The following is a 45329-nucleotide window of genomic DNA, read 5'->3' as shown; positions in this document are numbered from 1 at the left end:
TTCTATTAGGGGGTGACTTAAGTCACCCCCTAATAGAAAGAAAGGATTTTGATTTAAAGAGCATTTTCAAGAATGAACTCAATGTTTTTCTATAACAAAGCTCTATCTAAATGCGTATAGCCACCGTCAACATAAATTAATTGACCAGTTGTGTGGCTTGAGCGTTTTGACATTAAAAATGCTACCATGTTCGCAATTTCCTCTGCGGTAGTCATACGCTTTCCTAAAGGTATTTTATCTGTAATTTTTGCTAACGTCTCTTCTGGATTAGGTAATGTCTTAATCCAACGGTCATACAAGGGTGTATAACATTCTGCTACAATGACAGCATTAACACGAATACCATAAGGCAATAATTCAACCGCCCATTCGCGCGTAAGGGCATTTCTACCTCCATTTGATGCTGCATAGGCAGAAGTCCCACCTTGTCCGGTCTCAGCCGTTTTTGAACCTATATTTACGATTGCTCCTTTAGATTCTTTCAAGTATGGCAAAGCATGTTGTGCTAATAAATAATAGTGAATTAAATTGCTATGTAATGAAGCCACAAAGCGTTCGTAGTTTCCGCTTTCAAGTCCAACGCCATCGTTTACACCTGCATTGTTTACAAGTCCATCAATTCGTCCAAATTTAGCTACAACTTCATCTACAGCTTTTTTACATTCCTCAGGCTTAGATAATTCAGCTACAAACGACCATGCTTGTCCGCCTGCTGCCTGAATTTTCTCAATTGCTTTCTGATTATCAGCATCATTTCTACCTACGATAGCAACATACGCTCCTTCGGTAGCCAATACGCCAGAAATACCTTCACCAATTCCTTTTGCACCGCCCGAAACGATGATTACTTTTTCTTTGAGTCCTAAGTTCATATTAAATTTTTACCCAAAGCAATAATTACATAGAGCTGAGGTAAGGTTTAAATATTATAAAATTTGAGAGCGTTCCCTCCCATTATCTTTTTCTTTTCTAAGGTCGAAAATGCAGAAAAATACTCATTAACAATCCCCAATTGTTCTTCATATTCAGCAGCAACTAAGCAAACTGGCCAATCTGAACCATACATTAGGCGTTCGGTACCAAATGCTTTTACTACCGTATCTAAGTATATTTTAAAATCAGCTACTTTCCAATCCTTCCACTCGCCTTCGGTAACCATTCCTGATAATTTACAATATACATTTTGATGTAAGGCTAGTTTCTTGATATTGGTTTGCCATTGCGTATACTCCCCAGATTTTATATCGGGCTTAGCGATATGATCTAAGACAAACTTTTGGTCTGGGAACAACTTTGCCAGCTGGATAGCCTGCTCTAACTGATAATGATAAATCAAAATATCATAAGTAAAATCAAATGCTCCTAAGGCTGTAATTCCAGCCTTGAATTTTGGTCTGAGCATAAATTCAGTATCGGCTTCTCCTTGCACTACGTGTCTAAAACCTTTTACAATAGGCAATTCGGCATAATGTTCTAAAATATCATCAACATCGTCTGCTCGTAAATCTACCCAACCAACTACGGCTTTTATAAAAGCATTTTTGTTGGCTAATTCAATCAAAAAATCGGTTTCTGCTAAAGTTTGGTCAGCTTGCACGGCTACACAACCCGAAATGTTATTTTTTGCTAAAATTGGAGCAAGATCCTCAGGCAAGAAATCCCGCTGAATCACCTTCATTTCATCTGAAATCCAATCATGTCGTTGTGCATCGTACTGCCAAAAATGTTGATGTGCATCTATGGTCATAAGGTTTGTTTTTCTTTAAAAATTGAAAATAGTTTGAAAATTTGAAAAGAGGTAAGTATTAAATTACCTAAAGATAAGACACAGCTTGCAAAAAACTGGCAGTATCTCTTTCATTTTCAAATTTCCAAACTACATAACTCATTTTTAAATAAAAAATTATGCTTTCCAGTTTTTAGCCGTTTGCTTTTGTGTACCCAAACCTTCGATACCCAATTCAACTACGTCTCCTTCTTTCAAGAAAACTGGAGGGTTAAAGCCTAAACCAACACCTGGAGGCGTACCCGTAGAAATAACGTCACCCGGTAATAATGTCATGAATTGACTTAAATAAGAAACCAAGGTAGGTATTTTAAAAATCAATTGGTCGGTATTACTATTTTGTACAATTTTTCCATTGACAGAAAGCCACATTTTTAAATCATTCTCATCTTCAATCTCTTCCGTAGTTGCTAAGAATGGTCCAAGTGGTGCAAACGAATCACAGCCTTTTCCCTTACTCCAGTTTCCTCCTCTTTCAATTTGGAATTCTCTTTCTGAAACATCATTGTGTAAGCAGTAGCCTGCTACATAGTTCAGCGCATCAGCTTCGTCTACATACTGTGCTTTTTTACCAATGACAAATGCTAATTCTACTTCCCAGTCAGTTTTTACTGAATTTCTAGGAATAATAATATCATCATTTGGCCCAGAAAGTGCCGTAGTTGACTTAAAGAAAATAATAGGTTCTGGTGGAATAGCTGCGCCTGTTTCACGAGCGTGATCGGCAAAGTTCAACCCAATACAAACAATTTTAGAAGGACGAGCAACACACGAAGCGATACGAACACCTGTGGGAATCTCTTGCAATTCATTTTGTTTTTCAACCAATAATAAACTTAGTTTATCTAAGCCATCATTCTCAAAAAAAGATTCGTTATAATCTTGAATATAAGCCGAAACATCTAGCCATTTTTCTTCTAAGATTACTCCAGGTTTTTCATTACCTACTTCGCCAAATCTAAATAATTTCATAACAATTTATTTTGTAATTAAAGGGAATAATTTATCGGCAACAAACTGATTTCCAAGCTCATTTAAATGAACTCTGTCAGTAGTCAGTATACCTTTATCTTTATTTTCAGGATTATTATTCAAATTATGCGCTAAGAATTCTTTTCTTAAATCACACAAAGGAATATTATTCTTTGTTGCCAAATTTCTGATAAAAGTACTGTATTGATTCATATCACCATCCTGTTGATTACTGAAATCTGTTTTTTCACCAATAGTAGCAGGTGTACACAATATCAATTTGGCGCCACTTGCTTGAATCTTGTTGATTAAAGCTTGATAGAATCTAATGAATTTATCAGGGTCAGTACCAGTACCTGATGTCGCTTTGTGCCAAACGTCGTTTACACCAACATAAATCACTACCAAATCAGGCTTTTTGCTCAGTACGTCATCTTCTAAGCGTAAGTATAAATCATAAACTTTATTCCCTCCAATGCCTGCACCAATCAATTCATATTTAGCTTTATCGCCTTTCTTGTCAATCATCTCTTGCAACTGCGAGATATATCCTTTGGGTTGTACACCAGCTTGAGTGATAGAGTCTCCGAAGAAAATAATTTTTTTAGGTTTTCCCTCTTGAATAAATGAGGTCATCGTCCAGAATAATACAGAAAACAGGACTATTTTTTTCATAAGTATTGTTTAAAATTTAGTTGTTTAATCTAATAAATCCGCCATCAATTGGGTAATCAGAGCCAGTAACGAAGCCAGCTTCATCCGAACATAAATATAGTGCAAGAAAAGCAATTTCTGATGGTTTGGCCATTCTTCCTATGGGCTGAGTAGCTGAAAGTTTTTCGAACATCTCTTCAATATTATTCGGATAATTCTTTGCTAAAAAGCCATCTACAAAAGGAGTATGAACGCGGGCTGGAGAAATGCAGTTACAACGTATATTATCTTTGATGTAATCTTTGGCGATAGATAATGTCATGGTGAGAATGGCACCTTTAGACATTGAATAAGCAAAACGATCGGCAATGCCTACAGATGACGCTACAGAAGCCATGTTTAATATTACCCCTCCTTTGTTTTCCTTCATCATCGGAACGGCAACGTATAAACAATTGTAAGCTCCTTTTACATTTACATTATAAATTCTATCGAAATCTTCTTCTGAAGTTTTTTCAAGGTTACCCACATGTGCAATACCAGCATTGTTTATCAAAATATCAACGCGACCGATGTTGGCAAAAACTGTTTTAACAGCCTCTTGACTCGTTACATTACAAGCATAAGCATTAGCTTTGCCTCCTTCTGCACGAATTTCGTCAACAGTCTCTTGTGCGGCTGTTTCATTGAGTTCTAAAATATTTACTTCTGCTCCTAGTTTAGCAAATAATAATGAGATTGCGCGACCAATTCCTGACCCTCCACCTGTTATTACGACTGACTTGTTAATTAATGAAAACATTGTTCTGATTTTTTTCTTGATTGTTTAGTCCTTTGTATGAAAAAGTAATCAGGATATATAAGTAGTTTATTAAGGAAACATACCCTAAATTTTTAAAAATATTCTTCATAAAATAAAAATAGACGGCAGAAATAGCCGTCTATCTATGTTAAAACCCTAATTGACAAATCAAATTGCATCAAGTAGGTTAAAATTATTTAATATTTTCTTTATTTTAATTTCCTCCACTCTTTACGCTACTCTTGTTCTCTTCAGTTGGCGTTTTTCTGATAGTTGGATAGGTAATTCCTAACTGCTCCATGTAAGTTTTATATTTCGATGGGTCGTAATATAATTTCTTCATTTCTGGTCTAAACTTAGCCATAATCTGCTGGTTGAGATTAATAGCAGGCTTATCGTTTGGTGAAATCAATGGTTCATATTTTACATCCTTCGTTTGCTCATTTTTATAATAATCCCATGCTTTCGTCAGCAAATCTGGTTTTACTAACATATCTAATAAAGTAAGGGCTTCTACTTTCGCTCCTGCCGTTACACCCTTGTGTGCAATCGGTGTAGCCATGCTAATAGCATTTGCCCAATGATGTCCCGGTAATCCAGGAATATTAGAAGGATAACGCAATACTACAGTCGGCAAATTCCATGAAATATCAGCAATATCATCCGAACCACCACCCATACTTACCAAGACAGGCTCGATGGTAGTATCTATTTTCATCGCTAACCCTTTTTTCTCGGGCGACTTTAATTCTGCTTGTAATGAAGTCGCTAACAATTGGTCTTCCTCACTCCATTTTGGTAAACCTACTTTTTTGATGTGTTCAAAAACATTTTCTGCAATAGGTTTATTAAAGTGTCCGGGCCAAGCACTACCCAATACCTCGTAAGTCATCGTAGTACCCGTCATCATCGTTGCTCCTTTTGCGATTGCTACGCCTGCTTCATACAACTCCTTAATTTTCGGATATGTTCTTTCACGGAAGTAATACCATACAGCCGCTTTAGAAGGCACAACATTTGGTTGGTCGCCTCCATCCACAATGACATAATGCGAGCGTTGAGAAGGATATAAATGTTCTCTTTTGAAATTCCAGCCAATATTCATTAATTCAACAGCATCCAAAGCACTTTTACCTCTCCAGGGTGCCCCTGCCGCATGAGCTGCCTCGCCTTCAAAGCTAAATTTTACGGAAACTAAACCATTATTACCAGCATCACCCCATTGTACGCCTAAATTATTAGCCACGTGGGTGAATATACAAGCATCAATATCTTTGAAATGTCCATCACGCACAAAAATAGCTTTTGTACCCACTAATTCTTCTGCTACGCCAGGCCATAGGACTAATGTACCTGCGATTTTCTCACGCTCCATAATTTTTTTAATCACCAAAGCGGCAGTGATATTAAGTGCCTGACCAGAATTATGACCTTCGCCATGCCCAGGAGCACCTTCAATAATAGGGTCGTGATAGGCTACTCCAGGTTTTTGTGATGCTTTAGGGATACAGTCAATGTCTGAACCCAACGCAATCACAGGCTTACCACTCCCCCACTTAGCAATCCATGCTGTTGGAATACCCGAAACACCTTTTTCAATGGTAAATCCTTCTTTTTCAAGAATGCTTGTTATATAATTTGAAGTTTCGTACTCTTGGAAGCCAAGCTCGCCAAAACTGAAAATCATATCGACCATCTGTTGAGAAAACACTTGTTTCTTGTCGATTTCCTCAATAATCTCTTTTTGTAATTTTTCTATTTTCTTGGCATCAATCAGTGTTGTTTCTACTTTAGCCACTGCTTTTTTGGACTGAGCAAATAAAGGGAATTGACTGATTAAACTCAACAAAAGAAGGTAAGATAAAAAGTAAGTATTTTTTTTCATGTTGTTGATATTAAGATAGTTTAGTTGAATGAATTGTATTATCTAATTTGTTCAATTTTTAACTTCAAACAAAATATGAACTTAGTTATTTATTAATAAAAAAGGTAGCACTTATAAAAATGAGTACTCTTTTGCCAACAAATAAGTAATTATAGCTAGAAAACTGTGATAATTTATCAGAATTATTCCCTGAAAATTGTCTGCCATTGTTTTTAAGGTATTAACTTACTTCTCAAATATACCTCTTTGTTCATTTACCACTCTTAATCCTATATAACCAACCAAATTAATATTCTTATCAGCCTTCTCTTTTAGGCGTCAAAGTTTGTAACTTTGGCAATCTTTTGGACACTAAACAGTTTTTATGGATTTTTTGCATCAAATTTTTGGGAATGATTTAGGGGCAGCAGCCTTAATAGTTGGTAATTTAATATTGATAGAAAGTCTTCTTTCGGTGGATAATGCAGCGGTACTCGCTACGATGGTAATGGATTTATCGCCCGAGAAACGAAAAAAAGCCCTTAAATATGGTATTATTGGTGCATATTTTTTCAGAGGTATTTGTCTTTTGTTCGCCTCTTTTTTGGTAAAAGTTTGGTGGTTGAAACCGATAGGCGGTTTATATCTATTGTATCTTACGTATGATTATTTCAAAAAAGAAGCTACTCCATCAGAAAGCGACGACCTGCTAGACAAAAAAAGTAATTGGTTCTATCGCATGACCTTAGGAGCATTAGGTCCTTTCTGGGCTACTGTTTTTTTGGTAGAAGTAATGGACTTAGCATTCTCTATTGACAATGTTTTTGCGGCCGTAGCCTTTACAGATAATCTATATTTAATCTGTATCGGAGTATTTATAGGTATTTTGGCAATGCGTTTTGTAGCACAAGCTTTTGTGAAGTTGATGGAAAAATATCCTTTCCTAGAAACAGCAGCCTTTTTAGTGATTGGCGTACTTGGTTTAAAATTAACCTTATCGTTGTTAACGCATTTCTTACCAGAAAACCCAATTGCTAAATTCTTGGAAAGTGAAGAAGCAGATGCTTATATCTCTGCCATTACAGTAGCAATTTTTGGAGTGCCTTTACTAACGTCCTATTTCTTCAATTACCCGCATCATACTAGGAAGAAGTAAGGTAGACTCCCTCAAGCAAGTGACTGTTATACAACTTTAAATTGCTTGAGGGAAAAATACCTTCTGAATGAAATTGTCTCTACAATTGGCTATATACAAGACTTCATCTTAATATAACCCTAAACCTCAAAACTTCTTTTCCAAATAAAGCCGTCTAAAACATAATGTGTTATCTGAGGCAGTGCTAATAATGGAATGAGTAAAGACTGTACTAATACTGAATCAGTAGTAGGCAGAAAATAAGCCCAAGAAAAAAGAGATTCATAGCTCCCCCATTGCGTGGCATCCCAAAGAGCTTCTTCAAAGTAGGCTATGCTTACAATGGTTACTATAAAAATAAATAGTCCATACTTACTAAAAACAACGCTACTAAAACCTGTAATTGTTCCCTTTCTTTTCTGGAGGTCTATCCAAATCAAACCCATGTATGGAATACCGTGTGTTACTACATTCAAAATGGTAAAAACTAAATCATTATTGAATACCACTATTCCTAAATACCATGATGCCCCGGTACCCAACATTAGTAAAATACGAGGTATATTTAACTGATTATTAAGTATACAATATGCTTCTTTAAGTAAATAAATCACTACAAAACTTATATAAAGCCAGTTTACTGCCGATAGATACATTGCTGTAGAGGGCATTAAATAAAAATCTTTTTCGATAAACCAGACAAAATTTCTTGGCGAATTAAGATGCCAATGAATGATGGGTAAGATAGTAGCTAGGTAAATAATCAGTTCATCGAATATATCAAAATAGCTAGCTTGTTGATGTTGTCGATTATAAAGTCTGACAAAACCATATTGCTGACGGATGAAATGAAAAACAGCTAAATAGGCTAATATCCTCCAGAACCAAAGGTTTCCACCATACCAATATAAGCTTACAAAAAATAGATATGAAAGTAGGGGTATTAATAAATAGAGCGTTTTATGCTTGGTAAAGCTATGCGAATCAAAGTATGTTTTGAACAAGGTACTATGCACATGCGCAACATCTATTAATAAAATAAAAATAACCCATGCCCAGAGTGGCGTTTCTTCATACATCAATGAAGAACGAGTAAATAAAAATGACAAAGCCAATGCTACAAAAGTTGGCGTATGGATAAGCAGTAAGTCTGTTTTTGAATTGGTTATCCAAGGTTGTTTGGTCATACAAATACCTATTAAAACTATCTATAAATGTTGCATTACTTCTTCTGCTACTCTATTGCCTTGATAAAATGCTTCCTCAAAAATTGAAATACCACTTAAATCTGAATGGGCAAAAAATATTTTATCTTCAATGGGTTGGGCAGATAATTTACGCATTTTAGCACTAATAAAACCCACAACAGGGGAAATCATCCCATGTCCCCAGACTTTTACATCAATTTCTTCTACTGTACTCCTAATAGCTGGATGATAGCTTTCTAAATCACTCAAAATCTCTTCAATCCAATCTTGATGCTTTTTCAGAATAGCTTCTTTTCTAGCTTCCAAAGGAGATTTACTAGATAAGGGTAAATAATAAGTCAATACCCATTTATCTTGATTACGATTAAGTAATTGATGGCAAGCGTTAATATATCCTAGTGAAGGAGAACGATAAGCAACATTATCCCAACACATAAATCCATTACTGTCAATCGGTAATTGATTTACTGTAATATTTGCCACCATCCACGGTGCGTATTGAAATAAATCATGATTATTACGTTGCAAACTTTCTGGCAATAATCGATTAGCAATGAATTGTGGGATAGCTAAAATAACTCTCTGAGCATTTATATGCAGGTATTTCTGGCTTTTCCAATTGTATGCAGTTACTTCTACACTCGCAGAAGTCAAATCAAGCATTTGAACTAGTACATGGGTTTTTATGGCTTCTTTAAAATCATTCCCAAGGGCATTAGCCAAAAAGTTATTACCTTCTGGCCATGTTAATACGGCACTACTTTCTGCATTGGCAGCTTTGGCTTTTCGGGCAGCAAAATAATGAATACCAGCATAAGCGGAGGTGATAGTACTTTGAATACCATAATCATCTCTACAACAATAATTTACATACCATAATAAATATTCTGAATCAAAATGATGTTGCTTCAAAAATTCAGTCATCGATATTTCATCCAAGGCTTTAAACGATTCATCTTCTGAAGCTTCACTGAGTGGAATGGTAAAAGCCCAACGTCCATCAGCGCCTTTGGCTTGCCGATAATGATTCATTAATTCAAAAAAATCATTTATTTGCTTTCTATCACTTTCAGCTATCCCATAATTGGGGATCAACCCTTCTTGCCAATGACCTTTCATAAAAAGTCTTTCTTGCGGAGATTGACACAAATAATATTCATTGTAATTAGGTAAGCCTTGGTCAGAGTAACCAGTTATCACGTTGTGTTCCTCTAAAAAACGTAATAATTCTTTATTATCATTGTTAGCAACTGGTAGATAATGTGCTGCCCATGGATATGAAGTGACAGCATTTTTGCCCGCATCTGCATTCCCTCCAAGATGGTCTTCTAAATCAACTAAAAAGAAATCTTTGTGTCCTGATTGATATAATTTTCTAGCAGCAGCCAAACCAGATACTCCAGCACCGACTATCAAAATGGGCGTTGTTATCTTTTCGATAGCTTGTTGATTAATTGAGTCAATATTGACAGGCTGTTTCCTTAACAAATGACCTATTTTAAAGTTTGCACCTAATATTCGCCCCTTAATCGGACTTTTCAAGGGTTCTAAAAGTACCTTTGTTCCCCACGAAACACCTAATATAGCACTGACCCCTGTAAGCAAACGGAAAATAAATGTTTTTCGTTTTAGCTTATTATTCATTGTACCTTCCCCCATTCTTCCTCAAAATAATGTACTAGTATTTGGTTATTCAGTTTATTAATATCGGTATTAACGGCTTGCATATCCTTGGGAAAATACGCCATTTGGTCAAATGAATCAGTAGTCAGGAATTTAAGGTTAGGAATCAGACTATTCTTTACTTGAAAGGATTTTTTTGAGGCTAAAACATATCCCCATTCACCAAATGAAGGAACATAACAATGATAAGGTTGGGTTTGTAACCCGATAGACTGAAGGGTATTATTAACACACCAGAAAGATTTGGGTGCTACATAAGGTGAGGTTGATTGCACTACTAAAACAGCATTATCATTTAATAACTTTCCTACTTCTCGGTAAAAAGTATTGGTATAGAGTTTGCCTACTGAAAAATTAGAAGGGTCTGGAAAATCAATGACGATAAAATCAAATCGTTCATTGGTATTTCTAACCCATTGAAAAGCATCTGTATTAATTACATTTACTTTAGGATGCATCAAAGAGTTTTGATTTAATGAGGTTAATAGAGTATTCATTTTGAACAAATCTGTCATATAAGCATCCAAATCAACCAGTGTAATTTTCTGAATTTGCTTATATTTTAACAATTCGCGAACTGCAAGCCCATCTCCTCCACCCAATACTAGTACTTTTTTGATATGAGGATTAGTTGACATGCCAGGGTGAACTAGGGCTTCGTGGTAACGGTATTCGTCAGTGGAACAAAACTGTAAGTTACCATTAAGGTATAATTTGAGTTCTTTTCGATTACGTGTCAGAACGATGCGTTGATAATAACTTGATTTAGCAAAAATAATTTTATCCTGATAAGCCATTGATTCTGACCAAGACATGATTTTGTCAGATGTAAGAAAACCTATCAGCAGCAATATTAATACTGTCCAAGCTGATAGTTTTAATGCAAATTTGTTTTTTAAATCGGTGGAAAACTGATGACATACAATTAAGGCTACAATAGTATTGAATATACCGAAAAAGAAGGAGGTGCGTATTAACCCCATATACGGGACAAAAATCAAAGGGAATAATACTGAAGCCAATAAAGCTCCGATATAATCAAAAGTAAAAACCTTTGACACTATCTCTTTGAATTCAAATTTACTTTTTTCGAGTACCCTCATTAACAAGGGTATCTCTAACCCAACTAAAATACCTGTTAAGCCAATGAGAAAATATAAAACAATCTGAAATGAGGCTACTTTGTCAAAAACTAAAAAAAGTATAGATGAGCTTGTTCCACCGACTAATCCTACTAAAATCTCAATTTTTACAAACCAAGCTAATAGCTCTTTTTCAATGTATTTAGAGAAAAATGAACCCACTCCCATCGAAAATAGGTAAACACCAATAATCGTAGAAAATTGGGTGACAGAGTCGCCAAGTAGATAGCTCGCGAGCGTTCCTGCTATCAATTCGTAAATAAGCCCACAGGTAGCTATCACAAAAACTGCGAATAGTAAGAGTATAGGCATAATTATCCGTGAATAGCTGCGCTAATAATGATAGCAATGGCAATAATAAAGGCCGCAAATATCAATGCTATGGCTGTATTATTTTTTTCAACAACCTGTTTATAAATATTTTCAGGTGTGATTTTCTCGATAGTTACGAATGATATTACTAAAATAAAAATCCCAATGAATGAATACACTATTGAGTCGATAATAGAACTTAAATGAAAAAATGCTCCCATGATTAATTTGGTTTTCAGTTTTATTACTGTTTAAACTTTTATTTATGATTAAATCCATCATTATTACCTTTAGGTGCCCATTTTTCTGAATGTGACTCCATCAAGTAAAGCAAGCTATGTCCGTTGTATTTACAGTAAGTAAAATACGACATCAAAACTGTAATAAAGCCTATATATAATAGTTTTTCTGTAGCTTGATTGGCTATTATTGACTTGAAGTTTTTAATAAAATTTTCTATATTATCCATACTAATTATTTTCTAAATAAGGCGAGTATTCACTTGAGTCCCATCTGCTCTTTTCAAAATTTCTCTCTATGTAAAAGCTATAGGCAGGGATAATAGCTATACAAACTAGCACGATAAAAAAATTATATATGTCAGCAACGCCACTATCTACAATGATTGAAAAATCAGAAACTATGGATGGATAAGCAGATGAGGGTGTAATCTCTAAATGATATGTTCCTTCTGGTATTTTTTCAAGTAGTGTACTCATTTCTGTGCTTCCTTCTGACCAAGACTCTCCTCCTTCAACACCCGAATAATATTCAACACCCAAGTTTGTTGTGTATTCCTCCCCTGTTTTTTCATTGACTAATACCAAATCTGTTTCAAACCAATTGTTTGAAACATCTGCTCTTAAGGTAAACTCAATGTTTCTATTGCCTCCTTTTAGTTTAAAACTTGGCGTAATATAGAATTTAGTGCTATCGTACTCACTATTCGGACGCATTTCCTCGATAGAAAATACATTAAAATCTTTTGAATAAACACGCTCTGAAGGTGAGAAAAACACTTGTATTATTACTAATAAAGTAAGGGCAATCACTGCTATTTTCATTAGTTCGACAAAAGACACTGAAAAAGAACTAGGTTGTATTACACCTATTCCATCTTCTTTTGGCAATTCCACTTTTTCACCTAATGCCTCGTATAGTTCTATACTAGGCAAGTGCTCTCCTTTGAACCAAGTTATTTTTTTTCTATGTTTTTCAACCGTTAATAAATAAGGTGGATTGATATATTCTTTTACTGAAGTACTTGATACTTCCAGTAAATCTATCGGGAATTCTCCTAATGCTCCCTTAATGTTAGCATGATATTCGCTGAAAAGGCGATAATTTTGGTGTTCAAACGTAATCTCAATTTTGTAGGTATTAATATTCGCATTAGTAGATTCTTTTAAGAAAATCCAATGTCCGTTATACTCTGTAAGAAAATAATACCCTTCTTTTTCATTATAAAGATAATATTCTTGCCAAGCATAAGAGCCTTCTTTCTTTTTAAGAAACCCAACCACCGTAAAATCAATTTCTTTTAGTTTTAGCTTAGTTCCTATTGAAATAGTTGATTTAGCTCCTTGTGGATATTTATGGTTATGGATTTCATCTACTTTATATTGGCCATCATAAAGATTACTTTTCTTTACTACGTGTAATGTTCCACAACTATTACATACAAGACATTGTGTAGCAGCACAGTTAACACGGAGTAATGTTAAGCAGCTTGCACATTGATAGTCCTGAGAAAAGTGAAAAAGTTGATTAACGCTTAATTTCATGAGAAGCAATTACCTTGGCGTTGAACAGTTCTATTAATTTATCGTAAATAGTATGGGCTATTTTATCATTTACCTTCTGATAATTAGAAAGAAAAACATCAAATGTTATGCGTCCAAACTCTGGCCAAGTATGAATAGAGATATGAGATTCTGTTAAGCATACAACTCCTGTAAAACCACCTGTAGGAAAGTTGTGGTAAACCTCTCCAATTTTAGATAAGCCTTGATGCTGAATCATTTCATTTAATAATTGTTGGCAATCAATATAATCTGAAAGCAACTCAATTTTACTGCTTAGACAGTCACAAATAAGGTGTAACCCTGGTTGATACATTTAGTAGTTTTTTCACAAAAATACTTAAATTTAAATATCATGCAAAAATGAATCATCCTGATTTTTCTTTAAAATAAGGTTATTTGAAGATTTTGGTTTTTGGGGGTTTGTTTTAATTCCTTTTGGTACGATTAAAAGACGTTGGTCTTTATCGTTAACAGTCTCGTTAATTATGTTTCAATTCCAATTGGTGCGATTAAAAGATTCTTTTGCAATTTGGCAACGCCATCGCCACGACATTTCAATTCCAATTGGTGCGATTAATAGCTTATAGCCATAGTTCCTAAACTGTGCAGGGTCACTATTTCAATTCCTCTTGGTGCGATTAAAATAGCTTTAGATGACTCTGCCAGCTGTGCTTTCACGAGATTTCAATTCCACTTGGTACGATTAAAAGCGCGGATTGCACATAAGATGTTCGTACGCTTCTATTATTTCAATTCCACTTGGTACGATTAAAAGTTAGGGCTTTTTTGTTGATGTAAAGTTATACTCTTTATTTCAATTCCATTTGGTGCGATTAAAAGTGCACTTGAAGCAAAATATCAAAACGACTATTTACATTTCAATTCCAATTGGGGCGATTAATAGGTAACCGTACAGCTTAGGGCTTATTATTGTGTTGGATTTCAATTCCAATTGGTGCGATTAAAAGTGCTTTACAGCAAGTAACGGGGCTTAATCTTGTGAAATTTCAATTCCACTTGGTGCGATTAAAAGTGAAGAATTGATAAACATTGTAGAAGACCTATTTGAATTTCAATTCCACTTGGTGCGATTAAAAGTCGAAACGAGCAATTTCAACGCTATCCTCATCGCTATTTCAATTCCACTTGGTACGATTAAAAGTCGAAACACTACTGGCAAACTCAATGGTCAGAAATATTTCAATTCCACTTGGTGCGATTAATAGTCTTAAATGGAGTAACAGGCGTAGATAGGAAGTTTTTAATTTCAATTCCACTTGGTGCGATTAATAGACAACCTCAATAAAAACAACGCTTTAAGCGACCCGAATTTCAATTCCACTTGGTACGATTAAAAGTGAAATTCTCTTAGTCATAATCTCATATTCATATTTATTTCAATTCCACTTGGTACGATTAATAGCCGTTTCAAAAATGGCTATTTTAGCTTAATTTAGCACTTTTTATTAAAAAAATATGTAAAATAAATCTATCGTTTCTATAATCGACGATTATCGTCCTTTATTAAAACGTTCTTTATCTTACATATTTTCTATATAAACCTTTCGATGATTAATTCACCAAATTATTCTCTCTTCTTATAAGCCCTGCCATATTTCTTTTTCATTTCTGCGGCATGGTTTCTTCTTACGTTTACTTTGCTGTTTTTCTCTGATTTTTCATGAAATGCCGCACCACCTTCTTCTTTTTTAGGAGCTTTCACTTGAATGGTTTTCATGGTTACTCTTTCAGTCTCCGCAGGCAAAATTTTCGTTGATAAAACTAATTCCTCTGGCAATCCTTGCTGAGGAATCAAATAATTCATCAGATTTTCTATCTCTGAAAGATATTCTTTCTCCTTTTCAACCACAAACGATATTGCTATACCTTTACGCTCTTTTCGTCCTGTTCTACCTATACGGTGGATGTAGTTTTGTGGAGTTTCTGGTAAATCAAAATTTATTACATGGGTTACTTCTGCTACGTCTAAGCCTCTGGCTATAATATCTGTAGCAATCAATATTCTACATTCCCCCGATTGAAATTTATCTACGCTATCAAAACGATGTTTCTGAGCTTTATTCGAGTGAATTACTCCTACTGCTTCTCCATATACTGGACTAACCTCCTCAAATAGTACATCAGCTAAGTGTTTGGTTGAAACAAAGACTAATACTTTTGTCATTGTCTCGTCTTTGGCTAATAACAAATTCAAGAAATTCACTTTTGAGTAAAAGTTGGGTACTTCGTAATAAGATTGGCTAATATTTTCAAGAGGCGTACCTACGGGAGTAGCTTCTACCCTTACTGGACTATTGAAATAGTCTTCTATTAATTGCTCTACTTCTTCATTAAGTGTTGCTGAAAAAAGTAAGTTTTGTCTTCTTTGAGGCAATTTGCCAAACACAATCTTTAATTGTGCTCTGAAACCTAAATTCAACATTTCATCAAATTCATCAATCACTAATTTTTTGACTGATTTACCCGAAAATGCCCCTACTGATATTAAATCAACTAATCTCCCTGGTGTGGCTACTAATATATCTGCTCCTTCTAACAATTCTGCTACTTGCAATTTTGTATTTACACCGCCATAAACGCCCAATACTTTAAAGCTCATATAAGTCAATAACTTCTGAGCTTCTTCTACAATTTGTACTACTAACTCGCGAGTAGGCACAATGATTACTAATTGTGGGGCTTTTTCTTTTGAAAATTTTAACTGACGAAGACATGGCAATAAATAGGCATACGTTTTCCCTGTTCCTGTTTGTGCTATTCCACAAACATCTTTCCCTGACATTACTACAGAAAAAACTTTTTCTTGGATAGCTGTTGGTGAAGTAAAGCCCAAATCCTCAAGGGCGTTAAGTAATTGTTTATTAAGATTTAATTCTTCGAAAGTCATGACTGTAAATTGATTATTACTACAAAGGTAGCTTTAAACTTTCTGAAAGATAAATTAATAGCCCATAATCGTCTGTTTATTAAGCAGATTAGTTTAGCTATCGGCTGTCAGGTTTCAGCTTTCTGAGGGCATATTAGTCATTAAGGAATAGATTTAAAGTAGTAGATAAATCAAAAATACCCAAAACAAAAAGTCCCCAGTTACTTAAAACTGAGGACTTTTAATCATTTTCTGAAACCTAAAACTTCGATTTACAAAGCCCGTTAGCTCATTATTATTTCAACTCACCTTTTTTCAAAGCATCAACGGCATAAGAGGCTGCTCTTGCTGTTAAAGCCATGTAAGTAAGCGATGGGTTTACGCATGAAGCCGAAGTCATAGCTGCACCGTCAGTTACAAATACGTTTTCTGCACCCCAAACTTGGTTGTTTTTATTTAATACAGAGTTCTTAGCATCCGTTCCCATTCTGGCAGTTCCCATTTCATGGATACCGATTCCCAAGTGTTTAGTTTGGTCATCGTAAGGAGTAACGTTTTTCAATCCTGCTTTTTCTAACATTTCTGCTGCATCGTTTTTCATATCGACACGCATTTTTAGTTCGTTGTCACCATAAGCAGCATCGAATACGAATAATGGCATTCCCCACTTATCTTTTTGGTTAGGGTCTAATGTCATTCTGTTTTCAGGATTTGGTATTACTTCACCAAAACCACCGATATTGAATGTCCATTTTCCTGGGTAACTCAAGGCATCTTTAAAGTCTGCACCTAATCCTTCTTGACCAGCACCACGACCCCAATCTTCACGAGAAGCTCCACCTTGGTAACCAAAACCACGTAAGTAATCACGTTTGTCAGTTCCCCAATTACGGTATCTTGGTATATATATACCATTAGCACGACGACCATAGTAATAGTCATCTTCTAACCCTTCAAATTCGCCTCTTGCACCAACCGCCAAATGGTGGTCCATGATGTTACGACCTAGTTGGTCTGACTCATTTCCTAAGCCATTTGGATGGCGTTTCGATTTTGAATTCAACATAATGCCTGTACTTCCAAAAGCCGAAGCATTCAAGAAGATAATCTTAGCAAAATATTCGATTGACTGTAAAGTATTTTGATCAACTATTCTTACACCTATTGCTTTGCCTATTTTGTCATCATAAATAACTTCTTGAACGATAGCGTCAGGGCGAAGTGTTAAATTTCCCGTTTTTACCGCTGCTGGAAGCGTTGAAGACTGCGTAGAGAAATACCCTCCGTAAGGACAGCCCATCATACAACGGTTACGGAACTGACATTGCGAACGTCCTAAATCATAAGCAATTTTAGATTCTCCCGTTAAGTGTGCAGTACGCCCCATGATAAAGTGACGAGAAGAGAATTCCTTTTCAATTCTTTTCTTTAGTTCTTTCTCTAAAGCATTCATGTTCATCGCTGGTAAGTAATGGTCACCATGCGGTAACACATCAATACCATCCTTATTACCGCTGATACCTGCAAATTTCTCTACGTGGTCATACCAAGGAGCTAAATCTTTGTAACGAATTGGCCAATCGGTACCAAGACCTTCTTTAGCATTTGCTTCAAAATCCTTTTCATTTAAACGATATGACTGACGACCCCACATCAAAGAGCGACCACCAACATGGTATCCACGAATCCAGTCGATTGGTTTTTTCTCAACAATTGGGTTTTCTTTATCATTTTCAAACATATCTCTCCAAGGTTCATTTACAGTATAACCTGTACGAACTCCGATGAAATGCTCTTCCGCAGATTTATTATCTACTCTACCACGGTGTTCAAATTCCCATGGTGCTTTAGTAGCATTCGGATAGTCTTGAATATGTTTGATATCACGCCCTCTTTCAAGCATGATTACTTTTAAGCCTTTTTCACACAATTCTTTGGCAGCCCAACCGCCAGATATTCCTGAGCCAACTACGATAGCATCGTAAGTATTTGCTTTATTTCCTGTTCCTGTAATTTCCACTTTGATATTGATTTGAAATTAATGAATTATTTGTGACTTCTTTTCTAAAAAACAACTAGCTCATTGCCCAAGCTTTTTGTCCTTTTTCTAATTTAATGGGCTCATATTTACCCGGAACTTCCAAATACGCTAGTGCTTTTGTCGCACCTGGCTCAGAAGTAAAGTATCCCAAAATCGTCAAATCCTTCATTGTTTTCCAAAACTCAGAACGTTCTTTTGCTGAATCTTCTGCTTTAATCAACGCTAATTTTTGTGCTGGTGTTGCTTTTGAAAATTCAGTACCATTGGCTTTTTTAGAATCCTCATCCAATTTAGTTAAGCCTGCAAAAAAAGCTTTTTGTTGGTCTTCTTTATAACAGTCCTTCACCATCATTTGAATAAACTCTGGTACTTTAGCATCAATTGCTCCTGGTGTTTGTGTGCGGGGTAAAATAATCTCAGCAATTTCTGCAATCATTGCACTTTCCTCAGGCGAAAAACTTAGGGCTGTTGCTTCTGCCGAGCTGCTTGATTTACAGCCTTCCAAAACTGTTGCCAAAGTACTTGCCGAAAGGATTCCTCCCATCGCCAAAGCCATTTTAGCAATTGCGTCTCTTCTTTTCATGTATTTAATTTAAGTTTTGTTTATAATTCAGTATTGAACGTAAAATTACATTTATATTGCAAAAAATTGCATTATTATTTGCTAAACTACTTATTAGCCACCATGTAAGTCAGTGCAGTAATAAATAGTATGATAAAAAATCCAAATCAAAGTAAATTAAAAATAAATATCTTAAAAATACAATTATTTATTTTTAAGAAAATCGATTCTCAAGGCAATTGCATTCTTTTTAGTTATTCTAAAATATTTTGTCAATCAAATCATTGTTAAATCTTTAATTTTAACTATCTTTGCACTCCAATTTACAAATACCATAACCGAAGGACGGGTTCCTTCACTAAAACGTAAATAAAAAATGGCTGTTAAAATTAGATTAGCACGTCGTGGACGTAAAAAATTAGCGATGTACGACATCGTTATTGCTGACGCAAGAGCTCCACGTGACGGTAAATTCATTGAGAAAATCGGAACGTACAATCCAAACACAAACCCTGCTTCTATCAACTTGAACGAAGATAGCGCTTTGAAATGGGTTTTAAACGGTGCTCAACCAACAGATACTACTCGTGCAATTTTGTCATATAAAGGTATATTGTTGAAAAAACACTTGCAAGTGGGTGTTAACAAAGGTGCTATTTCTCAAGAAATTGCTGACTCTAAATTCAACGACTGGAAAACTAGCAAAGATTTAAAAATCACTGGTAAAACTGACGGTCTTGAAGCTACTAAAGCTGCTGATAAAGCTGCTCGTATGGCAAGAGAAACTGAAATCAATGCTGCTCGTGCTGCTGCAATTGCTAAGAAAAATACTGTTGAAGAAGAAGTTGTTGCAGAAGAAACTGAAGCTCCAGCGGCTGAAGGAGAAGCTACTACAGAAGCTGCTGAGTAATTTTCCCAAAGAAATTTCCATAAAAATGATACAAAACTCTTTTGATAAGCTGTTTTGTATCATTTTTTATTTTAACACATTTGTTCATTTTATCAAAGCAAAATCAAGTGTCAAGCCACAAAGTTGATACTGAATATATACCAATGACTAAAGAGGATTGTTTTGAACTAGGGAAAATCACAAAAACTCACGGACTAAAAGGCGAAGTAATCCTTTGGTTGGATGTAGATTTTCCTGAAGATTATGAAGATTTAGAAAGCCTTTTCTTGGAAGTAAAAGGAGAATTGGTTCCTTATTTTATAGAATCATACCGACTATCGGGTAATCGTGCTATCGTGCATTTTGAAGATGTAGACTCTTTTGAAAAAGCAGAATTAATGATTAACCTACAGGCTTTTTTACCATTAGAAGAACTACCAGAACTGGATAGCGACCAATTCTATTACCATGAAATCATTGGTTTTCAAATAGTTGACAAAAATCTAGGAAATTTAGGTACTGTACAAACCGTACATTCAATGCAAGCGCAAGATTTGTTGGTGATGGATTATAAAGGTAAAGAAGTGTTGATTCCGGTAATTGATGAAATTGTATTGCAAGCGGAAAAAGCGCAAAAAATCCTTCATGTAAATTTACCAGAAGGGTTGTTAGAAGTGTATTTGGAAGATTAATTTCAAAAAAACTACCATGCGAATAGATATTATTTCTGTAGTACCCAAATTGATGGAAAGCTTTTTTGCTCATTCAATTTTAAAACGTGGACAAGAGGCTGGTCATGTAGAAGTTGTTTTACATGATTTAAGAGATTACTCTCTTTCTAAACAACGTCAAGTAGATGATTATGCTTTTGGAGGCGGTGCTGGCATGGTAATGAGCGTCGAGCCGATTGCACGTTGTATCAGACATTTGCAAAGCGAAAGACATTATGATGAAGTGATTTACATGACGCCTGATGGTGAAACGTTCAATCAACAGACGGCTAACCAACTTTCGCTTCAAGGCAATCTGTTATTTCTTTGCGGACACTATAAAGGTGTTGACCAAAGGGTTAGAGATATGTTTATCACCAAAGAAATTTCTATCGGTGATTATGTACTTTCTGGTGGCGAATTAGCAGCAGCGGTTTGTGCTGACGCTATTATCCGATTGATTCCAGGGGTATTGAATGATGAAACTTCTGCCTTGACAGATTCTTTTCAAGATAATCTTTTAGCACCACCAGTGTATACACGTCCTGCCGAATTTGAAGGCGTTGGTGTTCCTCCTGTCCTTCTATCTGGTCATGAAGCGAAAATAAATGAATGGAGATTCGAGCAATCTATTGAAAGAACTAAGACTAGAAGACCAGATTTGTATGCAAAAAGCGGTTTATAGTGCCAAAATTAGAGCATTTTTAGTACTATTTTTTGTCTAAATGATGAAAAGAGAGGCTAAAACCAAAAAAAACAAATATTTCTTACAAATAATTGTATTATATGTTTATTTATTTGGATTTTTTATTATTTTTGTGACGAAGAGAAAAACGAGAGGGTGAAGCAATTAAAATAGAAAAACAAAGACAATAACATTAAATAAAGTAAGGATTATATTTAGAAAGCCTGATGTCTGTGGCATCGGGCTTTTTTGTACCCTTAGTTTCCCACTTATCTATTAATACTTATTTCGTAGCTTTAATCGTACCAAGTGGAATTGAAACATTATATTTGTATTCATTTTTTTGAATATAGCCCATAAGCAAGCACTTTTGATTGATAAGATTAAAATTTATCTAATCTCATTTAATCAAAAATAATTTTATGAAAATTTTCAACAACCCAGTATCGCATGGATGTTTCGGTTATCATTATTAATTACAAGTCAGCAGAATTAACAGTCAATTGCATAAGCTCTATTAAAAAATTTACACAGGATATTAGTTATGAAGTAGTAGTGGTAGATAATGATTCTCAGGACACTTCGGAAAGTATTATTAAATCTGTTCATCCAGAAATCGTTTGGGTTGCTAGTAAATATAATTCGGGCTTTTCAAGAGGGAATAACCAAGGAATGGCCGTTGCTCAAGGTGATTATTTTTTATTATTAAATGCAGATACGCTCTTATTCGATAATGCTATATTTAAAGCTTGGCAATTGCTTAAATCTCAACCAGAAATATCTGTTATTGGCGGAATTCAGGTTACGGCTGATTTAGTAAAAATGCCTTATTTCAGGAATAGGAATGAGTTTTTGAAATTCTTGATTATTACCCCTAATTCATTTAACAAATATTTAGATAAACTATTTCCCGAACCTCAATTTCAAGACCCTAATCAATCAGAATTATGTTGTGGAGCTTTTATGCTAATTGCTCGCAAAACAGTAGAAAAAGTAGGCAAAATGGATGAAGATTTCTTTATGTATGCCGAAGATTTCGAATGGGCTGGTAGGCTAAGAAAAGCAGGGAAAATATGTTGTTCAGAAGACATTAAATTTATTCACCTCGAAAAAGATTCTCCTTTTAGAAGAACTAATATTTCGCCTATCAACCGATTTGGCACACAAATGCAAGTTTCTAATTTATTGTGGATTCGGAAAGAATATGGTATAGGCTTTTATCTCTTCCTTATTTTCCATTATGTAAGTCTGGCTATTTTCTTTTATGTATGGAAAATATCCGTGAATATTTCTAAGCTTAGGAATCCATTTTTTGAATTGAGAAGTCAAAAAATATTTGCTTTAAAAACATTAGTCTTTCTAAAGTTTTTCTGGAAGACTATCTTCAAAATAAAAGGCTTTTATAAAATTAAGCCCAGCGATAATATTGATTTAATATTTCGCTAGGCTAGTTTTAAATGATATTTTCAGCCGTGAACTCAAACAGAATAATGCTAAAGTTTACGGCTGATTACTAAAGCTATTTGCTAAGTAAACCCAACGAATCCATCCAGTTTTTCACATTATCCATCCATTTTTCTTTGGTGGTTTTATTGTTCAAACCAAATCCGTGGCCACCTTTAGGATAAATTACTAATTCAGCCAATACCCCATTTTTTTGTAAGCCTTGATAAAATTCTAAGGAATTTCTTACAGGCACTGCTGTATCATCACCAGCGTGTACTAAAAAAGTAGGAGGCGTTTCGGCAGTAACATGCAATTCATTTGAATATTCATCAATCAAAGCTTGGTCAGGCGTTTTACCAATTAAATTGATTCTTGAACCTGCATGACCAAAGTCTTTAAAAGTAATAACAGGATAACCCAAAATCATAAAATCGGGACGAACAGAAACTTCGCTCGTCACCTCTCCTACTTGTTTATTAAAATGTGTTCCTGCCGTTGAAGCCAAGTGTCCGCCCGCTGAAAAACCCATTATGCCTATTTTACTAGGATTAATACCATACTTGGCTGCATCTTTACGAACGGTTCTTAAGGCTTGTTGGGCATCTTGTAAGGGAGCAATTGATTTATCAACCTGAGCATCACTATTAGGCAATCTATATTTTAATACAAAAGCTGTTACACCCATTTTATTAAAAACACTCGCCACATCTGACCCTTCGTGACTTGCAGCTAAAATAGCATAACCACCACCCGGACAAATAATTACGGCAGTACCATTTGCTTTGTCGGCATCAGCAGGATAGACAGTTAAGGTAGGAACGGTTACTTCTGAAATTCTAAGCACACCGTTTTTATCAGTAACAGATTTTTGGGTATTAGGTACTTGTTTCGCATTCGGAACACCATCTGGATACAATGGCATTTCTTGTTGTGCTTGAGCGTACTTCATGCAGCATAAAAAAGAAAATGTTAAAATGATTTTTTTCATACGATTGGTTTTGAAAGGTAAAAATTTGAGAATGATGTTATGTATTTTTTGTAATAGCTTTGTTTTTGGCTGTAGTAATCAAAATCACAGCTGTAATAATGATACCCCCTGCCAAAAGCATCAATGGATGTAGGCTTTCGCCTGCAAACAATGAACCCAATACCATGGCTACTAACGGATTGACATACGTATAGGTAGCAACCAAGGTTGGAGAAGTAACTTTTGATAACCAGTTAAAAATTAGAAAAGCCAAAGTAGATCCAAAAACTACTAAATAAATAAAAGATAAATATGCTTTGGGTTGGATATTGGTAATATCAAAATGACTAAATTCTCCTAGTCCTAAGCTGATAATCAAGGAAATAATCCCCCCCGTCATCATCTGCATTCCCGAAATCTGGGAAGCGTGATAATTAAATATTTTTGCTTTTTTGACGATTACCACACCGATATTCCAAGCTGAAGTAGCCAAGAACAGGAATAAAACGCCTAATCCATAATATTGTTCAAAACCTTTTAGGGCTAATGTTTTCAAACTCATCAAGATTCCTACACCAATAATACCCAACAATGCCCCAGCAATTACTTTTGGTTTTGGTTTTTCATGATTGAATACCCAAAGTAAAGAAACCAGCATAACAGGTCCCAAGGCTGAAAACAAGGCTGAGTAGCTTGAAGGCATCCATTTGGCAGCTATGGTGAATAATCCATTACCAAAGCATAGCATCAAAAAGCCAGTAAATAAGCAAGTGACCAACATTTTACGCGAAGGCTTCTGATACTTTTTACTAACGATAGAAAAAAGAAAAAGTATAGTGCCCGCTATTAGATTTCTAAAACCAGAGGCCATCATTGATGGAACGGTTTCAACAACAAACCGCAACGCTAGATAAGTAGAACCCCAAACCAAGTAAAGCGTAATTAGCCCTGCCCAAATTTTAAGTGGTTGATTTTGATTATTCATGACACAAAATTGGCGTTTTTTTACGATATTTAAACTGTAAAAACAAACTATTCATCAATCAACCTCCATGAAAAAAAATGTCATTATTTTACTTTTACTTTCTCTGAGTACATTTGCTCAAAAAAATAGTAGTTTAAAATTTGAAGATTACCTGTCTTTACGAAATGTAGCGAATCCTGTTATTTCACCGGATGGAAAAAATGTTGTTTTTTCGGTTACAACAGCAGACTGGAAAGAGAATAATTATGACACAGAGTTGTGGTTATCTAAAAACAAGCAAACGCCTTTTCAATTAACCAGAACAGTAAAAGGAAGTAGTGTTGCAGCTAGTTGGTCGCCTGATAGTAAATGGATTGCTTTTTTAGCAGACAGAGGGGATAAAAATCAAATTTATGTCATCAGAGCTGACGGTGGAGAAGCCCAACAAATAACCAAGGAAGACGAAGGAATCAATAGCTTTAGTTGGTCGCCAGATGGTAAAACCTTGGCGATTTCAATCACTGAAAAAGATTCAAAAAGCTTGAAATCAAAAAAAGAACGCTATGGGGGCTTTGAGGTAGATGATGAAGAATTTAAGCTTACACACTTATGGTTGGTAGATTTTTCAACAGATTTGTTTCCGTCGCCTAACGAAAAGCCTTGCTATGATTCAAAAGATTCGACTAAAACTTGTATTACCCTACCTAAACCTCGCAGATTAACCCAAGGCGATTTTACGGTTACTTATTTCAAGTGGTCGCCAGATGGTACTAAGATTGCTTTCACACATCAACCTAATCCGCTCATTCAATCAAGTACTTATGCCGATGTTTCTTATTTAGACGTTTTATCTAAGAAGAGTACACTATTAGTTAACAATGCAGGAGGTGATTTTTTCGAAGCTTGGTCACAAGATTCAAAAAGTATTTTATATACTACTTCACTGAATGATACAACTTCAAATTATTATAAAAATCCTAAAACTTTCAGCATTGATTTAGTCTCAAAAAAGACGAAACAATGGGTGAGTGATTTTGATGAAGATATTAATATATTAGAGTGGACGAATGAGGGCATGTATTTTACAGCTTCGCAAAGGACAAAAATGAAATTGTTTCTGGCGGATAATATCACAGGAAAAGTAAAAGAAATTCAGGCTAAATTTGATTTGATTGCTAGTCCAAGTTTTTCAAAAGATGCTAAACAAGTTGCCTTTTTAGGGAGAAATTATGATAGCCTTTTTGATATACAAATTGGTGAAATAGCTGATTTGAAGTTTACAGCGATAACCAATATGAATGCTCAGATTGCTAGTTGGCAAACGGCTAGTAGTGAAGTAATAAAATGGAAAAGTAAAGACGGGGCAGAGATTGAGGGTGTTTTGCATAAACCCAAAAATTATGACCCAACCAAGAAATATCCTTTATTAGTATTGATTCATGGCGGACCAACGGGCGTTGATGTACCTACACCAACACCAGGTGGAAGCGTTTACCCTATCTTGCAATTTCTGGAAAAAGGCGCTTTAGTACTTCGCCCGAATTATCGAGGTTCAGCTGGATATGGTGAAGCTTTTCGTTCTTTGAATGTTAGAAATTTGGGGGTTGGCGATATGTGGGATGTGATGTCAGGTGTTGATTATTTGAAAAGCAAAGGGATTGTTGATACCACTCGGATGGGTTCAATGGGCTGGAGTCAGGGTGGATACATTTCAGCATTTTTGACGACGAATACCAATGTATTTAAAGCTATTTCAGTAGGTGCAGGCATTTCAAATTGGGTAACGTACTATGTCAGTACAGACATTCACCCTTTTACAAGACAGTATTTACAGTCAACTCCTTGGAGTGATAAAGATGTCTATTTAAAGACCTCTCCGATGACCAATATCAATCATGCTAGTACACCGACACTTATTCAGCATGGAGAATTAGATAGAAGAGTTCCTATTGCTAATGCCTACGAATTATTGCAAGGTCTTCAAGACAAGGGTGTTCCTGCAAAACTAATCGTTTACAAAGGTTTTGGACATGGGATTACTAAACCCAAAGAACGCCTAGCGGCGATGTGGCATAACTGGATTTGGTTTAACAAATACATTTGGAAAGAGGTAGAAGAAATGCCTTTGGATAAATAAAAGCTTTTATATTATTTACTCACTTAATTTAATTTTCATCAACTTATTACAATTCAATGAAAAAACTATTTTCCCTCATTTTATTATTAATTTTCTTTCAAGGCTTTGCGCAGAAGTTGCCCACAATTGCTGAAAAAACTGCTTCCTTCAAAAAATATGAAGGCTTTATGAACTACTGGTGGGATGAAGACAATGGCAAAATCTGGCTAGAAGTCGCTAATCTCAATCAAGAATTTCTCTACATTACTTCACTTCCTGCGGGTTTGGGTTCAAATGATATTGGACTAGACCGTGGCCTGTTAGGTGATGAAAAAGTGGTATTTTTCAATAAAGTAGGCAGAAAGATTTTATTAATTCAGCCCAATTTAAAGTATCGTGCTATCACAAACGATGCCAATGAGAAACGTGCAGTTATGCAATCTTTCGCACAGTCTACTATTGCAGGTTTTACCGTTGAAGCCGAAGAAAATGGCAAATATTTGGTAGACATCACCGACTTGCTAATGCAGGATGCCATGGGTGTAACCGACCGTATTAAGGGCATGGGCGAAGGTTCTTATTCATTAGATAAATCTCGTTCAGCCATGTATTTTGAACGTACTAAAAATTTCCCACAAAACTCTGAATTTGAAGTAAGCCTAACCTTTACTGGTGGAAGTGACGCAGGAAGATTTGTAAGATCGGTTACCCCTTCGTCGGATGCTATCACTTTAAGAATGCATCATGGGTTTGTACAATTACCAGATAATCAATTTGAGAAAAGAGAATTCGACCCACGTTCAAGCTTTAATGCTATTTCGTATTTTGACTATTCGACTCCAGTAAGCGAACCTGTTGAGAAATACTATACCGTAAGACATCGTCTAAAGAAAAAAGACCCTAATGCTAAGGTATCTGAAGCGGTAAAACCCATTATTTATTATTTAGACAATGGTACTCCAGAACCTATTCGTTCGGCTTTGATGGAAGGTACGTCTTGGTGGAATCAGGCTTTTGAAGCAGCTGGTTATAAAAATGCTTTTCAAGTAAAACTTTTGCCAGATGATGCCGACCCAATGGATGTTCGTTACAATGTAATCAACTGGGTACATCGCTCAACGCGTGGTTGGTCGTATGGTGCTTCAGTGATTGACCCACGTACTGGCGAAATTCTGAAAGGGCATGTTACTTTAGGTTCTTTGCGTGTTCGTCAGGATTACCTCATTGCGCAAGGCTTACTTTCCCCTTTTGAAAATGGCAAAAAATTAGACCCTGAAAAAGATCCGATGCTGAAAATGGCTTTGGCTCGTCTTAGACAATTGGCTGCCCATGAAGTGGGTCATACGTTAGGTATTATGCACAACTATTCAGCAAGTACGAATGAAAGGGCTTCGGTAATGGATTATCCGCATCCACGAGTAACCTTGAATGCCAAAGGAGATGTTGATATGTCTGATGCTTACGCAGTGGGTATTGGTGCGTGGGATAAAGCTTCTATTGCTTTTGGTTACCAAGATTTCCCTAAAGGAACTGATGAAAAAGCGGGGTTAAACAAGATTCTGCAAGAAGCTAGAAATAAAGGTTTATTGTTTTTAACGGACCAAGATGCTCGCCCAGCAGGTGCGGTAAGTCCGAATGCTCATTTATGGGATGAAGGTAAAGACCCTATTGAAGGGTTGACAACACTATTGAAAGTAAGAGAAAAAGCGTTAAGTAATTTTGGCGAAAAGACCATTCGTGAAGGAGTGCCAATGGCCTTTTTAGAAGATGCTTTAGTACCAGTTTACAACTTACATCGTTATCAAATAGAAGCTGTTGCTAAAATTGTAGGTGGGGTTGATTATCGTTATGCATTGCGTGGCGACGGACAAACACCAACGATTTTGGTTTCAAAAGAAACACAACAAAAAGCATTGACAGCGGCAATTAAATGTTTAAGTCCAGAAGTATTAACACTTTCAGAAAACATTATCAAATTGATTCCTCCTCGTCCAGCGGGATATAATGCATCAAGAGAATTGTTTAAAAAGAGAACTGGTTTAGCATTTGACGCTTTAGCAGCAGCGGAATCTGCGGCAGATTTTCCTTTGCAGTTCTTATTACATCCAGAACGCGCTTCAAGAATGGTAGAATATGCATCTCGTGGTGAAGGCTTGACTTTGGATGATTTAACGAGTCAATTAATAGAAGCAACATTTAAAGCCCCACGTCAGAAAGGGTTAGCCCTTGAAGTACAGTATCAAACAGAGCAAATTTTGTTGACACACTTATTGGCTTTGAGCGTAAACGAAAAAGCTAACTATCAAGCCAAAGCCTTGGTTGCTAAAAGTTTAAAAGACTTAAAAGCATATATTGAAGAAAGCAAAAAAACAGTAAAAGACTCAGGTTATTTAGCTCATTTAGATTATGCGTTAGAACGTATGAAAAGCCCATCGGCTGCCAAAATAGCTGTTCATAAAGAGTTACCTCCGGGTGCACCGATTGGTTGTGAAGATGAATTTTAAGAAGGCATATAACCAGCTTAGTCAACTTTTAAAAAGTTGACTAAGCTATTGTCCGATTGATGTCAGCAGTAATACGAGTAATAATTTTCATTATATTTGATTAAAAATAAAGGTTATGGTAGTCGCTAAAAATATCAAAGAAACCATCTTGTCTGAGCTTAACACGCAGCAGTTGGTTCGAATTCCAGCCTCAGAGGAAGAATATTTCTCTGTCGTAGCGGATTTGCCTTTTAAAATAGAATATCATGAAAATGAGATTATCACAATGGGATTAGCATCATACTGGCACGAAAAAATAACGGCTACTTTTATAGGGTTACTTTTTCAATTATTTAATCTTAAAAAAGATGATTATGATATTCTTGGAAGCAATTCAGGTGTTCAAATTCCTAAATTTGAAGGTGGATATTATATGCCTGATGTGATGGTTGTAAAGGGAAGTCCTATTTTTAAAGCAAATTCTCGTACAATCATTACGAATCCTTATATTATTGTAGAAGTACTTTCGCCAGCCACCAAAGCCTTTGATTTATCAGAAAAACTCTCTGAATATAAATTACTCAGTAGTCTTCAACAGGTGATTTACATCAATCCTGAGAAAGTAACTGTATCAACTTTTATTCGTTCTGATAATCCAAACACTTGGATAAATCAAGACTTTTATAGTCTAGAAGATTCAATAACTGTAGAAGGGAATAGTATTTTGGTATCAGATATTTATCATAAAATTAAGTTTGAGGGTTAGTCCTTTAGCTTATCTATTAGTTTTGTCAACTTATAATAAGTTGACAAAACTCTTTAAAATAATTCCTCCCTGCGAGATGCAGGAGCAAAACATCACATGACAATCCCATCCTGCAATGTCCTGTAGTAAATCGATAAAAAATAATACCCGCCACTGGCAGTAGATTTACCTAAGACTAATTTGAGCGATAATTATTGTTTTATAAAGTTAAAGTCGCAATTTATCTCTTCGTAATTTATTCCAGGGGGTAGGAATAGACTTTTTTTCGATATATAGTTTTCTATACTTCCATTTATTTGGGGAAATTTTAAATGAACCCAATATGCAACAGCAATGTCCTCAGCCATTTTTCTCGCTTCATTATATTTGTGGCGTGTAAGGTACTCTTTCAAAGAGGTACAATTCGGGCATTGTGCTTCCAAATCCCATTTTTTTATTATATAGTTTTGTAAACAAATCATTGAAGGTGCTATCATAGCACACATGGGATCATATTCAGATATAGTTTTTTTAGCTTCTTCATTAACCACTGAATCTAAATGTAACATACAATTGTCAACAATGGATAAAGACTGTTTCGTTTGTTTTTTAAGTGAATTGTTTGTTTTCTTTTGTGCTAATGCTTCAAATGTAAAAACACACAGAAAAATGTAAATAAAAGTAATTTTCATATTTATTAGATTTTAAAATTGCTGACAAGAGTATATAAATGCCATAAACGTGATTACTTTAAAGCTTATTTCTTGCATCTATTTATCTAATTTTAAAATAGATGCAAGAACACCCTGCAAATAGTTTAATCTTGTCAACATTTCAAAACTTCAATCAAAAAATCTCAAATAAATTTATTGAGAGGTAATTTATGCCTTGCTGGGCGTACCACTTGTATTAGGTTCTCCTACTACCCCCAAGAAAAAAGAGCGTCTCGCTCGAAGTGGGAAATTCAGTTTTATCAAATTTTGAAATCAGGCTTCATTTCGTTAAGTTTGTTTATCAACCAAACTAACCCAAAGTCCTTCAATGGAAAAAAACACTTCCCCTACTTCATCACAAGAACTTAAAAAAGAACTCAGCCTAATTGATGCCACCATGATTGTGATTGGCTCAATGATTGGTTCTGGTATTTTTATTGTTTCAGCAGACGTTACTCGTAACCTTGGCTCACCTGGTTATTTATTATTGGCTTGGATTATTACTGGTATCATTACCTTAATTTCAGCACTCTCCTATGGCGAATTGGCAGGTATGATGCCCAACGCTGGCGGTCAATACGTTTATTTAAGAGAAGCCTATAATTCATTAACGGGTTTCTTGTTTGGCTGGACAACCTTTTTAGTCATCGAGACTGGAACTATTGCAGCAGTAGCTGTGGCTTTTGCCAAATATACAGGTGTATTATTGCCACAATACATCGGCACTGAACATAAGTTCCTATTCTTTGATACGCAACAACTCCTTGCCATTGCCCTAATTCTTCTACTTACTTTCATTAATATTCAAGGTGTAAAAAATGCCAAATTGGTACAATTAATCTTTACTGTTACCAAAATTGGGGCATTGTTGGGCTTGGCAGTGGTAGGAATCATTGTAGGCTCCGACCCTAAAAAAGGAATGTGGGCAATCAATTCAATTGACTTCTGGAGTCCTGTGAAAATCATTTGGGAAAATGGAAAAATCATGGACTATGAATATTTGTCGGGTATAGGTTTATGGTCGGCAATGGGCTTAGCTTTGATTGGTCCTTTGTTTTCTTCATCAGCTTGGAACAATGTTACTTATACGGCGGGAGAAATGAAAAATCCTAAACGTGATATTCCACTAAGTTTATTGTACGGTACTTTAACAGTTAGTGCTTTATATATTTTAGCCAATGTTGCTTATTTGATGCTTTTGCCTGTACAAGGACATCCAAATGCGACAGATACCCTTTCAAGAGGAATTATGTTTGCGAGCAACGACCGCGTAGGAACGGCAGCGGCCGAAATGATTTTTGGTAATCCTGCGACTATCATTATGGCAGTTTTTATCATGATTTCTACTTTTGGCTGTAATAATGGTATTATTTTATCAGGAGCCAGAGTATATTATGCCATGGCAAAAGATGGACTTTTCTTCAAAAAAGCAGGGGAATTAAATAGCAAAGGAGTTCCTGCCTTTTCGTTATTAATTCAATGTGGATGGGCTTGCTTGCTTTGTTTGACAGGAACTTATGGCGATTTATTAGATTATACCGTTTTTGCTATTCTAGTATTTTATATACTTACCATTGTAGGCGTATTTATCCTGCGTAAAAAACAACCAAATGCACCAAGACCTTACAAAGCTTTTGGTTATCCAGTAATTCCAGCTATTTATCTTTTATTTGCTACTGCACTTTGTGTTAATCTTCTGATTTACAAACCTGTTCCTTCTTGGGCAGGTGTTGGTATTGTAGCCTTGGGCATTCCAGTTTTTTATTTATGGAAAAAGAAAAAAGTTTAGTCGAACTTCAAGTTATCTCTTAATGTTACTCTAATGCGAATTGCCTTGTTCGTTTCATGTTAGGATGAAGAACAAGGCAATTCTTTTTCATAATTACTGAAACAAACTTATTTTTTAAATCAATGACAAACATTATCAAAACAGCTCTTATCACAGGAGGCTCAAAAGGAATAGGCTACGGCGTTGCAGAAGCCCTTATCAAAGCTGGCATTAAAGTAGCAATTACAAGTCGTACACAAAGCAGTGCCGACGAAGCAGCTACAGCATTGAATAAAATTAAAGAAGGCTTTGCAATTGGTATTGAATCGGATGTAAGAAATTTAGCTTCACAACAAAGTGCTGTTGATACCATTATTGCTACTTGGGGTAGACTTGATTATGTAATTGCCAATGCAGGGGTGGGTCACTTCGCTCCTATCCAAGACCTTACGGCTGAACAATGGCAAGAAACCATTGACATCAATTTAACGGGAACTTTCAATAGTATTAAGGCTTCTTACACCGCATTGAAAGAAACTCAAGGATATTTTATTACGATTTCTAGTTTGGCAGGTACCAACTTTTTTGCAAATGGTGGGGCATACAATGCTAGTAAATTTGGCGTAGTAGGTTTTTCTCAAGCCATTATGATGGATTTAAGAAAAGATGGCATTAAAGTTACCACTGTAATGCCGGGGTCAGTCGCTACACATTTTAACGGACATGTTCCTTCAGAAAAAGATGCGTGGAAGATTCAACCAGAAGATATTGGACAAATTGTAGCAGATTTAATCAAAATGCCTGCAAGAACGTTACCTAGTAAAATAGAGGTTCGTCCTACAATGCCAGCTTAATTTAATGGTGAGTTAGTGAATTGTGAATGAGTGATTATTTTTTTAGAACAAGCATCCTCTCAATTACAATTCACTAACACCAAACTAAATAAACGCCTTTGTTGCTTCTAAGCTTTTTTCCCAACACCATTCAATACTTTCTGGGGTAATGCCATTATTGAAGGTCGAAGCTGGTTTTGATTTTGTAAAATAATACCCATTTCTGAATCTTAAATCCTGAATATCTGTAGTAGCTAAATAGATAGAAGTAGCCGCACCTTTTTCGACAGAAATCATGAATGGACGAGCTAGCGCAAAACCTATTTTTAGTAAGCCATTCATATCGCTTCCAAAATTTGACTTTACTACTCCCGGATGCACACTATAAGCAGTAATTGAAGAATCTTTATAATACTTAGCTAGACCTTTAGTAAACAAAATATTGGCTAGTTTACCATCACCATAAGCACCCATATCCGATAATTTAGTATTATTTTTCTCGAAAAGACGCGTTACTTTTCCCAAAGCATGAGCCGCAGAAGAAAGATTAATCACCCTACTTTCTTTTGATTTCTTCAATAAATCAATCAAATTCATCGTCAATACAAAATGCCCTAAATGATTTGCCACAAAAGATTTTTCATATCCATCTTTTGTAAAAGAAATCCCCACGGGTGAATATCCAGCATTATTAATCAAACGGTCGATTATAGTATATTTTGTTTTAATCTCATCCGTAGCTTTTTTAACAGAAGCCAAATCCATTAAATCAGCAATAATGAAATTCATTTTAGTAGTAGGCGCAACTTTTAAAATCTCAGATTCAGTAGCCATTGCTTTCTCATGACTTCTAACTAGCAAAATCAATTCAAATTTTTCAATAGCCAAAGCCTTTGCTGTAGCCAATCCAATACCAGAATTTGCACCTGTAATTAAAGCTATTTGCATAATCTTTTTTGTTATAAAGGTTATAAATTAAACGAGCAATCATTTTTAAAACAGATGGCATGACTTAGGGAGCCATGCCATCTGTTTTAATTTCTTTGAAGATAACATTACTCCTCTTTAATTATAAACGAACTCTACTTGATAAAGTTGTTTTTGTTTTTTCTTTACAGGAGGAATCGTATTAATTTTTAAGGTAATAAAATCAGCATCTGTTGAAGAACTATAGTTAGCATCGGTATTAGTTTGTTCTGTCCAATTTCTAGTAAGCACTTGCAATTGCTTTTTTAATGTTTCAAAATAAGCCTTTGCATCAGCTTCATTCTCGCTTTCTAGCAAGATACTTTTATAATTAGCCGTTTGTCCCCCATTATCTTGAAAAATAAAAGCAGACTTCCCAGCTATCAATTCAAAAGATGTTTTAAAGCTTTCTAGTCCAGCACTTTTATCTTTCTTCTCCTCCTTTTTATCCTTTTTAATTTTTTCGCCAGTAATATTTTTAAAGTTCACCTTCTTTGATTTCTCAAGAGCTTTAAATTGATTAGCAAAATTTTGGTCTAGTCCAGCTTCTATGACCGAAGGTGTTGTTATCGTTTTGGTAATTTTATACTTCCCCGTTTGTCCAGCATCCATTGAAGTAGCCAGCAAAGTATATGTCCCAGTAACAGGCACAACATAATGGAATTTATTAATACTATTTCCATTAAAAGGTTGAGAATCATAGCTAAGCTCCTGTTTATCTTTAGCAGGTGTTTTCAAGCTAAGCATCACTCTAAAATTTGAAGAAGAATGTTCTAAAAAAAGCTCTTCACCCGCATGAAGCAATAATTTATAAGAATCATAAAAACGTTTTTCTCCATTTTGATTAGCTGTTAAATCCTTGCCAGTTAGACTAGCCTCGACAACATCATTTGCTTGTTGAGCACCCACCTTTAGAGGATTTTTATTAAGTAGCTCAGTAGAATCAATTTTTGAAACTTTAACAGGAGGAGCCTTCTTAGCAGTTTTTTTCTTTTGGGCTAAAGTAGTAAAACAAAAAGTTAGAGAGATAAAAAAAAATAACAACTTAGTTTTCATTTTATGGGAATTTTGTGATTTCACGCAAGAAGGCACAGAAAAGTAAAACATGCAAATTTTGAAGAGATTTTGAGTAAAATTATATCGTATAAAAGGCTTCTGTTATATCCTTAATACAATCAGAATTAAATCTCAGCCATAAAATAACGATTAAGTTTAATTACTTATTTTAATTCCACTTGGTACGATTAAAAGAGTACTGGATTGACGAGCTAGCGTACAGCCCGCACAATTTCAATTCCACTTGGTACGATTAAAAGGCTTAAATGTTCGCCTGTCTGTCTTGCTGCCTTCTGATTTCAATTCCACTTGGTACGATTAAAAGGTTTGAAGATTAGCAGAGTTAACGGGCGTTTTTGTCTATTTCAATTCCACTTGGTACGATTAAAAGAAGTATTACGAATGACAGCCCCGCCCGAACTATCAGATTTCAATTCCACTTGGTACGATTAAAAGCCACTTTGGAGCCTTATACTGGTAAGCTTGATAACGAATTTCAATTCCACTTGGTACGATTAAAAGAACGCCTGTGGCTGGTACTACTATCATTAAAGTGAAATTTCAATTCCACTTGGTACGATTAAAAGTTCACAAAACTTTATTTGAAAGAGATAAACGTTTTCTACATTTCAATTCCACTTGGTACGATTAAAAGGGTACTGGCTTTGACCAAAATGCAAAATATTCTTACACATTTCAATTCCACTTGGTACGATTAAAAGAATTACTATATAGAAGTAATTTAGTTTATATATTTCTATTTCAATTCCACTTGGTACGATTAAAAGAAAAATTAGCAAACAATGATACACGAACTTAAAACTATTTCAATTCCACTTGGTACGATTAAAAGAAGTTTTTCATAATAAAGTAATGTCTGTTGTAGAACATTTCAATTCCACTTGGTACGATTAAAAGATAACAACATTGAGTGAAATGTTTGTTAATCAAATAAATTTCAATTCCACTTGGTACGATTAAAAGAGTCGTAACCGTTAATTCCTAAATGTGTCGGGTGTGTGATTTCAATTCCACTTGGTACGATTAAAAGGAGAACCACTAAACAGGCAACACCAAGGGCAATTAAATTTCAATTCCACTTGGTACGATTAAAAGGACAGGCAAAACGCCAAAGGAATTTGGCGAACTTTTATTTCAATTCCACTTGGTACGATTAAAAGTGATATTCCCAATTGGGTGAAAAATTGCGGGAATTTTATTTCAATTCCACTTGGTACGATTAAAAGCTAATAGGTCATACAAAGGCACACCATTCTCAACAAATATTTCAATTCCACTTGGTACGATTAAAAGTATGGGATTCAACTATCAAGATGCCGGGTATAAATATTTCAATTCCACTTGGTACGATTAAAAGAGGGGGGATGACTTTATATATCCATACGATCCTAACACATTTCAATTCCACTTGGTACGATTAAAAGCCACGAATGGGCCCGTCAAGATAGTACCTACAACTTATTTCAATTCCACTTGGTACGATTAAAAGTATCAATTCAATTATGTGCTTCGTCCTTGGTTTTATCGATTTCAATTCCACTTGGTACGATTAAAAGTGAACCTTTTGAACAAGGTTTTCCGCAATTTCTTATTTCAATTCCACTTGGTACGATTAAAAGTTCTTTTGTGTCAAAGTAGTGAACTCCCCAAAAAAATTTCAATTCCACTTGGTACGATTAAAAGTCTTCTTGTGTGTATTCAATTTTTGTATCAACAATATTTCAATTCCACTTGGTACGATTAAAAGAGTTTCGATAGCGTTACCGATTCCACCAGTAACACGATTTCAATTCCACTTGGTACGATTAAAAGACAACTATAAACAAGATTCAACTGCAAAAGCAGAGAATTTCAATTCCACTTGGTACGATTAAAAGTGGCTGTGGTGAATTGGCTGCAATCATATCGATTGCCTATTTCAATTCCACTTGGTACGATTAAAAGTAAAATCTTTTCAGAGTTTTTGAGTGTGTACAAACATTTCAATTCCACTTGGTACGATTAAAAGCCGTTACAAAAACTGCTTATTTGGCTCAATTTAACACTTTTTTTATTCTAAAAAACACTTAAAAATCGTCAACCTAGAATGATATGATTTTAATGGGCTATCGACGACAATTGATAATCAACAACTTAGCTTATTTTTAGATATTTTTTCGAGTAGAATATGCTTGAAAATATCAGAGTTTTCTTCTTCGACGACTACGTTATTTACAAAAAGTTGTCAATGTTGCTTAATTCCTTCCCTACTATCTGTTTATCTAGCCACTTTTGGTCTCTACTTTTAAACAGAATTAAACTATCAAATTCTTCATTCATTATTTTTTTGCTCCTATCACTAGCTCTTTTAGCTTTACTTCGGTAATCTCTCCTTCAAAAACAGAATTTTGAATCCAATTTAAATATTTTCGGCAATGTTTCAACATTTTGCCTACTCGTCTTTCACCAATATCGTATACTAATATTACATACATAATTCGATAATTTATCTGTTAATTAAAAATGTTGGTGATATGTTAAAAGACTAGTATCTAGTAGTTTGTATGTACAAATATTACATAAAACTATTAGACTTTTTACTGCTTTACCAATTCATCTTAAAAGGTTTATATTCTTCCATTCCTAAAATGTGTTTACTCAATTTATAACATTCTAGTTTTACAAGGTGTTTATAACTTACTGACCGCCCAAGGTTTCTGTGTTTAAAAGTCTCTTTTAATTTTTCGTCAAAGGCTGCCATAAATGTCTTTCTAGCAGATTCTTTCATCACACAACGGTTCAATTCCTGTCTGAAATCGCTTGATTGAATTTGTTTCTTATTGAGCAAGCTAAAAATAGTTCTATCCACTAATATGGGTTTGAATATTTCTGCTAAATCTAATGCTAATGAATACCTCCTATAGCCGGGTTCATGTAAAAAACTTATTGTAGGATTTAACTGCGTATGATAAATTTGTCCTAAACAAACGGTATAACACATCATATTTCCAAATGAGATTAGGGTATTTATTTCATTATTAGGAGGCTGTTTAGTACGATTTCCCATCTGAAAATCATTGATTATTACATCAAATGCTTCATAATACGTTTGTCGTACATTTCCTTCTAATCCCATTAATTCATCTATCTGTGTAGTCTGAGGAATCTTTTCAATATATCCTTCTATTGCTTTTACTTGTCTTGCTACGTCCTTTTGTCGATTGTTATAATAGTTTAGATTTTTCAACATATTCATAGCTCCACCTAACACAAACTTTTGGGCAAGTATAATTCGCTTTTTATTAGCTAGGTAATATTTTGTTTGCTCTACCTGCATTTTACCAGCCAGTAAATACTCTTTGGGCATAAATGAACCTGTGTAATGTTCATAATAATCAAAGAAATGAACAGCTACTTGATTCTTTCCCAGAAAATTATACATGGCTGAATTGGCATCTAAAGAGCCAAAACAATAAAGATTATCTACTGTTTCGATAGGGATAAATCGGGGCTGACCTTCATTACCGTGCTCGTCTATAGGTTGAAATTTTAATGTATTGTCTTGTCTAGACAACCTTCCAGGGTTAAATAAATAATAGGGCTTTTTCATGATTGTAGATTTACTAACGGTAAGCTATATATTTTAATAATACATCTTTATTCTTCTCCACTCCAACAAAATTCAAAATAAGAGCAATTTTTACATTTACTTTTTGGCAACGCAGGTGGACACATTTCTTGGTTAATAATCTCATCTACCTTTTCTACCCAACGTTCTACATTTCGCATATCATCTTCCAACAATTCAACTTTTTCAGTTTGCCTTAACTTGGGGTATTCAATCAATCCATAATTAGCTGCTATTCCATTCTTTCGCAATAGATATAAATAAAACTGTACCTGTGCAACATGAGCCATCTCTTTAGCACTAGATTTCTTTATTTCATGAACAACACCAGTTTTAGCTTCATAAAAATCTATTTTTGCATTACAGGTTATCCCATTAATCTCTGTAGAAATAGCTACCTCTTGATTTCGTTCAGCTCTTTGCGGATAACTCTCCTCCCCGATTTGCTTTCCCTCAATTACTAACTCTGAAGTATGCTCCATCGTGATATTATTTGAAAAAAGCCATACTTTTCGATGACATACCTGCAAGTAGTTTAAATGTGTAGCAGTAATATTCATAGTGTGTAAAAGTTTTATTGAGTTGGTATGTAGGGACATAATAGTATAACGTCCCTACAAATATCTATTATCTATTGATTTTCATAATCAAAATCAGATAATAGTTTAACTAAATGTTCTTCTGCTTTTTCGAGAGCATCAACTGACTCCCCCTTTGTATGTACAAACCCTCCTGCTTGCAGACTTATAAATGTATCGACACCTTTTAATGATTCATCAATAATGGGGTCAGCTTTTTCAGAGTTTTCTTCTGATAATTTCGCTCTAATGCTTCCAGCAATCTTATTGGCATTATCACTAATCGAAATTGCTAATGTATCCATTAAGCTGAATGTTCTTGATTGATTAGACGTGATTTTCCAATCTATAATAGCTTTTGCCAGTCCTTTTATCCATTCTTGTCTCAATTCTTTGGGAGCAACCAAACAAACACCAAATACATTTTTTGATTCTATCCAGCCTTCTCCTTTCAATTTTTCAATAGTCGATTCAGCCATTTCAGGCTCAAAAGAGTTTATAGTTACAGAAAATAAACGTCGTAAATCAATAGCAATATCAGAAACAAATAACCCTGATGCCCTATTTGCTGGTTTAATCCATTTTCTACTAAGACTTCTATCTTTACCTTCTAGAAAAGCTACAATTTTGTCTTCACTCAATTCATTACCATTTTCATCCCTAACGATTACTTGATTATTAGGTCTATCACTTCTATCAAATGAGGCATTTTCTTTAGAGGATCCAGCCAATAGAGGATGTAAAGCTCTCATAGCAGAAATAGAAAGAGGGCTTCTTCTTTTTAATGTTCTTTCTTTTCCACCCTTGCCAGCCTTCATCCATCCTCCAAATAATTGGTCTGCATAAGTAGGGTCACAAGTACCATAAACTTCTCCCTCTTCTAATTCACTCTTTTTATTAATATCGAAAAGAAAAGTAGTAGGTGATGGTGCTTGATTAATGACTTCACAAAGAGAGTCAATCAACGATCTTTTTATTTGTTGACCACTTGAAAAAGGTATATACTTTCCAAATTGAACATCATAATATGTTTTTTGTCCATCAGCAACACAAAATACAGTATGTTCAGCTCTTTTTAAAGTTCTAATATAAATCGTTGTCATTTTTTTGTAGGTTATATAGTTATGATTTTTTTTCAAGAAATGCGTAATCAAATTTTAATAAAGAATTAAAATAGCTAAATTCTTCATTTGTCATCAAATGTATATCATCTTTCAACTTCTTTATTCTCTCCAAATCAGTTTTATCCAAATCTTTAATAACCATAGTTAAGGCATCAATAAACCCCCGTTTAGATTTAGATGTAAATAGCTCTTTGTTAATTAAATTAGGTCTTTCTGTCCCTTTAGACCCATTTCTATACCTTAAAATAGTCTCCGCTAGTTCAAGTGTATAATCTGTGATTTCTTCTTTGTTTTTTGATAACATAGCTACTAACCAAGTTTTATATGCGTAATAATTAAGAGTATCTTCTTCTTTTTTAAAAGAGAGGTTTTTATCCTCTCCCATATATTTTGTTATACCATCAGGCCTAAGAGCCTGCAAACCAATACTTCCTAATTCACAAGCACGTTTGATGTGCATTCCAAAAAGGCTTTCGAAGTCATCAGCTTTAATAGAGTGTTCTCCAAACAATTGAGCATAAATACTATTAATTTTACGTCCTGATTTTAGGTAAAAAGGAATAAAACCAATCGTTTTATTGGTTTGTCCAAATCCATAAACGTAACCTGTCAATTCTCCATTAGGATATAGTTGTGAAAGACTGAAAAATAATTGAGACCAGTTTACAGTATTTACCTCAACCAGTGTAGCACTAATTTCAAATATCTTTTTATTGGTTAATTCAGTAAAATCAAAGTCTGCTCTAAATCGTCCGACTCTTTTATCTAAAGAATAAGTCAACCATTGTCCATTCCAAGTATTTATTTGATTTCCTCTCAGTTTATCTAATCCATCATCTTCTAAATACTTTCGATAAACCTTCCATCCTTCAAATGTATTGAGTGTAATTTCAGCATCATTGAAAAGTATTGAAAAACCACCCGCTACACCTATTCCTAAACCACTACCAATCCACGACAAATAAATATCATCGCTTGTGGTAGGAATCAACACATCACTTACCAAGCCTGAAGTACTAGCATATCCTTTGGATTCTGAAGCAGGAAAGCCAAGAGCAAAACTTGCATCAGGCTCTTCGTTTTCAGCTTTTTCAAATAAGTTTTCAAGCTTTTCTTTGCGTTCATCAATGGTTAATGAATGAGGTTTCTGTCCCGTTTTCATTTGTACAAAAGGTGAGTTTGTTACCCATTGCATGTATTTAGCATGATTATAAAAAATCTCAAAATAAATCTCCTCAAAGAATTCTTTTGGAGATTTATTAGCTTTATATTTTTTATTATATGCCTCTAGAAATGTTCTACCAACTAAAGTTGTTATCATAAAAATTGATATTTAGCGTCCAAATTTTCTTCCTTTATTCTTTTTATATCTAAACCTTTATCTAAATCGTAAGCCAAATCTGGAACAATAAAGGGTTTATTTCCTTTCTGAGATTGAAACATTTTGGCAACTGAAAAATATCTTACAGGAATTTCTAATTCCAACCTTCGTTCAAAATTTGCATTTTCATACTCTTCTTGGTCACATTCACGAATACAAGTAACTGAATCTATTTCAAGTAATTCAAATAAAATGGACTTCCCTCGATGAGTAAGTTTATCAATTGTAATTTTTCCATCTAACTTAAATACAGCGTGTTCTTCTATGTGTAAAAAATTAATTTCAGTAAACACTGCATCAATTTTTTCTTGAAGTTCTCTTTCTTGTAATATTTCATTGTCAGGAAGTACGTCAAATGTTCTTTTTAAAATATTCAAGTCATAAGGTTTTGCTTCTTTTTCCGATTCTGGTGGAGCTATTACATATACATCTTTAATATTTCCTATATTATCGAGGGTACGTTTTCGATTAATTCTTCCAAACCGCTGAATTAGAGCATCTAAAGGAGCTGTTTCAGTAATCATTATATCAAAGCTTATATCTAAACTTACTTCAACAATCTGTGTTGATACTACGATACAAGCCTCTGTTGAAGTATTGTATTCACCAACTGGATTACCTGATAAATCTAAACCTAAAAGTTGGCGTTCCTTCTCATTTCTATCACATCTTCTAAATCTGCTATGCAATAGCAAGATTGGGATGTTATGATATATTTCTTTTAAATCTTCAAAAATCTTTTGTGCCTTGTCTACTTTATTAAGCACTATAAGTACTTTTTCTTTATTATTGATAGCTTTTGAAATAAGCTCTTGCGTATCAGAAAATGAATCTAGTTTATGAATACGATGTCTGTTAAATTTGTCTAGTTCTTTATTAGGCAAACTAACTTCTAATACATCATCTCCTAATAAACCAATAATCTTTTTGTATAAAATTGAGGGCATTGTAGCTGTTCCGATATGGATTCTACAATCAATCGTTTTTAGTATTTCAACCAATTTTAATACAATTGCCTGAGAAATACCTGTATAAGTATGTATTTCATCCAGAATAATATCACAACCCTTTAAATCTAAAAGCAATGATTCAAAACCTTTCATGCCAAAAGCAACTGCTGCTAATTGATGCGGTGTAAGTATTTTAATAGAAGAACCAAAAAGAGACTGCAATACACTTTCTTCTTCATCAGTTTTTCTCTTGACTACTATTGATGATGAATGTAGTACTCGTATATCAAGGTCAGGGTTTGCTTCAGCTAAATCATTCCCTACTCTCTTGTACATTGCATTAATTGATGCTTGAAATGGTAAAGTATAAAAAACTCTTTCTTTACATCTTTTAAAAAGGAAATCCGTTTTCCCAGCACCTGTACAAGCCACAACCATCGTATGTTTTTTTTCAGATAAATATTCATCCATTAATGATAATGGATACAATGGACTCGTTCTATTGAAAAAAGATAAGTTTGGTTTTTTAAAAGCTTTCAAAATATGTTTTTCTGTATCATTGATAACAGCAGAAGCAAAATGGTCTGCTCCCATCAAGAGCCCTCTCCACTCTGAATAACCTTTTTCAATCGTTTTATTCTCTATGTAGTTAATAACAGACTCAATCGAACTAATTGCCTGTTCCAAAGAAATAGCTGTTACATGAATTCCATAGGCATTTAATATTTTAATTGCATTTGAACTCCACTCATCCCATTTTCCTAAATGAAATTCTATGTAATTGGGGTCTCCTCTATCTTCCAAATCCAATAACCCTTTTCCCCCTACATCATCTCTTACAGACTTATGATGTCCAACTACCATCTCAATTAATGCAGGGTGTTCATCCACATGAAATGCGGAAAGAAAAAAGAGAGAACTTATCTCATGTCTGAATACTTTTTGGCTATTTGATTTTCCCAATAATCTTTTTTGAAAAAAAGGATGTGCTTTTCCTATATCATGAAGAATTGCTCCTTTGTATGCCAACTCTTCATCCATATTAAGATATTTTGCAAAAGCTTTTGAAGCTATTGCTACATGACACAGATGGTCTTCTAGTGAAGTCCATTCAGGTGCAGATTTTGCATATAATTTTTCCATTAATATTGTTTAACAGGTGTTCCAACTATCTTTAGCCAGCCATACATAGGCTCATTCATTACTCGATGATAGCCTACCATAAATGATTTTTCATTGTTTTCAAATATTAGCTCATAACCAGAAAACTTCTCTGTATCAGCCTCAAAATCTGTTTCATGAATCTCTTGAATTTCCTCGGGAAACAAAATATCTTCATTTCTACACAAACATATGTGTTGTCCAAAAGCTTCTTCAGCGTCATTTTTTGTTGAAAAAGCTAAATGCAAAACTGGTTCATGAAGAACACCTCGCAACAAGATAGCTTTAGGTCTTTCAAAAAGAAATTGCTTACCTTGCTTGGTAGAATTCCAGCCCCTTGTTTGAATAACTTCTTGCTGAGAACTTATTTGAGAATAAGATAAGCGATGTCCCATAATTTTTTTAATCCCATTTTCACCAAGTAATTCAGGAAATAGTTTCTTTTCAATCCCTTCAACAATAGAAGGAGTAAGGAACTGTTGAGAAAAAGTTTCACTATCTCTCACGGCAGTCCAAGGTTTTATAAACCCAAACATACCAGTATATTTCACTACATAAAGCATAATTAAATCTAATTTAAAGCTCCAAAACCTATACCTGTTGAATGACCTATCCCTACATTCCATGCAAAGCCAATTTGTTCAGATGTGCCTTGAACTATTACTGGACAAATATTAGCTTTGTTACCAATGTTACGATACTTCACCAATTTCATTTTTGCTTGTATATAAGTTCTATCAAAACAAACGTTTACACCTTCATTATTTAATCCTGCTTTAGCAAGTTTACTTTTAAGCACATTTGTTAGAACCTCATCTGCTTTTAGTTCAGAAAAAGACAGATGCTTTTGCTCTTTATCAACCAATTCTCTCACCAGCACAGGACTATTAACAGTAAAATTTTTCTCAGATTTGAACGCTGGGGTTTGTTCTAACACAATTTCTTGTACAACCATACCACAACATACTTCTGGTGAATTACGAATACCCGTTATAATTTTCTTGATTAATGATTCATCAAAGGCACTAATAAACCATGTTGTTCCATTAGGAAAATCCAACCCATTTTTATTACTCTTTCCTCCTTTTAGCCATGATAATGAATAGAGAGATAAATCATTATGAATATCATTTTCTCCAACCCATTTATGGAAAGCCCCTACTAAAAAAGGCAAATGATCAAAAGAGACAGGCTGTTTATTTCTTGTTAGTTTTAAGTGTATTCTCATAATGAGTTAGATTGTAATGTTATTGATTTCATTTCCAATATTACTAATTATTATATTATATAAAAAGTATTTATCCATATAAATG

39 protein-coding genes and 1 CRISPR repeat array are annotated in these 45329 nt (G+C 34.7%); of the genes, 10 read left to right on the top strand and 29 right to left on the bottom strand.

What is annotated here, in order from left to right; genetic code table 11:
- Positions 1-89 precede the first annotated feature (89 nt).
- The 6 genes from AC07XN_RS04710 to AC07XN_RS04685 all read right to left on the bottom strand — a co-directional run bounded on the left by AC07XN_RS04710 (position 90) and on the right by AC07XN_RS04685 (position 6099).
- The gene (locus tag AC07XN_RS04710) at positions 90-872 is read right to left on the bottom strand and encodes an L-fucose dehydrogenase (RefSeq protein WP_309916077.1); all 783 of its coding nucleotides are present in this window, start codon (positions 870-872) and stop codon (positions 90-92) included.
- 47 nt (positions 873-919) lie between these two features.
- Positions 920-1747, bottom strand: a complete 828-nt coding sequence (locus AC07XN_RS04705; protein WP_309916073.1) for an amidohydrolase family protein — start codon at positions 1745-1747, stop codon at positions 920-922.
- Positions 1748-1903: 156 nt separating this feature from the next.
- Positions 1904-2758 carry a fumarylacetoacetate hydrolase family protein gene (locus tag AC07XN_RS04700; RefSeq protein WP_309916070.1) on the bottom strand — a complete coding sequence of 285 codons (855 nt, stop codon included), beginning with the start codon at positions 2756-2758 and terminating at the stop codon, positions 1904-1906.
- A 6-nt stretch (positions 2759-2764) separates the two neighbouring features.
- Positions 2765-3433 (bottom strand): SGNH/GDSL hydrolase family protein, encoded by a 669-nt coding sequence (locus AC07XN_RS04695; protein WP_309916067.1) that lies wholly within the window; start codon positions 3431-3433, stop codon positions 2765-2767.
- Between the two features lie 16 nt (positions 3434-3449).
- The gene (locus tag AC07XN_RS04690; RefSeq protein ID WP_494742202.1) at positions 3450-4214 is read right to left on the bottom strand and encodes an SDR family NAD(P)-dependent oxidoreductase; all 765 of its coding nucleotides are present in this window, start codon (positions 4212-4214) and stop codon (positions 3450-3452) included.
- A 214-nt stretch (positions 4215-4428) separates the two neighbouring features.
- Entirely contained in the window at positions 4429-6099 is a 1671-nt protein-coding gene (locus tag AC07XN_RS04685; RefSeq protein ID WP_494742201.1) for an amidohydrolase, read from the bottom strand.
- A gap of 364 nt (positions 6100-6463) precedes the next feature.
- On the opposite strand from AC07XN_RS04685, the gene AC07XN_RS04680 reads away from it, so the two are divergent.
- Positions 6464-7234, top strand: a complete 771-nt coding sequence (locus AC07XN_RS04680; RefSeq protein ID WP_494742200.1) for a DUF475 domain-containing protein — start codon at positions 6464-6466, stop codon at positions 7232-7234.
- A gap of 119 nt (positions 7235-7353) precedes the next feature.
- Here AC07XN_RS04680 and AC07XN_RS04675 read toward each other — a convergent pair whose 3' ends face one another.
- The 10 genes from AC07XN_RS04675 to AC07XN_RS04630 all read right to left on the bottom strand — a co-directional run bounded on the left by AC07XN_RS04675 (position 7354) and on the right by AC07XN_RS04630 (position 18874).
- A complete protein-coding gene (locus AC07XN_RS04675) occupies positions 7354-8400 on the bottom strand; it encodes a hypothetical protein (protein WP_309916054.1) in 1047 nt (348 codons plus the stop codon).
- Between the two features lie 21 nt (positions 8401-8421).
- Positions 8422-10065, bottom strand: coding sequence for an NAD(P)-binding protein (locus AC07XN_RS04670; RefSeq protein ID WP_494742199.1), 1644 nt, complete (start codon positions 10063-10065; stop codon positions 8422-8424).
- A complete protein-coding gene (locus AC07XN_RS04665) occupies positions 10062-11558 on the bottom strand; it encodes a polyamine aminopropyltransferase (protein WP_494742198.1) in 1497 nt (498 codons plus the stop codon). Before AC07XN_RS04665 ends, AC07XN_RS04670 begins: the two co-directional genes overlap by 4 nt.
- A 2-nt stretch (positions 11559-11560) precedes the next feature.
- A complete protein-coding gene (locus AC07XN_RS04660) occupies positions 11561-11779 on the bottom strand; it encodes a DUF350 domain-containing protein (protein WP_309916048.1) in 219 nt (72 codons plus the stop codon).
- Between the two features lie 38 nt (positions 11780-11817).
- Positions 11818-12027 (bottom strand): hypothetical protein, encoded by a 210-nt coding sequence (locus AC07XN_RS04655; protein ID WP_494742197.1) that lies wholly within the window; start codon positions 12025-12027, stop codon positions 11818-11820.
- A gap of 1 nt (position 12028) precedes the next feature.
- The gene (locus AC07XN_RS04650) at positions 12029-13342 is read right to left on the bottom strand and encodes a DUF4178 domain-containing protein (protein ID WP_494742196.1); all 1314 of its coding nucleotides are present in this window, start codon (positions 13340-13342) and stop codon (positions 12029-12031) included.
- Positions 13326-13676 (bottom strand): adenosylmethionine decarboxylase, encoded by a 351-nt coding sequence (gene speD / locus AC07XN_RS04645; protein ID WP_309916041.1) that lies wholly within the window; start codon positions 13674-13676, stop codon positions 13326-13328. The genes AC07XN_RS04650 and speD overlap by 17 nt, the downstream gene beginning before the upstream one ends.
- A gap of 1272 nt (positions 13677-14948) precedes the next feature.
- Positions 14949-16271 carry a DEAD/DEAH box helicase gene (locus AC07XN_RS04640; RefSeq protein WP_494742195.1) on the bottom strand — a complete coding sequence of 441 codons (1323 nt, stop codon included), beginning with the start codon at positions 16269-16271 and terminating at the stop codon, positions 14949-14951.
- Positions 16272-16545: 274 nt separating this feature from the next.
- Complete coding sequence (locus AC07XN_RS04635) at positions 16546-18270, bottom strand: GMC oxidoreductase (RefSeq protein ID WP_309916034.1); 1725 nt, start codon at positions 18268-18270, stop codon at positions 16546-16548.
- Positions 18271-18325: 55 nt separating this feature from the next.
- Positions 18326-18874, bottom strand: a complete 549-nt coding sequence (locus tag AC07XN_RS04630) for a gluconate 2-dehydrogenase subunit 3 family protein (RefSeq protein WP_309916031.1) — start codon at positions 18872-18874, stop codon at positions 18326-18328.
- Positions 18875-19229: 355 nt separating this feature from the next.
- Here AC07XN_RS04630 and AC07XN_RS04625 point away from each other — a divergent pair, with 355 nt between their 5' ends.
- The 4 genes from AC07XN_RS04625 to AC07XN_RS04610 all read left to right on the top strand — a co-directional run bounded on the left by AC07XN_RS04625 (position 19230) and on the right by AC07XN_RS04610 (position 22583).
- Positions 19230-19763 (top strand): 30S ribosomal protein S16, encoded by a 534-nt coding sequence (locus AC07XN_RS04625; protein ID WP_309916028.1) that lies wholly within the window; start codon positions 19230-19232, stop codon positions 19761-19763.
- A gap of 107 nt (positions 19764-19870) precedes the next feature.
- Positions 19871-20434 carry a ribosome maturation factor RimM gene (gene rimM, locus AC07XN_RS04620; RefSeq protein ID WP_309959159.1) on the top strand — a complete coding sequence of 188 codons (564 nt, stop codon included), beginning with the start codon at positions 19871-19873 and terminating at the stop codon, positions 20432-20434.
- 16 nt (positions 20435-20450) lie between these two features.
- Positions 20451-21137 carry a tRNA (guanosine(37)-N1)-methyltransferase TrmD gene (gene trmD, locus AC07XN_RS04615; RefSeq protein ID WP_323246881.1) on the top strand — a complete coding sequence of 229 codons (687 nt, stop codon included), beginning with the start codon at positions 20451-20453 and terminating at the stop codon, positions 21135-21137.
- A 450-nt stretch (positions 21138-21587) separates the two neighbouring features.
- Positions 21588-22583 carry a glycosyltransferase family 2 protein gene (locus AC07XN_RS04610; protein ID WP_494742194.1) on the top strand — a complete coding sequence of 332 codons (996 nt, stop codon included), beginning with the start codon at positions 21588-21590 and terminating at the stop codon, positions 22581-22583.
- 73 nt (positions 22584-22656) lie between these two features.
- Here AC07XN_RS04610 and AC07XN_RS04605 read toward each other — a convergent pair whose 3' ends face one another.
- The gene (locus tag AC07XN_RS04605; protein ID WP_309916017.1) at positions 22657-23571 is read right to left on the bottom strand and encodes an alpha/beta hydrolase; all 915 of its coding nucleotides are present in this window, start codon (positions 23569-23571) and stop codon (positions 22657-22659) included.
- Positions 23572-23608: 37 nt separating this feature from the next.
- On the bottom strand, positions 23609-24535 hold the full coding sequence (locus AC07XN_RS04600; RefSeq protein ID WP_494742193.1) for an EamA family transporter: 927 nt from the start codon (positions 24533-24535) through the stop codon (positions 23609-23611).
- Positions 24536-24602: 67 nt separating this feature from the next.
- Between AC07XN_RS04600 and AC07XN_RS04595 the strand changes: the two genes are divergently transcribed.
- The 3 genes from AC07XN_RS04595 to AC07XN_RS04585 all read left to right on the top strand — a co-directional run bounded on the left by AC07XN_RS04595 (position 24603) and on the right by AC07XN_RS04585 (position 29879).
- Positions 24603-26651 carry a S9 family peptidase gene (locus AC07XN_RS04595; RefSeq protein WP_494742192.1) on the top strand — a complete coding sequence of 683 codons (2049 nt, stop codon included), beginning with the start codon at positions 24603-24605 and terminating at the stop codon, positions 26649-26651.
- Positions 26652-26707: 56 nt separating this feature from the next.
- Positions 26708-29134: a zinc-dependent metalloprotease gene (locus AC07XN_RS04590; RefSeq protein WP_494742191.1), complete on the top strand. Its 2427-nt coding sequence runs from the start codon at positions 26708-26710 to the stop codon at positions 29132-29134.
- Between the two features lie 115 nt (positions 29135-29249).
- Entirely contained in the window at positions 29250-29879 is a 630-nt protein-coding gene (locus AC07XN_RS04585) for a Uma2 family endonuclease (RefSeq protein WP_494742190.1), read from the top strand.
- A gap of 191 nt (positions 29880-30070) precedes the next feature.
- Here AC07XN_RS04585 and AC07XN_RS04580 read toward each other — a convergent pair whose 3' ends face one another.
- On the bottom strand, positions 30071-30550 hold the full coding sequence (locus AC07XN_RS04580) for a hypothetical protein (RefSeq protein ID WP_494742189.1): 480 nt from the start codon (positions 30548-30550) through the stop codon (positions 30071-30073).
- A 349-nt stretch (positions 30551-30899) separates the two neighbouring features.
- Here AC07XN_RS04580 and AC07XN_RS04575 point away from each other — a divergent pair, with 349 nt between their 5' ends.
- Entirely contained in the window at positions 30900-32360 is a 1461-nt protein-coding gene (locus AC07XN_RS04575) for an APC family permease (RefSeq protein ID WP_309916003.1), read from the top strand.
- A gap of 122 nt (positions 32361-32482) precedes the next feature.
- On the top strand, positions 32483-33193 hold the full coding sequence (locus AC07XN_RS04570; protein WP_494742188.1) for an SDR family oxidoreductase: 711 nt from the start codon (positions 32483-32485) through the stop codon (positions 33191-33193).
- An 84-nt stretch (positions 33194-33277) separates the two neighbouring features.
- On the opposite strand, the gene AC07XN_RS04565 is transcribed toward AC07XN_RS04570, so the two are convergent.
- From AC07XN_RS04565 to cas6, 10 genes are all read right to left on the bottom strand, one after another.
- Positions 33278-34120: an SDR family NAD(P)-dependent oxidoreductase gene (locus AC07XN_RS04565; protein ID WP_494742187.1), complete on the bottom strand. Its 843-nt coding sequence runs from the start codon at positions 34118-34120 to the stop codon at positions 33278-33280.
- Positions 34121-34237: 117 nt separating this feature from the next.
- Positions 34238-35194, bottom strand: a complete 957-nt coding sequence (locus AC07XN_RS04560) for a hypothetical protein (protein WP_494742186.1) — start codon at positions 35192-35194, stop codon at positions 34238-34240.
- A 166-nt stretch (positions 35195-35360) separates the two neighbouring features.
- A CRISPR array of direct repeats spans positions 35361-37223; the repeat unit is 29 nt; unit sequence ATTTCAATTCCACTTGGTACGATTAAAAG.
- A 310-nt stretch (positions 37224-37533) separates the two neighbouring features.
- Positions 37534-37689: a CRISPR-associated endonuclease Cas2 gene (gene cas2, locus AC07XN_RS04555; protein ID WP_494742185.1), complete on the bottom strand. Its 156-nt coding sequence runs from the start codon at positions 37687-37689 to the stop codon at positions 37534-37536.
- A gap of 110 nt (positions 37690-37799) precedes the next feature.
- Positions 37800-38804: a type I-B CRISPR-associated endonuclease Cas1b gene (gene cas1b, locus AC07XN_RS04550; protein WP_494742184.1), complete on the bottom strand. Its 1005-nt coding sequence runs from the start codon at positions 38802-38804 to the stop codon at positions 37800-37802.
- Between the two features lie 47 nt (positions 38805-38851).
- Entirely contained in the window at positions 38852-39382 is a 531-nt protein-coding gene (gene cas4 / locus AC07XN_RS04545) for a CRISPR-associated protein Cas4 (protein WP_494742183.1), read from the bottom strand.
- Positions 39383-39453: 71 nt separating this feature from the next.
- The gene (locus AC07XN_RS04540; RefSeq protein WP_494742182.1) at positions 39454-40503 is read right to left on the bottom strand and encodes a CRISPR-associated protein Cas7; all 1050 of its coding nucleotides are present in this window, start codon (positions 40501-40503) and stop codon (positions 39454-39456) included.
- Positions 40504-40522: 19 nt separating this feature from the next.
- Entirely contained in the window at positions 40523-41845 is a 1323-nt protein-coding gene (locus tag AC07XN_RS04535) for a hypothetical protein (protein WP_494742181.1), read from the bottom strand.
- Positions 41842-43998, bottom strand: a complete 2157-nt coding sequence (gene cas3, locus AC07XN_RS04530) for a CRISPR-associated helicase Cas3' (protein WP_494742180.1) — start codon at positions 43996-43998, stop codon at positions 41842-41844. Before cas3 ends, AC07XN_RS04535 begins: the two co-directional genes overlap by 4 nt.
- Positions 43998-44567, bottom strand: coding sequence for a hypothetical protein (locus AC07XN_RS04525; RefSeq protein WP_494742179.1), 570 nt, complete (start codon positions 44565-44567; stop codon positions 43998-44000). The genes cas3 and AC07XN_RS04525 overlap by 1 nt, the downstream gene beginning before the upstream one ends.
- 20 nt (positions 44568-44587) lie before the next feature.
- Entirely contained in the window at positions 44588-45244 is a 657-nt protein-coding gene (cas6, locus tag AC07XN_RS04520; protein ID WP_494742178.1) for a CRISPR-associated endoribonuclease Cas6, read from the bottom strand.
- Positions 45245-45329 lie beyond the last annotated feature (85 nt).

The sequence above is a fragment of the Arcicella sp. GW458-12-2-14-TSB2 genome, from assembly GCF_059423785.1.
The sequence above is the reverse complement of the archived record's forward strand: the minus strand, read 5'-3'. Positions and strand labels throughout refer to the sequence as shown.

Bases quoted from the DNA above. Each gene is read 5' to 3' on its own strand.
- cas2 (WP_494742185.1), bottom strand. From the start codon at position 37,689: ATGTATGTAATATTAGTATACGATATTGGTGAAAGACGAGTAGGCAAA.
- AC07XN_RS04565 (WP_494742187.1), bottom strand. From the start codon at position 34,120: ATGCAAATAGCTTTAATTACAGGTGCAAATTCTGGTATTGGATTGGCT.
- AC07XN_RS04570 (WP_494742188.1), top strand. From the start codon at position 32,483: ATGACAAACATTATCAAAACAGCTCTTATCACAGGAGGCTCAAAAGGA.
- cas4 (WP_494742183.1), bottom strand. From the start codon at position 39,382: ATGAATATTACTGCTACACATTTAAACTACTTGCAGGTATGTCATCGA.
- AC07XN_RS04600 (WP_494742193.1), bottom strand. From the start codon at position 24,535: ATGAATAATCAAAATCAACCACTTAAAATTTGGGCAGGGCTAATTACG.
- AC07XN_RS04675 (WP_309916054.1), bottom strand. From the start codon at position 8,400: ATGACCAAACAACCTTGGATAACCAATTCAAAAACAGACTTACTGCTT.
- AC07XN_RS04655 (WP_494742197.1), bottom strand. From the start codon at position 12,027: ATGGATAATATAGAAAATTTTATTAAAAACTTCAAGTCAATAATAGCC.
- AC07XN_RS04610 (WP_494742194.1), top strand. From the start codon at position 21,588: ATGGATGTTTCGGTTATCATTATTAATTACAAGTCAGCAGAATTAACA.
- AC07XN_RS04590 (WP_494742191.1), top strand. From the start codon at position 26,708: ATGAAAAAACTATTTTCCCTCATTTTATTATTAATTTTCTTTCAAGGC.
- AC07XN_RS04690 (WP_494742202.1), bottom strand. From the start codon at position 4,214: ATGTTTTCATTAATTAACAAGTCAGTCGTAATAACAGGTGGAGGGTCA.
- AC07XN_RS04605 (WP_309916017.1), bottom strand. From the start codon at position 23,571: ATGAAAAAAATCATTTTAACATTTTCTTTTTTATGCTGCATGAAGTAC.
- AC07XN_RS04680 (WP_494742200.1), top strand. From the start codon at position 6,464: ATGGATTTTTTGCATCAAATTTTTGGGAATGATTTAGGGGCAGCAGCC.
- AC07XN_RS04685 (WP_494742201.1), bottom strand. From the start codon at position 6,099: ATGAAAAAAAATACTTACTTTTTATCTTACCTTCTTTTGTTGAGTTTA.
- AC07XN_RS04625 (WP_309916028.1), top strand. From the start codon at position 19,230: ATGGCTGTTAAAATTAGATTAGCACGTCGTGGACGTAAAAAATTAGCG.
- AC07XN_RS04585 (WP_494742190.1), top strand. From the start codon at position 29,250: ATGGTAGTCGCTAAAAATATCAAAGAAACCATCTTGTCTGAGCTTAAC.
- AC07XN_RS04660 (WP_309916048.1), bottom strand. From the start codon at position 11,779: ATGGGAGCATTTTTTCATTTAAGTTCTATTATCGACTCAATAGTGTAT.
- AC07XN_RS04665 (WP_494742198.1), bottom strand. From the start codon at position 11,558: ATGCCTATACTCTTACTATTCGCAGTTTTTGTGATAGCTACCTGTGGG.
- AC07XN_RS04640 (WP_494742195.1), bottom strand. From the start codon at position 16,271: ATGACTTTCGAAGAATTAAATCTTAATAAACAATTACTTAACGCCCTT.
- trmD (WP_323246881.1), top strand. From the start codon at position 20,451: ATGCGAATAGATATTATTTCTGTAGTACCCAAATTGATGGAAAGCTTT.
- AC07XN_RS04650 (WP_494742196.1), bottom strand. From the start codon at position 13,342: ATGAAATTAAGCGTTAATCAACTTTTTCACTTTTCTCAGGACTATCAA.
- AC07XN_RS04630 (WP_309916031.1), bottom strand. From the start codon at position 18,874: ATGAAAAGAAGAGACGCAATTGCTAAAATGGCTTTGGCGATGGGAGGA.
- AC07XN_RS04580 (WP_494742189.1), bottom strand. From the start codon at position 30,550: ATGAAAATTACTTTTATTTACATTTTTCTGTGTGTTTTTACATTTGAA.
- AC07XN_RS04670 (WP_494742199.1), bottom strand. From the start codon at position 10,065: ATGAATAATAAGCTAAAACGAAAAACATTTATTTTCCGTTTGCTTACA.
- AC07XN_RS04595 (WP_494742192.1), top strand. From the start codon at position 24,603: ATGAAAAAAAATGTCATTATTTTACTTTTACTTTCTCTGAGTACATTT.
- cas3 (WP_494742180.1), bottom strand. From the start codon at position 43,998: ATGGAAAAATTATATGCAAAATCTGCACCTGAATGGACTTCACTAGAA.
- AC07XN_RS04700 (WP_309916070.1), bottom strand. From the start codon at position 2,758: ATGAAATTATTTAGATTTGGCGAAGTAGGTAATGAAAAACCTGGAGTA.
- cas1b (WP_494742184.1), bottom strand. From the start codon at position 38,804: ATGAAAAAGCCCTATTATTTATTTAACCCTGGAAGGTTGTCTAGACAA.
- AC07XN_RS04710 (WP_309916077.1), bottom strand. From the start codon at position 872: ATGAACTTAGGACTCAAAGAAAAAGTAATCATCGTTTCGGGCGGTGCA.
- AC07XN_RS04560 (WP_494742186.1), bottom strand. From the start codon at position 35,194: ATGAAAACTAAGTTGTTATTTTTTTTTATCTCTCTAACTTTTTGTTTT.
- speD (WP_309916041.1), bottom strand. From the start codon at position 13,676: ATGTATCAACCAGGGTTACACCTTATTTGTGACTGTCTAAGCAGTAAA.
- AC07XN_RS04695 (WP_309916067.1), bottom strand. From the start codon at position 3,433: ATGAAAAAAATAGTCCTGTTTTCTGTATTATTCTGGACGATGACCTCA.
- cas6 (WP_494742178.1), bottom strand. From the start codon at position 45,244: ATGAGAATACACTTAAAACTAACAAGAAATAAACAGCCTGTCTCTTTT.
- AC07XN_RS04540 (WP_494742182.1), bottom strand. From the start codon at position 40,503: ATGACAACGATTTATATTAGAACTTTAAAAAGAGCTGAACATACTGTA.
- AC07XN_RS04575 (WP_309916003.1), top strand. From the start codon at position 30,900: ATGGAAAAAAACACTTCCCCTACTTCATCACAAGAACTTAAAAAAGAA.
- AC07XN_RS04535 (WP_494742181.1), bottom strand. From the start codon at position 41,845: ATGATAACAACTTTAGTTGGTAGAACATTTCTAGAGGCATATAATAAA.
- AC07XN_RS04705 (WP_309916073.1), bottom strand. From the start codon at position 1,747: ATGACCATAGATGCACATCAACATTTTTGGCAGTACGATGCACAACGA.